General features: G+C 60.6%; 44 protein-coding genes. 29 read left to right on the top strand and 15 right to left on the bottom strand.

The annotated features are described in order from the left end of the window. The 8 genes from D1641_RS08125 to D1641_RS08090 all read right to left on the bottom strand — a co-directional run. Positions 1-410 (bottom strand): hypothetical protein (locus D1641_RS08125; RefSeq protein WP_160664504.1); only part of this gene is annotated, 410 nt, incomplete at its 3' end. A 457-nt stretch (positions 411-867) separates the two neighbouring features. Further along, entirely contained in the window at positions 868-2,205 is a 1,338-nt protein-coding gene (locus D1641_RS08120) for a WYL domain-containing protein (protein ID WP_160664502.1), read from the bottom strand. 72 nt (positions 2,206-2,277) lie between these two features. Further along, complete coding sequence (locus D1641_RS08115; RefSeq protein WP_160664500.1) at positions 2,278-5,913, bottom strand: UvrD-helicase domain-containing protein; 3,636 nt, start codon at positions 5,911-5,913, stop codon at positions 2,278-2,280. Continuing rightward, on the bottom strand, positions 5,910-8,582 hold the full coding sequence (locus D1641_RS08110; protein WP_160664498.1) for a PD-(D/E)XK nuclease family protein: 2,673 nt from the start codon (positions 8,580-8,582) through the stop codon (positions 5,910-5,912). The genes D1641_RS08115 and D1641_RS08110 overlap by 4 nt, the downstream gene beginning before the upstream one ends. 110 nt (positions 8,583-8,692) lie before the next feature. Beyond that, on the bottom strand, positions 8,693-10,483 hold the full coding sequence (locus tag D1641_RS08105; protein ID WP_160664496.1) for an AAA family ATPase: 1,791 nt from the start codon (positions 10,481-10,483) through the stop codon (positions 8,693-8,695). A gap of 311 nt (positions 10,484-10,794) precedes the next feature. Further along, on the bottom strand, positions 10,795-12,264 hold the full coding sequence (locus D1641_RS08100; RefSeq protein ID WP_160664494.1) for a hypothetical protein: 1,470 nt from the start codon (positions 12,262-12,264) through the stop codon (positions 10,795-10,797). After that, positions 12,261-13,886 carry an AAA family ATPase gene (locus D1641_RS08095; RefSeq protein WP_201757301.1) on the bottom strand — a complete coding sequence of 542 codons (1,626 nt, stop codon included), beginning with the start codon at positions 13,884-13,886 and terminating at the stop codon, positions 12,261-12,263. Before D1641_RS08095 ends, D1641_RS08100 begins: the two co-directional genes overlap by 4 nt. Positions 13,887-13,935: 49 nt before the next feature. Further along, complete coding sequence (locus D1641_RS08090; RefSeq protein WP_160664492.1) at positions 13,936-14,337, bottom strand: hypothetical protein; 402 nt, start codon at positions 14,335-14,337, stop codon at positions 13,936-13,938. 361 nt (positions 14,338-14,698) lie between these two features. Between D1641_RS08090 and D1641_RS08085 the strand changes: the two genes are divergently transcribed. The 5 genes from D1641_RS08085 (at position 14,699) to D1641_RS08065 (ending at position 20,122) form a co-directional block, all read left to right on the top strand. Then, positions 14,699-15,241 (top strand): metallophosphoesterase, encoded by a 543-nt coding sequence (locus D1641_RS08085; protein WP_160664490.1) that lies wholly within the window; start codon positions 14,699-14,701, stop codon positions 15,239-15,241. A 526-nt stretch (positions 15,242-15,767) separates the two neighbouring features. Continuing rightward, complete coding sequence (locus D1641_RS08080) at positions 15,768-17,147, top strand: ROK family protein (protein ID WP_160664488.1); 1,380 nt, start codon at positions 15,768-15,770, stop codon at positions 17,145-17,147. A gap of 152 nt (positions 17,148-17,299) precedes the next feature. Continuing rightward, positions 17,300-18,520, top strand: coding sequence for an AGE family epimerase/isomerase (locus D1641_RS08075; protein ID WP_243149324.1), 1,221 nt, complete (start codon positions 17,300-17,302; stop codon positions 18,518-18,520). Between the two features lie 92 nt (positions 18,521-18,612). After that, positions 18,613-19,467, top strand: a complete 855-nt coding sequence (locus tag D1641_RS08070) for a MurR/RpiR family transcriptional regulator (RefSeq protein WP_160664486.1) — start codon at positions 18,613-18,615, stop codon at positions 19,465-19,467. 10 nt (positions 19,468-19,477) lie between these two features. After that, positions 19,478-20,122, top strand: coding sequence for a DUF624 domain-containing protein (locus tag D1641_RS08065; protein WP_160664484.1), 645 nt, complete (start codon positions 19,478-19,480; stop codon positions 20,120-20,122). Between the two features lie 123 nt (positions 20,123-20,245). Here the strand turns inward: D1641_RS08065 and D1641_RS08060 are convergent, their stop codons facing one another. Further along, positions 20,246-20,899, bottom strand: coding sequence for a GDSL-type esterase/lipase family protein (locus D1641_RS08060; protein ID WP_160664482.1), 654 nt, complete (start codon positions 20,897-20,899; stop codon positions 20,246-20,248). Between the two features lie 264 nt (positions 20,900-21,163). Here D1641_RS08060 and D1641_RS08055 point away from each other — a divergent pair, with 264 nt between their 5' ends. From D1641_RS08055 to D1641_RS08040, 4 genes are all read left to right on the top strand, one after another. Beyond that, positions 21,164-22,540, top strand: a complete 1,377-nt coding sequence (locus D1641_RS08055; RefSeq protein WP_160664480.1) for an extracellular solute-binding protein — start codon at positions 21,164-21,166, stop codon at positions 22,538-22,540. A gap of 118 nt (positions 22,541-22,658) precedes the next feature. Further along, positions 22,659-23,552, top strand: coding sequence for a sugar ABC transporter permease (locus D1641_RS08050; protein WP_160664512.1), 894 nt, complete (start codon positions 22,659-22,661; stop codon positions 23,550-23,552). Positions 23,553-23,564: 12 nt separating this feature from the next. Beyond that, positions 23,565-24,494, top strand: a complete 930-nt coding sequence (locus tag D1641_RS08045; RefSeq protein WP_160664478.1) for a carbohydrate ABC transporter permease — start codon at positions 23,565-23,567, stop codon at positions 24,492-24,494. A 21-nt stretch (positions 24,495-24,515) separates the two neighbouring features. Then, positions 24,516-25,424 (top strand): dihydrodipicolinate synthase family protein, encoded by a 909-nt coding sequence (locus D1641_RS08040; protein WP_160664476.1) that lies wholly within the window; start codon positions 24,516-24,518, stop codon positions 25,422-25,424. A gap of 302 nt (positions 25,425-25,726) precedes the next feature. On the opposite strand, the gene D1641_RS08035 is transcribed toward D1641_RS08040, so the two are convergent. The 6 genes from D1641_RS08035 to D1641_RS08010 all read right to left on the bottom strand — a co-directional run bounded on the left by D1641_RS08035 (position 25,727) and on the right by D1641_RS08010 (position 32,240). Then, positions 25,727-26,434 carry a response regulator transcription factor gene (locus D1641_RS08035; RefSeq protein WP_160664474.1) on the bottom strand — a complete coding sequence of 236 codons (708 nt, stop codon included), beginning with the start codon at positions 26,432-26,434 and terminating at the stop codon, positions 25,727-25,729. Further along, positions 26,431-27,591, bottom strand: coding sequence for a DUF4118 domain-containing protein (locus D1641_RS08030; protein WP_160664472.1), 1,161 nt, complete (start codon positions 27,589-27,591; stop codon positions 26,431-26,433). Before D1641_RS08030 ends, D1641_RS08035 begins: the two co-directional genes overlap by 4 nt. A 52-nt stretch (positions 27,592-27,643) precedes the next feature. After that, a complete protein-coding gene (locus tag D1641_RS08025; RefSeq protein WP_160664470.1) occupies positions 27,644-28,738 on the bottom strand; it encodes a chemotaxis response regulator protein-glutamate methylesterase in 1,095 nt (364 codons plus the stop codon). 67 nt (positions 28,739-28,805) lie between these two features. Further along, positions 28,806-29,612: a protein-glutamate O-methyltransferase CheR gene (locus tag D1641_RS08020; protein ID WP_201757300.1), complete on the bottom strand. Its 807-nt coding sequence runs from the start codon at positions 29,610-29,612 to the stop codon at positions 28,806-28,808. Positions 29,613-29,647: 35 nt separating this feature from the next. Continuing rightward, positions 29,648-30,124 carry a chemotaxis protein CheW gene (locus tag D1641_RS08015; protein WP_160664468.1) on the bottom strand — a complete coding sequence of 159 codons (477 nt, stop codon included), beginning with the start codon at positions 30,122-30,124 and terminating at the stop codon, positions 29,648-29,650. Between the two features lie 31 nt (positions 30,125-30,155). Further along, positions 30,156-32,240 (bottom strand): chemotaxis protein CheA, encoded by a 2,085-nt coding sequence (locus tag D1641_RS08010; RefSeq protein ID WP_160664466.1) that lies wholly within the window; start codon positions 32,238-32,240, stop codon positions 30,156-30,158. Between the two features lie 164 nt (positions 32,241-32,404). Here D1641_RS08010 and D1641_RS08005 point away from each other — a divergent pair, with 164 nt between their 5' ends. The 20 genes from D1641_RS08005 to uvrA all read left to right on the top strand — a co-directional run bounded on the left by D1641_RS08005 (position 32,405) and on the right by uvrA (position 56,644). Then, complete coding sequence (locus tag D1641_RS08005; RefSeq protein ID WP_160664464.1) at positions 32,405-33,841, top strand: hypothetical protein; 1,437 nt, start codon at positions 32,405-32,407, stop codon at positions 33,839-33,841. Next, positions 33,828-34,196, top strand: coding sequence for an EscU/YscU/HrcU family type III secretion system export apparatus switch protein (locus tag D1641_RS08000; RefSeq protein WP_160664462.1), 369 nt, complete (start codon positions 33,828-33,830; stop codon positions 34,194-34,196). The genes D1641_RS08005 and D1641_RS08000 overlap by 14 nt, the downstream gene beginning before the upstream one ends. Next, positions 34,197-34,778 (top strand): PilZ domain-containing protein, encoded by a 582-nt coding sequence (locus tag D1641_RS07995; protein WP_160664460.1) that lies wholly within the window; start codon positions 34,197-34,199, stop codon positions 34,776-34,778. A 79-nt stretch (positions 34,779-34,857) separates the two neighbouring features. Next, positions 34,858-40,764 carry an S-layer homology domain-containing protein gene (locus D1641_RS07990; RefSeq protein ID WP_160664458.1) on the top strand — a complete coding sequence of 1,969 codons (5,907 nt, stop codon included), beginning with the start codon at positions 34,858-34,860 and terminating at the stop codon, positions 40,762-40,764. A gap of 72 nt (positions 40,765-40,836) precedes the next feature. After that, positions 40,837-44,439, top strand: a complete 3,603-nt coding sequence (locus tag D1641_RS07985; RefSeq protein WP_160664456.1) for an S-layer homology domain-containing protein — start codon at positions 40,837-40,839, stop codon at positions 44,437-44,439. A gap of 151 nt (positions 44,440-44,590) precedes the next feature. Further along, positions 44,591-45,262, top strand: a complete 672-nt coding sequence (pyrE, locus tag D1641_RS07980; RefSeq protein WP_160664454.1) for an orotate phosphoribosyltransferase — start codon at positions 44,591-44,593, stop codon at positions 45,260-45,262. A 14-nt stretch (positions 45,263-45,276) separates the two neighbouring features. Beyond that, positions 45,277-45,753, top strand: a complete 477-nt coding sequence (locus D1641_RS07975; protein ID WP_160664452.1) for a hypothetical protein — start codon at positions 45,277-45,279, stop codon at positions 45,751-45,753. A gap of 1 nt (position 45,754) precedes the next feature. Continuing rightward, positions 45,755-46,174 (top strand): hypothetical protein, encoded by a 420-nt coding sequence (locus D1641_RS07970; RefSeq protein WP_160664450.1) that lies wholly within the window; start codon positions 45,755-45,757, stop codon positions 46,172-46,174. 15 nt (positions 46,175-46,189) lie between these two features. Further along, complete coding sequence (locus tag D1641_RS07965; RefSeq protein ID WP_201757299.1) at positions 46,190-46,918, top strand: JAB domain-containing protein; 729 nt, start codon at positions 46,190-46,192, stop codon at positions 46,916-46,918. A 204-nt stretch (positions 46,919-47,122) separates the two neighbouring features. After that, a complete protein-coding gene (uvrB, locus tag D1641_RS07960; RefSeq protein ID WP_160664448.1) occupies positions 47,123-49,087 on the top strand; it encodes an excinuclease ABC subunit UvrB in 1,965 nt (654 codons plus the stop codon). Positions 49,088-49,435: 348 nt separating this feature from the next. Then, positions 49,436-49,675 carry a helix-turn-helix transcriptional regulator gene (locus tag D1641_RS07955; protein WP_201757298.1) on the top strand — a complete coding sequence of 80 codons (240 nt, stop codon included), beginning with the start codon at positions 49,436-49,438 and terminating at the stop codon, positions 49,673-49,675. 34 nt (positions 49,676-49,709) lie between these two features. Then, complete coding sequence (locus tag D1641_RS07950) at positions 49,710-49,940, top strand: helix-turn-helix transcriptional regulator (protein ID WP_160664446.1); 231 nt, start codon at positions 49,710-49,712, stop codon at positions 49,938-49,940. A gap of 39 nt (positions 49,941-49,979) precedes the next feature. After that, entirely contained in the window at positions 49,980-50,297 is a 318-nt protein-coding gene (locus tag D1641_RS07945; protein ID WP_160664444.1) for a hypothetical protein, read from the top strand. An 11-nt stretch (positions 50,298-50,308) separates the two neighbouring features. Next, positions 50,309-50,818 (top strand): transposase, encoded by a 510-nt coding sequence (locus tag D1641_RS07940; RefSeq protein WP_160664442.1) that lies wholly within the window; start codon positions 50,309-50,311, stop codon positions 50,816-50,818. A 1-nt stretch (position 50,819) separates the two neighbouring features. Continuing rightward, entirely contained in the window at positions 50,820-51,302 is a 483-nt protein-coding gene (ybaK, locus tag D1641_RS07935; protein WP_160664440.1) for a Cys-tRNA(Pro) deacylase, read from the top strand. A gap of 11 nt (positions 51,303-51,313) precedes the next feature. Next, entirely contained in the window at positions 51,314-52,087 is a 774-nt protein-coding gene (locus D1641_RS07930) for a hypothetical protein (RefSeq protein WP_160664438.1), read from the top strand. Positions 52,088-52,096: 9 nt separating this feature from the next. Further along, positions 52,097-52,879 (top strand): DUF3788 family protein, encoded by a 783-nt coding sequence (locus D1641_RS07925; RefSeq protein WP_160664436.1) that lies wholly within the window; start codon positions 52,097-52,099, stop codon positions 52,877-52,879. Positions 52,880-52,895: 16 nt separating this feature from the next. Next, on the top strand, positions 52,896-53,411 hold the full coding sequence (locus D1641_RS07920; RefSeq protein WP_160664434.1) for a hypothetical protein: 516 nt from the start codon (positions 52,896-52,898) through the stop codon (positions 53,409-53,411). Positions 53,412-53,425: 14 nt separating this feature from the next. After that, positions 53,426-53,788, top strand: a complete 363-nt coding sequence (locus tag D1641_RS07915; RefSeq protein ID WP_160664432.1) for a hypothetical protein — start codon at positions 53,426-53,428, stop codon at positions 53,786-53,788. Positions 53,789-53,821: 33 nt separating this feature from the next. After that, on the top strand, positions 53,822-56,644 hold the full coding sequence (gene uvrA / locus D1641_RS07910) for an excinuclease ABC subunit UvrA (RefSeq protein ID WP_160664430.1): 2,823 nt from the start codon (positions 53,822-53,824) through the stop codon (positions 56,642-56,644). Positions 56,645-56,801 lie beyond the last annotated feature (157 nt).

Here is a 56,801-nt window from a genome sequence, read left to right as displayed (position 1 = left end):
GCGCCAGTGGCTCCGGCAGCTCCGGCGGCTCCAGTGGGACCGTCCGCGCCGGTGGCGCCAGTGGCTCCGGCAGCTCCGGTGGGTCCGGCGGGGCCGTCAGGTCCGGCGGGACCCTGCATGGGAGATGCCTCCAGCGCCCCCTGCATTTTGGCCTTCAGGAAGAGCTGGTTTTGCACAGCGGTTTTCAGCAGGTTCCGGACGCTCTCGTTAGCGGACAGCACGTCTTCCACGGCAGCGGCAGGACCGCTGAGGCCGGGCAGGGTGCCAAGAATATATTGCAGCTTCTCACCCTCGGCGTTGAGAATGTGACTCAGGCCGAGCTCCTCCATGGCGATAGAGGAGAGAATCTGATTGACTGCGTTTTCCCGCTGGATCGGCGGGTCAATGTTGGGAAAGCTGGGCAGAGACATAAAACAATCTCCTTTCTGAATGAGGGCGCGCGCCAGGAATGCGCCGGCACAACAGCAGGAGAGCTTCCTTACCAGTGCGGCCCTCGGAGCAGTTTATGTGCCTGCCAGCTGGCGGGTTCTTTCTGGAACTCCTCTGCTCAATTTGTCATAGACTGGACCCCGGGCTTTTGGAATTTTGATGTATATGCTATTTATCAAAAATATAAGAATCCTACATAAAGAGGCTGGCACAGGTTTGAAGCCAGTCGCTCAAACCACAAAAAATCCTCGTATTCGTTGAGAGTACGAGGATTTTCCCTTATGCGGAGCGATTGCAGGCCGCGTCCAACCCACACGTCCGTCCCCTGCCTGGAGGGCAGTATGGGAACAGCGCGGACCCGCAGCGTTGTGGAAAGCCTATCAGCTGTGCCGGCACAACCGATAGGCTTCTCACATTCTCCCGCAGGCGGTGTAAATTTTAAGAGCGGTATTTTTTTGCCGCCGCCTCCAGAGCCTGGGCGATCTCCTCCCGGAGGGCCTTGGGCTCCAGCACCTCCACGCTCCCGGCGTATTGAAGGGCGAAGAGCTTCACCCCGGCGGGGGCGATGGACATGGTGACCTCGGTTGTCTCGGCCCCGTCAGGGCCGGTTTCCGGCTTTCTGTACTGGGGCAGGTCGCCGAAGAAGTCCAGCAGAGTGTTGAGCAGGCCGGTTCGGCACCGGAGACGGACAAATTTTTCCTCCCCGGGATACATCACCGGACAGCTGTTGCGGTGGTGCACCGGATCGAAGTCCGGAGGGCGGAGAAACCTGTCCTCTAAAAGCTCCACAGCCATAATGCGGTCCGCCCGGAGGTTCATCATGCCCCGGTGCCGGACTACCAGGTAATAGTTCCCGTTGGACCACATCAGAGCGTAGGGCTCCACGTCCAGCTCCCCGTTTTTCTCCCGCCTGCGGAGAACGGGCTGCCAGGTGCCGCCGGAGTATTCCAGCCGGTGCTCACCGTAGAGAATGCGGACCTTCCGCTTTGTTCGGATGGCCTCGTCCAGCTTCGCGATAATCTCCATCTGGAGCCCGCTGCTCCGCTTATAGGCGTAGCGCCTTGGAACGGGGACGGTTCTGGGGTGAAGGCGGTTTAAAACAGCGAGGAAGCGCTGGGTCTGCTTCTCCGAGAGGAAGGGGTAGACCAGAATCAGGTCGGAGAACAGCCGCCACTCCGCGTTGCTGAGAGCGTCCTCCAGGTAGTACCGCCGGGGGACGTTGTTGTTTTTCACGGCCCGGTCATCGGCAAGGCTGTCCTCCCAATCCTCATAGGGGATCGTCCGCTTCCGTCCCCGCTTCCCCGGGACCTGGGCCACACAGCGCAGGCGGAGGGGGAAGGTGTCCAGGTCGAAGGGGATGCCCTGGGAGAGCATTTTGTTCACCGTGGAGTAGGAGGGGGCCTGGAAGGGCTCCCGGGAGGCCTGGACCGTCAGGCCCTCCCGGGCCAGCACCCGGCCGTCCGGGGTCTCCACCGAGATGTGCAGGCCGTCCTCTCCCAGCCAGGACTCAGCCGGGGGCGGTTCCCCCTCCTCCAAAACCCGGGCCAGGAACAGCCGGCCCATCAGGTCCCGTCCCTGGGGGAAGATGCGTTCCAGGGTGTCCAGGGAAGGGCGCATGTCCGGGTCTGACTCAATATCCTTCAGATGGCCGTAGATTTCCCTCACGGTCAGAGGGCTCTCCCGGCTGGCGTACCTGCGCAGGACCTCCCAGATGGCCTGGAGGCTGCGGAAGGAGTTGCTGTATGGCTTTTTGGGCACTGAACCGCGTTTTCCCATAGCGTAAGACCTCCCTGCGTTTTGTAGATGGTGGAGGCGACGGCAAAACGCCCCCGCCGGGCCTCTGGACCGCTACAGACCCTTGGAAACAGGAATCCACTCGCCTCCCAGTGGGATGGCGCACAGCCGGGCGTCCAGGACCGCCTTCCCGGACAGCCTGGAGAGAATCCGGGTGTAGGCGTTCAGCTGGGCCTCGTACTCCCCGGCAAGGCGGCGGCGGTAGGCTGCAGCCTCCTCCCCGGGCCGGAGCCGGTCGGTCTTGTAGTCCACGATGTGCCAGCCCTCCTCCGTGAGGATGGCCAGGTCCAGGATGCCGGAGACGTGGATGCTCCCTGCAAAGTCCTCCCGGCAGTCCAGCCGGTCCCGAAGAAAGCGCCAGCTCTCGTCCTCCCGGGACAGCGTCAGGTGGAAGGGGAGCTCGCAGTAACAGGTCCCCGCCCCGGTCAGGCGGCGGAGGGGGGAATTTTCGTCGAACCAGAAGGAGATAGCCTCTTCCAGCTGCCCGGCGAGGAGCCCGGCGCCTGCCCCGTCGCTTTCGGGCAGCTCGCCGCCGAAGAGCAGCCTTTTCTGTGTCCCAGTCATCCGGGAGAGGGGTGGGAGCGTCTCCCGCAAGGCCTGGGCGATGAGGGGCCGGGCCGCCTCTGCGTCCCACGCCTTTTGGGATACGCACAGCTCCATAGCCCGATGGACGGCGGTGCCCCAGTCCGCCCCGCGGGGGGCGTTTTCCTCCCGCGCCGGCGCCGCAGGCCCCTCCGGCCCCTCCTCCGGGACCGGGGCGGGGGAATCCTCCGGCGGTTCCTCCGGGTCCGGAGAGCGGGGGACCGGGTGGGATTTGTCCAGGGTGCTGGGGCTGGCGTGGAGGGAGGCAGGGATGCTCTGGGCCAGGATTCGGCTCTCCCGGCTGTCCGTCAAATCCTGCGGCACAAGGCCTGCGGCCAAAGCGGACTCCGGCTGGGCTGCGCAATGCAGCGCAGGCCCGGCAGAATTTCCTGCCTCTTCATCACCAAACACTCGAAGAAACCATTGGACAGAAACCACCAGAAGCGCAATAAAACGTCCCCACTGCGGGTTTCGAAGGGAAGCCCGAGGGGCCTTACCCGCCATGGCATCCCAGCAGGATTTCTTCTTCTGCTTCACTTTACCCCCGGCAATCAGCAGCAGCTGCTCCGCCCGGGTGGCGGCCACATAGTTAAGCCGTACCCACTCCGCCGCCAGACAGTCCTTCTCCTCCTTCTCCTTCTCGCGCCACTCCTTGGGGGCGTAGAGCAGGGTACTGTTTCCATAGGCGTAGGTCTGGAAGATGGGATAGATGTCCCCGGCCTTGTGGGGCGGAATGTTTGCCCGGTCATCCGGGGCCAGGATGACGATTTTCCCCTCCAGGCCCTTGGCCTTGTGGAGATTCATCACCCGCACGGCGTCCGGCGACGGGGTAAGGGGCAGCTCCCGCTCCACCGCACCCTGGCACAGGGTCAGAGCAGCCCGGGCCAGGGCGGGGAAATCCCCGTGCTGACGCAGCTGGCTCAAAAGCAGGCGCACGTCGCCGTACTGCCGCTCCCTCTCCTGGGGGTCAGCGGCATCCTCCGTTCGGAACAGCCGCTCCTCCGCCAGCTTCTCCAAAAAGGCCATGGGGGGCAGGGTGCGGCAGTCTGCCCGGACGGCGTCCATCTCCGCCAGGGAGTCAAGAAGGGGCTTCAGCGCGGGATCGGTTACCTCGTCCCGCTTTTCTCTCCAGCCTGCCAGCGCCGTCAGGGGATAGGGCGATGCGGCCTTCAGCCGACGGACGCTCTCAAGGTTCCTCAGGCCAAAGCAGTCCATCAGCACCGCCAGAAGGGCGATTTCATCCCCAGGATCCAGAAGCCATTGCAGCCACGCTGCCAGCCGCTTCATCTGGGGACTCTTCGCCAGAGAACGGCTTCCGCTGAAGGACACGGGGACGCCCAGCTTGGTCAGGGCATTCAGATACGCCCCGGCAGTGCTCTTTCTCCAGGTGAGGATCAGAAAATCTCTATAGCGGACCGGGACGGGGTTTCCATCCCGATCCGGAAGGGTGAAGCCCCTTGCTACGGCCTGCTGAATGAACGTGGCCACATGCCTCTCCCTGCTCATCCAGTGGTAGAAGCTCTCATAGGAGAACACGGCCCCCCGGCCCAGGCGCTTCTGCTGGGCCTCCATGGGGATGTAGGGGGCCTGATAGGCTCCGTCATCCAAAAACTCGGTCACCGTCTTGTTCTTCCGGTTCTCTGCCTGCTGAGCAGGGGTGAGAATATTCCCGGTTTTTTCGTCCTTAGGGGCAAAAACCCGATCCACGAAGGAGCAGATCTCGGGGGCGCTGCGGAAGTTGGCCCGGAGGCATACCACCTCCCCCACGGGAGAAGGAGCGTTGGTAAACAGGTCCCTGATCTGCTTGTATACGCCCAGATCCGCCCCTCGAAAGCGGTAGATGGCCTGCTTGGGGTCCCCTACGAGAAAGAGACTCCCCGGCGTGGGGTGGCAGCGCTTCCAGTCCGTCTCTGTTCCGCCCTGGTCGGTGATGAGGAACAGAAGCTCCGCCTGCACCGGGTCGGTGTCCTGAAACTCGTCCACATAGAACACCTGATACCGCCGGTGGAGCAGCGCCCGGGCGGCGGGGTTGTCCCGCACCAGATCCCGGGTCCGGGTCAGCAGGCCGGAGAAGGTCACAAGGCCCGCCCGGTCCCGCTCCGCAAGATACGCCTCCAGGGCGGGGGCCAGAACGTTCAGCGCCAGGTCATAGCCCAGGAGCCTCTCCGCCTGCAGGAGCGCCTCAGCCGGAGAGGGAGCGGGACTGTCTTTGTCCAGCTCGGCCTGGAAGGCGTCCATGGCGGCGAAGATGGGCGGGACCTTCCCCAGCCGGGTGGGATCCATCCTTTGACTGTGCTGCTTGCTGGCCTCTATGTATTCCTCCAGCCAGGCGCTGACATAGGAATCCTCGGTAAAAAAGAGGGTCCGCAGCCGCTTGGGACGGGAGGTCTGCACCTTCCAGGCTGCCTTCAGGGTCCGCCGCAGGGCGGCGGACAGCTCCGGCGTGAGGGACTGGGCCCCCGCCGCCTGACGCAGCTCCTCCGGCAGGCAGGCAAACAACCCGCTGTGGGGCAGCAGATGCTTTTGCAGCGCCTGGTGGGCCCTGTCCGTCAAGCGGTCCAGCGCTGACTGATGGGCTTTCACATCCGCCGCGGCGGGGCGGGCGGGCACGTGGCCCTCCCCCGCCATTGCGGCGAAGGTGTCCTCCAGCGTCCGGACCGCGCCGCCGAAGGCCTCGAAGACGGACGAAGCTCCGTCCTCGTCCCGGGCGGTCCAGGCCCGGAAGAAGTCCCTCGCCCGGCGGCTGTCGTCCGGGAGGACCTGCAGCTCCCCTCCGGTCTCCAGGGGGAACAGCCTCAGGGCTGTCTGGCAGAAGCTGTGAATGGTGGAGATGTGGACCTTGGCCGTCAGGGCCGCAAGGCCGGTTCCGTGGGTCCTGTCATAGTCCAGAGCCTGCCGGTCCAGCTTCTCCTGGATCTCCAGGGCGGCCTTTTCCGTAAAGGTAATGGCGGCGATGGTCCCGGGGTCCTGGCCGGCCAAAAGCTGGTGGAGAATGCGCTGGCAGATGGTGTGGGACTTTCCGGCCCCCGCCCCGGCCTCCACCAGAAAGCTGCGCTGAAAATCTCGTTCCTCCAGACGTGTTCGGAGGGCTTGTTCGTCTGCGTTCATGGACACACCTCCTGACAGAGCGCCGCGTAGGGGCAGTAGATGGCGCAAGCATTCAAACGTTTCTGCCGGTCCTTGTCACCGGCATAGCATATGGGCACGTCGCCCTGCCAGACGGGCTGGGCGATGTCCGCGGCCCCGCCCCCACGCAGGAGCTTGACCAGGGCCTTCACCCGGTCCAGCCGCTCGGCATCCTCACCGGGGTCGGGACAGGGCACAGGCTGGACGCCGGCAGGGGTCAAAAAGAGGTAGACCGCCTGCCTTACCTGCCCGAGCCCCAGCTGTTCCGCCGCTTTGGCGTACAGATAATACTGCAGCTTGCTGTCGGCCTCCCTGAGAAAGGTGCTGATCCTCCCGGTCTTATAGTCCAGGATCGCCAGCCCCTCGCCGTTGGGAAGCCGGTCCAGCCGGTCGATGGAGCCGGTGAAGGGGAAGGACATCTCCTCGTCCAGCTGGAGCGTAAACTGCTCCGGCAGCGAATAGGGCTGGACCTTGACCGCCTTTCGCCCGAAGGTCAGCTCCGTGGCCAGAGGGGCGTTGCCCGCCTGGCTGTGCTGGAAATGGCGGACGGCGCTGAGGACGCAGTCCTTCGCCCGCCGGGCCTCCCGCTCCCGGAGGGCCGGGTCGGCGCAGGGCCAGATCGGCTCATAGGCCGCCAGATGCGCCGCCCAGACCTCCTCCAGGTCCGGCGGGGCCTTCGTCTCAATCAAGCGGTCGAAATAGTCCTCCAGGGTCTCGTGTACCAGCGAACCGAAGGCGTTGGCGGGCAGCCACTTCCGCTTGGAGAGGTCGGTCTTTTCCACCTGGGGTATCTTGAGGATGTACTGGAAATAGAACCGCCGGGGGCACTGCATTGCCCCCTCCAGGGAGGAGGCGGAAAAGACAAAGTCCTCCGGAAGCCCCGCTGTCTCCGCAACCGGGGCAATCACCGGAGCGGGACTCCCCTCCAGCCAGCGGTCCGCCCCAGTGAGGGACACCGGCCGGTGATAGCCGAAGAACATGGGCTCGGCCGTTCCCCGCAGCGCTTCATAGACGGGCGCGGGATGAGCGGCAAGCAGCTTCTCCGTATCAAAGCAGCTGTAGGATAGGGTGACCTCCCCCCTGGCGGCGGCCAGGACAGCGCCCAGGTGGTATGCCGGCAGCTCCGCCCCGGTATCGGAGCGGGGAAGGCCCAGGGCCAGGCGCTCCTCATTCCGCAGCAGGGGGGACTCCCGGCCCGGGGCGGTGAGGGCGTCCCGGCTCAGACCCAGGATGTAGGTGTGGGGCCGGCCCAGAAAGGCGCCCTTGGACAGGGGCGCGGCGTGGACCGCCCCGTCCCGGGGGGCGGCGGACTGCCAGGGCGTTCGGGCGGCGGCGTCCAGCAGCTGGGGAAGCAGTGCGGAAAAGCTCCCGCCGGGGACGATCCCCACCAGGTTCTCCAAGGCGGAGAGGAGCGCGGCGTACTCCGGCCCCCGAATCTGGGGCAGAGTCTTCACATACCGCTCCAGCAGGAAGGGCCGCAGCAGAGCCAGCCCCTCCTCCACTGTGGCAGTCTCCTCAAAGAGGGTTTTGAGCTCTGCGCAGAACGCAATCCATTCGTTATGCTCGCGCAGAAGGGCCTCCTCCGCGCTGCCGTCGAGCGGTTTTTTGGTCCGCTCCAGGCAGTCCAGATAGCGGGAGAGCTGATGGCCCACATGGTTTTTCCGCAAATACTTCAAAAACCCCGTCCCATGGGGCACAGCCAGCCCGCCCGCCATCAGGCCGGGCAGGCCCTCCACCGGACAGCCGCCGCCGTACCACGACGCCAGCGCCCGGAGCAGCGGCAGCAGCTTCCCCCTCTCCAGGGGGAGGCCGCCGTCCAATGTCAGGGGTACACCCAGGCGGGCGGCCTGCTCCCAGAGCAGGGGCAGGGTCTCCTGTCCGGCGCACAGGATGGCCGCCTGCCCAAAGGGAATTTGGCGCTCCAGCAGGTCATAGAAGGGAAACAGTGTCTCATTCTCCTGCCCGTAGCTCTTGACAAAGCGCAGCCGGGCGGCGGGCGCCTCCTCTGTCTGGGGTAGGAAGAGCGCCGGGACCTGAGGCGTCTGCCAGGCGCAGGGGACGGGCAGCACGAAGGCGTTTAACTCCCTCAGGAAGGTCTGAACGATCCCCTCCCCGGTGACGTTGGCGCAGATCGCCGCGGGAACGGTCAGCGGCCTCTCCTTCCAGCGGCCCGCCGCACGGGCAAAAAGGTCATACCGCCCCCAAAGGCCCCGGCGGTTTTTCTCCGCCTGATAGGCCGCCAGCAGCGCGGACAGCCCTGCCAGGCGGGGGTCCTCCTGTCCTGCCGGAAGGGGGACGCCCTCCCGCTCCAGCAACAGAAGGTCGTCCAACAGCGCCCGGGCGGCGGGCAGGGTTATGCGGTCTGTGTCCAGGGCGGAGAAGAAGGGCCAGGAGGCCCCCTTCTCCCGAAGCAGAGAGAGGAGCAGCAGCGCTCCGGCGTCGCGGGAGAGGACGCCCAAGCAGTCTGTCCCGCACAGTTCCAGAGCCAGGGTGTCCGGCGTGTGGACCCGGACGCCCAGGACCCCGCCGAAGCGTGCGGCGCAGGCCTCCAGGAGCTGGCGGCCCATGGACAGGGTGGGGGCGATCAGCACCGCCTCAAAACCGGGGCGGGCCTGCAAAAACCGGCTCAGGGCCGTGAGGGTCTTTTCCATCGGTATCTTGACTCCTTTCACAGGAAATGCGCTCATTGGTTGTCATTATATACTCGGGAGGGGAAATAAGCAAGAAATTTAGCGGTTCTGCCGGTTTCCGCCGGGCTTCTTCACCGGAACCCGATGGGCCGCCTCTCCGCGCCGCCGGTCCCGGCCAGCAGCCGCTCTGCAGCGGCGTTCAGATCCTCCAGGCGGAGCGTCTCCTCCCCGGTGTCCAGGGCGCGCAGGGCCAGCTCCTCCGCCGCCCCCTGGAACAGCCGGCGGGCCTCCCGACCGTTGCCGAAGCCCTCCGGGTCCCGCCGGCGCAGGGCGGAAAAGAAACCGCGGCACACCTCCCCGGTCCCCTCCGGGAGGGCGCAGCCGTCCTCCCTGGCAAACCCCTGAAGAATTGCCCAGAGCTGGTCGTCGTCATAGGCGGGGAAGTTCAGGATCTGGGCGATGCGGCTTTTCAGCCCCGGGTTGGAGGACAGCAGGCGCTCCATCTCTCCGGGATAGGTGGCAAAAATCACCATGGTCTCGGGCTGAAGCTCCATGTGGCGCACCAGGGCGTTGACCGCCTCAGCGGCGTAGATGTCGTATTCTCCGCCCAGCAGAGCCCCGGCTTCGTCAATGAAGAGCACCCCGCCCCGGGCCTGCTCAAAGAGCTCCGCGATCCTGGGGGAGGTCTCCCCCAGGTAGGTGCCGATAAGCTGTTCCCGTCCCGCCTCCACAAAGCGTCCGGAGCCGCAGCCCTTCTCCCGGAGAATCCGGGCGGCCAGCCGGGCGGTGACGCTCTTCCCCGTCCCCGGCGGTCCGGCAAAGGCCAGGTTGCGGCACATAGGCCGGACAGGCTTCCCGGCCTGACCGCGCCGCTTCTCCCAGACGGCCCGGGCCAGCAGGCGGCGGAGCTTCTCCTTGACCTCCTCCAGGCCGGTCATGCGCTCCAGCTCCTTCCAGCTGTCTCCCTGGATTTGAAAGGGCGGAAAGAGAAGGTCCCGGGTCCGGAGGGGGGGCTGGACCCGGCGCTGGACGGCCCAGGAGATGAGGGACTCCAGGTCCAGCTCGCAGAAACGGTCCCCCCGGAGGCGGCGGGTGTGGGAAATCACCCGGTCCAGGTCCGCCAGCCTGTCAATGGGGCGGCGCTGGTCCTCGCCGCACTGGCGGAGAAAACGGCGGTAATAGGCCTGGTCCGGCCGGCCCACCCGGGCGGCCTGGAAGCCGCAGGTAAAGCGCAGCTCCTCCAGCAGCTCCGAGTCCAGCTGGCTGCTCTTCAAGGCGATGAGGATGTCCAAGGGCATGTCCTCGTTCCGGAGGTCCAGGGATTTCACCTGCTCCAGAACGGCGGGCGTGAGAACCCTTCCGTCACCGGCGGTGATGAGAACGGCGGGGGCGGCCAGGGCGCGCAGACTGAGCACAGGGCGCTCAGCCTCTCCTGGAATGGCCGCCACCGGGCTATGGGACTTATTTTGCCCCAGGGCGGGGTCCAGCGCTTCCGGAGAGACCACCGCCAGAGAGCGGGAGAGGAGGATATCGGGGCTGACCGGCTCCTCCGGCTCGTCCAGATCGCAGAAGTCCACTCCGCCCCAGTCGTCTGACTCCCAGCCGGGCGGCAGCTTCTCCCGACTGTGGGAGAGGGATGCCAGATACACCGCCGCCTGGGCGGTGCAGTAGCTGTCCTCCCCCAAAAGCAGTACCCGCAGACTGCCCCGGGTGTTCTTCAGCAGGGACCGGAGGCGGAGGCTTTGAAACTGGGGGGCGTCCCGCAGCTCGGAGCGCAGCGTCCTTCGGGGGACCTCCCGGAACAGGGGGGTGTACCGCAGCAGATTTCCAGGCACGCCGGGGAGGCTGTGGATATGGATGGGACGGCAGACCTGCGGGGCGGGGACGGGAGCGGATGGGGCGGCGGCTTGTGCAGTTTTCATATCAGATGGCCTCCATTCGTCTTGATCTGGCCCCAGCATAACAGACTCCGAGCCGCAAATTTTCTGAGCGGGAAAATGATCCGCTCGGAAAATCTGCGGCTCGGAGGAGCGCGGCTGCGTTATAACCGCCCGGAAGGCCCTGGCAGCCTGGGGCTTGTTTGAAAAATGTCAATACGCCCAAGCGGTGGTCTTTTTTCCGCCATACTGCCCCAGTTTTTCTTGAAATACATCCAGTATTCCTGCGAAAAATTGTGTTTGTCTGGCGAAAAAATTCCTCACCACTGTGCATATTTCCATTTTTCAAACAGCGCCTAAGCTCCGGTGATTTTCTGTAAATAATCTTTCAGCACCTGCTCCACGGACGACTCCAGAAGCTGGTGCCACTCCTGGAAGCTCGTCTCTGCCTCCGGAGGGACAGGCACCCAAACCGGGGGTACGGGCACCCGTACCATGTCGAACCTGAGACCGGCGTCGCCGGAGATGGGGATGCCGATGTGATACTCTTTGAGATACGGGCCCTCCTCGCCGCCCTCCTCCCGAAAGGGGAAGATAACGCCGGTCCGCGGGGAGCGAAAGACCACCATGTCCCGGAAGCATTTGCTGCTGTCCTCGTCCGTGAAGGAGGAGTCCTCCTCCTGAAAGAAATTGTTCCAGCGGCGCTTGAATTTCGCGTCCAGAATCGCAATGGGGCGGTCACGCCCCTCTCCCGGCCAGAGGACGAAATCGGGCTTGGAGTAGCTGTTGACCGGCTTGTATTCCTGGCCAACCAGCTTGTAGAAGATTGGCTTTCCCCGGTTGTTGACGCCCTGGGTTGTCAGGGACAGGCCGGGAGGCAGAAGCCTTTCGAGGTGGTGCTCCAGGAACCGCTCCCAGAGCCAGGTCACGTTCACACAGAGGGACTCGGTTTCTTCGGAGCCCTCCGCGTCGAAAATCGAAACGCTCTCATCCCGCAGGATTTTGAGACAGGTTTTCCGCAGGGCCTCATACTCCGAAAAGTAGGGGTGGGTGATCGGGCGCAGATTTTCATTCACGATATTGCGCACGCTTGTTCTGGAATAGCCAAGCTCGGTTTGCAGTATGTTCAGCGTGGAGTGGACGCCTTCATTGCCATTGATGTGCGTCTCGCAGAGCTGGGGGTACTTTTCGCCAAGCCGCTTGTAAGCAGCCCAAATTAAGCGGTTGACGGGATTGTTTGCGGTGAGCTCGCGGTAGTGATACGCGACTCTTCCGTTATTCAGCCCCATATTTTCGCGGATATGGCGTGCAATGTCGATGGTTCCGTGGGGGCGGCCGTCGTTGTTTTCAAAGCGCTGATATTTGCGGAAAATCCCCTTTTTCGCCGCCTCGGCCAGCTGATTTTTGAACATAAACAGCAGGAGGATGTCCATCACCTGATGAAACGAGATGGTTACCTCGGGCCTTAGCCAGAAACGATTCAGCTCCTTGTTCGTCAGGCAGAGCAGCATAGCCGCCAGGAAAAACGCCTTTTTGTCCGTATCGAAGCGGCATCTGATTTCGAGCGTTGCATCGTAGGTCTCCTCTCTGAATGTAAGGCTCTTGATGCGGAAAACACCCACGTACTTATTAAAAAGCGCCGTGTTTTTCGGAAAAAGCAGTGGAACCTTGTCATAAGAGCTGCAAAAAGCGTTCAGTATATTAAATTCCAGACATTCATTCTCGCTGCCGGCGAGTGTCAGGGGCGCTTTCTCCGAGCCGTCAAGACTATATTCTGCTTCCTCGAGCCTTGAAAAATCCTTTCCGTAAAATGTGATTTTTTTCATTCCTGCTCACCCTGTTGAGCATCTGCGGCGTCTGCGCCTCCCTGCGGCTCAGCCGGCTGTGAATCAGCTTCAAGTTCTTTTCCCGGGAAAAGGGCCCTCTCACATTGGCTGATAAAAGCTTTTTCGCCCTGTCTGCCCCGCATGTACTCCCTCAGGATGGGCTGGATGTTCCGCTGCCAGATTTCCCTCAGCTTCTCCTCCGTCCCGTTATAGCCCTTGAAGTAGGCGGGACCGATGGCGAAGGCGCTGCTCAAGCCGGACTCGGCGGCAATTTTCTCGTTCATCAGTTTGATTCGCTTCACAAGCTCCGGCGTGATCTCCCCTTCGATTTCCCCCCTGTTTCTCATGCCCTTCAGGGAGGAGCCCATCACAGTGTTCGCGTCGATCTCCACCCAGTCGAAGCGGCGGCGGAGGGCGAAGTCGAAGGTCTCCACGCTGCGGTCGATATCGTTCATGGTGCCGATAATCACAACATTTTCGGGGATGTAAAAGCCGTCCTTGAAGTAATCGTCCTGAATGAGCTCGCCCTTCTTGCTGTATGCGGGAAGGTTTTCGTATTGCGTGGCGATTTTCTCGCCGCGCTTCTCAAAGCAGTACATCAGCTCGCCAAAGACCTGGCCCAGGTCGGCCCGGTTGATCTCGTCAATTACGAAATAATACATTTTTTCGCCGCTTGCTTCTTCTCTGCCCTGCGAAGGAGCTTCCCCGGCGGCTCCACTTTCTGGGCTGCCGCTTTTTCTATTCAGCTCCACGACCCTTCTGCAAAACGCTTTGAAAATGCCGTCCATACGCACGAAATCCATTTTGCCGTTTTCGCCTCGGATCGGGCGAAGTCCCTCCACGAAATCCGTGTAGTCATAGGAGCTGTGGAACTGCACGAAATACTCGCCCCTCTCAAAGCCCTCCATCTTAGCTTGCATGTATCTCTCCACGCAGTAGGTCTTGCCTGTGCCAGGCGCGCCGGTGAAGATGACGCACTTTTTGCCGGATTCGATGGAGGCTTCAATGGCATCGCTGATGATTGTCTGCGCGACATCCTGCTCCTCCGGGGCGGGACTTGCGCCATTGGCCGAAGGCGAAGTTGGAGGTACAATGTTCAATTCATCCTTACAGTAAGCTAAGAAGTTGCTGCGGGGCCCGACATGACAATAATACGAAAAGTTTACAGCCTCTTGAATTAAATCCTTAACACTTGTAATTTCAGTGATTGGGAAATCTATGGTGTGCGGGTAACTGGACTCAGCCCGCCATTTTCCCCAAAAAGCCTTTTTCTCTGAATCCTTGACGTCACTGTCCAGCATCGCCTTGAAACCGTTTCTTCCAAAAGCGTTTATGCCTGAACCGGAATTCGGTTTGAAATGCGCTTTGACATAATCTTTTTTGAATTTTCTGATATATTCGATATAATCAGTCTCAGATGATTTATTGGTATAATCATCTCCATATTTAATGTCGTAAATGATCAGCGTGACGATAGCGTCTAAATGCGAAATATAACCAGAATCTTCAAATTTTACTTGTAGAGCTTGATCGTTTTCTACCTTCTCTATGAGTGCTCCGACTGTAAAGGCTGAATCTGTTACCGCTGTTTTTAAAATGTTATGTGCCTGGTCACATGTCATAATAGTGATTCCTTTCAAAAGTTTTTCATATAGTGCACAGCTTTAGCTTCTATGGGCTGTAGGTTCGATAAGCGTCCTCGATCTGATCGCACACCGCGAGGATGTCGGCGAAATCCTCTTTCGTATGCAGAGATAATTCCCTGCAGAGGTTCAGGAACAGGAGTCCGGGAGAGGGCGCAGTCTGGGAGGTCACAGCCTTTGGTGCGCCGGTCATCATAACCTTTGTGATGTCCCTCTTGAGCTTCTTGGGGTTCCCCTTATACAGGCCCAGCAGCAACAGGTTAAGCGTTCTTTTTTCACCCAGCTGTTCCCTTGCGCGAAGCTCAACCGCAAGCGTCGCCATAAGCTCCTGCGTGTATGGAGTAAAATCGGCGTCCGGATTAGAGCTGATTTCTTCTTTGAATTTTGACAGGATCGCTTCGTATTTTTTCTGAATGAGCGACATAGACATAGATGCTTACCTCCCTTTTGTGCACAAAAAATGACATAGGGCATACGTGAGCTGAGCGGTCAGCTGAGCGTGACAGCTGACTGAGGAGTGACAGCGGTATATTACGAAAAACGAAAGACATCAAAACCCGCTGGAACAGAATGCGGGAATGGTGCTCTTTTGAAAATAATACTGCAAAAACCCGGATTTTTCAACAGCTTTTGCAAATGTTTTTAACGCGGAGACAGGTGCGGCATAAAAGCTGCGCCTCTGTGTCAAAATGCCGCCGCCGCCGGCCGACGGCAAAGCCCCCTCCGCTCGTAAATTTTGCGCCTCAGTCTGTGATATCCTGTTCCTGCCAAAAGAAAGGAGGCATGCAGCGATGATCTACTTTACCGCGGATACGCATTTCGGGCATGAGAACGTGATCCGCTTCTGCGGCCGCCCCTTCTCCTGCGCGGCGGAGATGGATGAGGTGCTGATTAAAAACTGGAATGGCCGGGTCCGGAGCCACGATACCGTCTACATTCTTGGGGACATGTTCCTGCACTCAGTCAACGCGGAACAGATTCTAAAGCGCCTCAAGGGGAGAAAGCGCCTGATTACCGGCAATCACGACGGCTCCTGGATGGCGGCACTGGACACCGCAAAATACTTTGAGAGCGCAGACCTGTTCCTCGAAACGACCGACGGAAAGCGGGCGATCACGCTGTGCCACTATCCGCTGCTGAGCTGGAAGCATTCCGCGCGCAGCTACATGATCCACGGGCATATCCACAACGACAGGCGGGCCGACTTCTGGCCGCTGATCGCCGCCCGGGAGCGGGTGCTGAATGCGGGCGTGGATATCAACGGTTTTATGCCGGTCACATTTGAGGAGCTGGTGGAAAACAACGCAAGGTTCAAGGGGGAAAAAACAGCCTGATTCATATCACGACCAACGAGACTCCCTTTAAGCGGCTGAAAAGGGAGGGAGCCCCCTCTTCCACAAGTACATCATCGACAGGTCCAGCCTGAGGCGGTACAAAAGGACCGCCTCATCTCCTGCGCCGGGAATCCGTACTCCGTTGCAGGGAATTTGGACAAAAAAGATATGACAGAAGTAGCTGAAGCATACTTCTGTCATATTTATTCTTGAAGCACTGGCGCAAATATTATTGGAGAAGCGCCCTTTTGAGCCAGGCTGAGACAGCTTGGCTAATGGTTTGGGCCGGGGAATTTGCGCGGATTGGATGCTGTTCAGTAATCGTCAATCGCTGGCCTTTCATAAAACCGCCTCCCCAAGACTGTATGCCGCTGTTATGCGGGGTATGAAAACAAACACACAAGCGTCAATCATTGTCTTTGGCCTTATCTGGCAGAATGGGATTGCATGTTGCACAAGACTGTGATACAATTTTACAGTGGTAATCTCCCATATCAACACAATCACTCCCAAAGGAGGCAATGCTATGAACAGATTTGGCATCAATGTGGCGCTGAAAAACATCCCGGAGCTGGACCCGGACTTTATTCCCCTGATGCGCTTTAACCGCACTTTTCTGGAGGGCGCGAAGAAGCCTGTGGGCATCGCCGTGGAGCGGGCGGACGGCCAGATGGCCTCTTGCCATACGTTTATCCACGGCACCCCTGAGATGAAGGAGGCCGACTGCTATTACATCGAGCGGCTGGTCAAGACCATTTTGTGGATGAAGGGCGGCTTCAAGGTCTATGTCAGCGGGGACGAGGGAATCTGCGAGTATCTGAGGTCGGTCTACTGCGCCGGAGGACAGCAGGAGTTTGACTGGGATTACATGGCCAGCGTCTTTGAGCACCCCTTTGAGGTGGTGCTGGTGGATGAGATTCCCGCCGCCAAGGACGCCCCCAAGGCCATCGGAGGTCACTTGAAGGGCTGCCGCATCGGCTTCGACGCCGGCGGAAGCGACCGGAAGGTGTCCGCCGTCATCGACGGGGAGACGGTATACTCCGAGGAGGTGGTCTGGTTCCCCAAGACCAACTCCGACCCCGACTACCACTATGACGGCATTGTGGCCGCTTTGAAGTCCGCCGCCGAGCATATGCCCCGGGTGGACGCGGTGGGCGTCTCCTCTGCGGGGGTGTTCATCAACAACCGAACCATGAACGCCTCCCTGTTTTTGAAGGTCCCCAAGGAAATCTACAACGAAAAGGTCAAGGACATCTACATCCGGGCCATCGGTGACACCTTCGGGGATGTGCCCTACTGCGTCATCAACGACGGCGACGTTTCCGCTCTGGCGGGGGCCATGAGTCTGAACGACAACAGTGTGCTGGGCATTGCCATGGGCACCAGTGAGGCGGTGGGCTATGTGGACGAGGAGGGCCGGATTACCGGCTGGCTCAACGAGCTGGCCTTCGTCCCTGTGGACGCCCAGCCCGAGGCCATGCGGGACGAGTGGTCCAACGACATCGGCTGCGGCGTGAAGTACTTCTCACAGGACGGCGTCATCAAGCTGGCCCCCCGGGCGGGGATCGAGCTGGACGAGAGTCTCAGCCCGGCGGAGAAGCTGAAGGTGGTCCAGAAGCTGATGGCGGAGGACGATCCCCGGGCCGCCAAGGTGTATCAGTCCATCGGCGTCTACCTGGGCCACACCCTGGCCTATTACTACGAGCTCTACGGCTGCCGCCACGTCCTCCTGCTGGGCCGGGTGATGAGCGGCAAGGGCGGCGACCTGATTCTGGACACCGCCAAGAAGGTGCTGGCCGAGGAGTACCCCGAGGTGCTGGAGAAAATGGTCCCCGAGCTGCCCGACGAGAAGTTCCGCCGGGTGGGCCAGTCCATGGCCGCCGCCAGCCTGCCGGAGATTGTGTAGGGGCGGGTATTACCCGCCCGCGTGATCGTGCATATGGCAGCCCCGCGGGCTCTGTAGGGCGGGACGACTCGGCCCGCCGTCCACCGGAGAGCGTCGCGCCCTACGCAAAAGGGCCTTGCCCGCTGCGGCGGGGACAGGAGATGGAGATCAAAATGAGAAAAGAGGTCAAAACGATGGACCGTCAAAAATTACAGGACGCCCAATCCTGGGTCAGGAGCGAGCTGGAGTGCTCCGCTCAATTCTGGCTGAACCACGGCTTGGACCGGGTGCATGGCGGGGTATACACCTGCCTGGACCGGAAGGGCGAGATCTACTCCACCGACAAGAGTGTGTGGATGCAGGGCCGGTGCGGCTGGATCTTTGCCTTCCTGTGCCACAACTACGGGGTCAAACAGGAGTGGCTGGAGGCCTCAAAGAGCTGCCTGGACTTTATGGAGGCCCACTGCTTCAATCACGCCTGCGGCGACCGGATGTACTTCACCGTTACGGCGGAGGGCAAGCCCCTGCGCCAGCGGCGGTACTATTTCTCCGAGGCCTTCTGCGCCATCGCCAACGCGGAGTATTATGGGGTTACCGGAGACAAGCAACGGCTGGAGCGGGCCCGGCAGTGCTACGACCTGTACTGGGACCTGAGCCAGGGCAAGCCCGACCCGGTGGGCATGGGCCCCAAGACCATCCCCGAGACCCGGTCCGGCCGGGCCTTCGGTGCCCCCATGATTATCCTCAACGTCACCGGCGTGATGCTGCGCACCGACCCGGAGCGGAAGGCTCTCTATGAGGAGCGGGCTCAGAAATGCGTGGACGACATCTTCAAGTACCACGTCAAGCCCGAGCTGAAGTGCACCCTGGAGAACGTGGACGTGGACGGCACCCCCCGGCTGTACTACACCGAGGGCCGCACCGTCAACCCCGGCCACGATATCGAGGGCGTCTGGTTCCTGCTGGAGCACGCCCGGCGCACCGGAGACAAGGAGCTGGTGGCCAAGGCGGCCCAGATGTTCGACTGGGCCATCGAGGCCGGCTGGGATAAGGAGTACGGCGGGCTGCTGTACTTCACCGACTGCCTGGGCAAGCCCCCCGAGGCCTATGAGCACGATATGAAGCTCTGGTGGCCCCACAACGAGATTCTCATCGCCTCCATGATGCTCTACCGGGACACCGGGGAGGAGAAGTATCTGGACTGGTTCTGCAAAACCATGGACTACTGCAAGGAGCACTTTGCCGACCCCGAGTACGGCGAGTGGTACGGCTACCTCCGCCGGGACGGCCTGCCCACACAGCCCTCCACCAAGGGCAGCACCTTTAAGGGGCCCTTCCATATGCCCCGGAGCATGATCCTGGTGGACAAGATGATTGACGAGCTTTTGGCGTAATATTTTGCAGGGGGCGGCCTCCGCGCCGCCCCGTCCTTTGTTGGGAAATACACAGTGGGGCGGCTGCGGGCTGTCTCTACAGGAGGTGCGATGTGGAGAAAAACATCCTGGCCCTGATGCTGCAAAAGTATGACAGCTTTACCCGGTCGGAGCGGAAGATCGTGGACTATGTGCTGGAGCACCAGAAGGAGACCCAGTATATCAGCATCACCGATCTGAGCGCGGAGTGCGAGGTGGCGGTGTCCACGGTCTCGCTCTTCTGCCGGAAGCTGAAGCTGGCCGGCTTCAACGACTTCAAGCTGGAGCTGGCCCGGGCGGCGCTGCCTGCCGGAAGCGGCGGAAGCCAACTGACGGGGGAGGTCCTTCCGGAGGACTCTCTGGGCACCGTGATGGGCAAGGTGCTCCACGCCCACCAGGATGAGCTGAACAACGCCTACCATATGCTCTCCGAGGCCGCCGTGATTCGGGCGGTGGACCTGATTCGGGGGGCAGGCCAGGTGGTCTGTCTGGGTCAGGGCAACCACTCGGTGGTGGCTCTGGCGGCCTGGGCTCAGTTCTCCACCACCACGCCCAAATTCAAGACGATTCAGGACTCACACATGCAGACCGTGGTGCTGTCCACCCTGACGGAGAAGGACGTGGTCCTCTATTTCTCCCACTCCGGGGCCACCCACGAGGTGCTGGACGCGGCGGAGGTCATCCGGGGCCGGGGGGCGAAGCTGATTCTGGTGACGCGCTACCTCAACTCCCCGGCCAGCGCCTATGCCGACACCGTACTGCTGTGCGGGCCCAATGAGCAGCCCTTCCAGTTCGGCTCCTCCTCCGCCTTTATCGCCCAGATGTATGTGGTGGAGGTGCTGCTCAGCGAGTTTGTCCGCCGGGACCCGGAGAGCGCCGAGCGCAACCGGCAGTCGGTGGGCAAGGCGCTGACGCAGAAATGTGTGTAAGGAGAGGCCTGTGGGAAAGCTTTTCAACCCCGAGAAGGGGATCTGGGGCTGGCTGAGCACCTTGGTGGATGTGGCGGGGCTGTCTCTTCTGTGGATGCTGCTGTGCCTGCCGGTGGTCACCGCCGTCCCGGCCACGGCGGCGCTGTATTACGCCGTGGTCAAGTGCGTCCGCAGACGGGAGAGCGGAGCCTTCAGGGCATATCTGCGGGCCTTCCGGGACAATTTAAAGACCGGGCTGCTGACTGGCCTGATCCTGCTCCCGGCTGCGGCGCTGTTGCTGGCGGTCCACCATATCGCCCGGTGGTACGGGATACGGGCGGGAGGCGTGCTCTACCTGCTGTATGTGGCCCAGTACTTCGCCCTGATGATTCCGGCGGGGGTGCTGTGCTGGCTGTTCCCCCTGCTGGGGCGGTTTGAGTATGGGGTGCGGGACCTGTTCCGCACCGCCTTCCAGCTGACCGTCGCCCACCTGCCCAGCACCGTGGTCCTGGTGCTGCTGACCGCCCAGAGCGCCGTATTCTGCGCCGTGTACTGGTGGCCGGTGCTGTTCCTGCCCGCGGCTGCCATGCTGCTGGCCTCCCTGTTCACCGAGCGGATTTTTGGGAAATATGCCCCGGAGCTGGCTGAGCCGGAGGAAGCCTCCGAAGAGGAATAAAAAAACGCGCCTGGAATATTCCAGGCGCGTTTTTATGTGTGGGTATGGTCCGCACGTTTGTGGTGGGATTACAGGGCGCGACAACCCCGGCGCTCCTTCCCATGCAGAGACGGAGCGGGACGTTCAGGGCATCAGTTCCGGCACCGCCCGGGCCAGCAAGCCGGCCAGCTGGGAGTGGCCCTTCCGGGTCAGGTGCATGCCGTCCACGGGGTTGAACTCGCACTCCGCCGCGTCCAGGTAGTGGGCGCCCACCAGCTGGGCGGTCTTTTGATAGTACTGGGGCAGCTCCCGGGACTTCTCCAGGCAGCCCTTTCCCATAGGCACGCCGCACTCGGCCTGCTCCATCTCCGGGCGGATGGGAGGCGGGCAGACGATGAGGATGTTGGGGGTGTGGGAGCCCCAGCAGTCCACGCTCTGGGCCTTGCGCACCAGCCGCTCCATGCCGATGCCGATGCAGGCGGCGTTGGCCCCCAGGCGCTCCTTGGTGTCGTTGGTGCCCAGCATAATGATCAGCAGGTCGATCACCTCGTGGCTCTTGAGCAGGGAGTAGATCACAGTGAGGGCGTCCATCGTCTCGTGGAGAGGATCGGGGAAAACAGTGGTCCGGCCGGACAGACCCTCCTCCGTCACCAGGAAATCCGGTCCCAGGGCCTTCTGGAGCAGGCAGGTCCACCGCTCGTCCTCGTTGAAGCGGATGCCGCCGTCGGCGCAGTCGGCGGGGTCGGCGCAGTATCCGTGGGTATTGGAATCGCCCAGGCAGAGAATATGTTTTTTCATAGTCTGTTGCGTCCTTTCCATCAATATTGTAATAAGACTAGCATATTTCCCTTGTTTGTCAAGGCAAATTCAAAGTAATTTTTTCGATGACAGGCCGTTGAAATGCACAAAAATCGAAATTATTTTTGTTTAATCCACTAAACTTCCAGAATTTTCAGAAAATCTTTCGATTTTGATTGACAGAGTGCCAGCGCCCTTGTATAATTTACACATTGACCCCAGCCTTGCAATCTCTATTTTTGTGAAATTGAAGGAGGACCTGTAATGAAAATGAAGAAAATTGTTGCGGCCGCTCTGGCCATGGCCATGGCCCTGTCTCTTGTTGCCTGCGGCAACAAGACCAGCGGTGGTCAGAGCAGCGCCCCCACTCCCGGCAGTCAGAGCACTCCCGGCAGCCAGAGCACCCCTGTGGAGCCCTCGAATGATGTGGCCGACGCCATCACCGTCTGGGTTTACCCCGTAGGCGGCTGGGGCGACGAGGCCAAGGTGAAGCCCCTGATCGACAAGTTTACCTCTGATACCGGCATCAAGGTCAACATGGAGTGGCTGGCTTATGCCGACGGCGACGATAAGGTGAACGCCGCCCTCACCGGCGACAACGCTCCCGACGTCATCATGGAGGGCCCCGAGCGTCTGGTGGCCAACTGGGGCGTCAATGGCCACATGGTTGACCTGAGCGACATGATCGACGACACCGACCGTCAGGAGATCCTGCCAGCCGCTCTGGAGGCCGGTACCTCCGCTGACGGCAAGGTCTATCTCTACCCCATGTTCAACGTGGCCCACTGCATGGCCGTGAACTACACCGCCGTGAAGGAAGCTGGCGCTGAGGCCAACATCGACCTGGAGACCCGCCGGTGGACTGTGGAGCAGTTTGACGCCACCGTCAAGGCCCTGCACGACAAGTTCGGCGGCACCGTGGCCGCTGTCTACTGCGCCGGCCAGGGCGGCGACCAGGGCACCCGCGAGCTGATCCGCAACCGCTACGGCACCAAGCTGACCAACGCCGACCACACCGCCTACACCTGGAACACCCCCGAGGTCATCAACGCCCTCACCGACCTGAAGAACCTGCCCGGCATCGAGTTTGACGCCTCCCTGGCCGGCGGCGACGAGATCGCCAAGTTCTACCAGGGCGTGCTGAAGATGGCCTTCTGCTGGAACGCCGCCCAGCAGCTGGATCCCAACTCCGCCGGCACTGGCGAGGGCAAGACCCTGACTGGCGACGAGATCGTGTACATGACCTTCCCCACTCAGCCCGGCAAGGACCCCGAGGAGGGCTCCGGCGTTTGGGGCCTGGGCGCCTTTGATACCGGTGATGAGGCCCGTATCGCCGCCGCCAAGGTCTTCATCAAGTACATGTGCGACTCCGAGAACTGCGCTGAGGCTGGCGACATCTCCAACTTCTTCTCCTGCCGCTCCATGGCGGAGGGCACCGAGATCAAGTCCAGCAACCCCCTGCTGGTGGAGTACTATGGCAAGATGATGCCCTATATGGGTGAGTACTACCAGATCACCAAGGGCTGGGCCGGCGCCCGGACCGAGTGGTGGAACATGCTCCAGCGCGTGGGCGCGGGCGACGACATCGCCGAGACCGTGGCCAAGTACGAGGCCAACGCCAACGCCGCCGCCGCGGGCTGATCCCTCTGCAAGCTTCATTAAGGGTTCGCGCCCCTCTTCCGCGTAGCGCGGAGGAGGGGCGCGTTTTTCTTACATTGTTGTGAAAGGAGTGTTACTCTTGGCAAATTCCCAGCCCAAGATGAGCAGGGCGCTGCAGCGCCGGGAGAATATCACTGGTTACCTGTTCATGCTGCCAAGCCTGATTTTCTTTGTAGGCTTTGTGGTTATCCCCATGCTAATCTGCATCGGCTACAGCTTTACCGATGCGAATATGAACTCCAAAACGGCCGCCACGACCTTTGTAGGGCTGAAGAATTTTATCGACCTGTGGCAGGACGAGAAGTTCCTCGACGCGCTGAAAAACACCTTTGTGATCGTGGTAGTCAGCGTGCCCACGGTTTGCATGTTCTCCCTGTGGGTCAGCTCGGCCATCTACCACCTGAAGGGCCCGGTGCTCTCCGCCTTCCGGTGCATCTTCTATCTGCCCGTAGTTACCGGCTCGGTGGCCGTTACCGTGGTGTGGAAGTGGATGTATGACAACTACACCGGCATTTTGAACTATGTCCTCAAGGGAGCAGGGCTGATCGAGAACAATATCAATTTCCTTGGTAATGAGCGCTTCGCACTGTGGTGCATCATCCTGATCCTGTTCACCACCTCGGTGGGCCAGCCCATCGTGCTCTACGTCTCTGCTCTGGGCAATGTGGATACCACCCTGATCGAGGCCGCCCAGGTGGACGGAGCCACCGATATTCAGGTGTTCTGGAAGGTGAAGTGGGCCCAGATGATGCCCACCACCCTGTACATCCTGGTGATTACCACCATCAATTCCTTCCAGTGCTTCGCGCTGATTCAGCTGCTGACAGAGGGCGGCTCGGGCACCAAGACGGTGATGTTCTACATCTACCGTATGGCCTTCAAGCTCACCGAGCAGCGGGGGCATTTCGGCTACGCCAACGCTATGGGCGTGGTGCTGGCCATCTTCATTGGGATTCTGTCCGCGGTCCAGTTCAAGCTGGCCGAAGAGAAATAAGGAGGTGGGAATATGAAATTAAGCGCCAAACGCACGACCCCTTATCGGGTCGCGTCCATTATCATCCTGGTTATCCTCGCGCTGCTGTTCCTGTTCCCGCTGTACTGGATTGTAACCGGATCCATGAAGCCGATCACCGAGATCCTGGATCCCACCCCCTCCTTCTTCCCCAGGGAGTTTACCGCCAACAATTTCCAGCGTCTGTTCGCCAAGCGCACCGCGCCTTTGTGGGAGCTGGCGGTCCCCTTCAGCAGCTGGTTCTCCGCCGGTCACAAGCCCATCTATTTCTCTGTGGGCCCAACCCTTCCCGCCGCATTCCGCTGGCTGGTCAATACCGTGTTTATGGCGGTGGCGGCAATGATTATCACCTGTATCACCGCCTCCATGGCCGGCTACGCCCTGGCGAAGAAGCGCTTCCGCGGCCGCGCGCTGCTCTTCTCCCTCATCGTGTGCGCTATGGCGCTGCCCAAGCAGGTCATCCTCATCCCCCTGATTAAGGAGATTTCCGCCTTGCATATGTGGGATAACCTCTGGGGGGTGATCGTGCCCACAGTGGGCTGGCCATTCGGCGTGTTCCTGATGAAGCAGTTCTCCGAGAGTATCCCGGGAGAAATCCTGGAGGCCGCCCGCATTGACGGAGCCAGTGAGTGGAATACCTTCTACACTGTGGTTACGCCCATGATTAAGCCGGGCATCGGCGCTCTGGCCATCTTCACCTTTATCAACTCCTGGAACGACTACTTCCTCCAGCTGATTATGCTGGGCAGCGGCAGCAACTACACCATCTCCCTGGGCATCGCCACGCTCCAGTCGGAGACCAGCATCGACCCGGGCATCCTGATGGCCGGCGCGGCCCTGGCCGCGGCCCCCATCATTATCGTGTTCCTGATTTTCCAGAAGTACTTTACCCAGGGCATCACCATGGGTGCGGTGAAGGGTTAAAGAAACGTGAGGTGTGTCATTTTGAAGGATTTTTCCAAATATCAAGGCATTATTCCCGCCTTCTATGCCTGCTATGACAGGGATGGGGCGGTGAGCGGCCCGGCAGTCCGGGCCCTGGCCAAATATCTGCTGGACAAGGGGGTCAAGGGCCTGTATGTGGGCGGCTCCTCCGGCGAGTGCATCTATCAGAGCGTGGCCGAGCGGAAGGCGACCCTGGAGAACGTGATGGCCGAGGTGGGCGGCAGGCTGACCGTCATCGCCCATGTGGCCTGCAACAACACGGCCGACAGCCGGGAGCTGGCTGCCCACGCCGAGAGCCTGGGGGTGGACGCCATCGCCGCCATCCCGCCCATCTATTTCCATCTCCCCCCCAAGGCCATCGCCAAATACTGGAACGACATCTCTGACGCCGCTCCCAACACGGATTTTGTGATTTACAACATTCCCCAGCTGGCCGGGGTGGCCCTCTCGGCGCCTCTGCTTCAGGAGATGCTGAAGAATCCCCGGGTCATCGGCGTGAAGAACTCCTCTATGCCCGTTCAGGACATCCAGATGTGGCGTGACGAGGGCGCCTTCGTCTTCAACGGCCCGGACGAGCAGCTGCTGTCCGGTCTGGCCGCGGGGGCGGGCGGCGGAATCGGTGGAACCTACGCCGCCATGCCCGAGCTGTTTCTGGAAATTCTCCGGTGCTTCCAGGCGGGAGAGCTGGACAAGGGCCGCGAGGTCCAGAACGAGTGCTGCCGCATCATCTACAAGATGTGCTCCGCTCAGGGCAACATGTACGCCGTCATCAAAGAGATCATCCGCCTCCAGAACGGACCCGACGTGGGAGGCGTCCGCGCCCCTCTGCTGGGGCTGGAGGACGCCGACCAGCCTGTCGTTGTCCAGGCCCACGAGATGATCCAGGCCGCGATTGCGAAATACTGCTGACCTGTCTGAAAAACGGGCGTGCCGCTGAAAATTGCGGCACGCCCGTTTTTTGATGCAGCTAATATAATACCGCCCCCCTTTGGCGGAAGGGAGACGGTGTTTTTTGCAGCCGGAGGGAGAGAAGGCCGGTCCAGGAGAGAGGGGAGGGCCGGCCGGGCCGGACTGCGGGGCGCCGGTGATGAGAGAAGAAAGCCAGACGCCCAATGTGCAAATAAGGGGCCTATCTGCAACAATCAGCATATCAAAAAACAGGTTAAATGGGTGTGAATGAAGGGGAACAGACCATAAAAATACTGTTAAATTCAGTCGTCCAGCATCCGGTAGCCGATGCCCAGCTCGGTGTGGATATACTTGGGCTCGGAGGGGTTTTCCTTCAGCTTCCGGCGGATGTTGGCCATGTTGACCCGAAGAATCTGGTTGCTGCCGCTGCCGCCGTAGGGCCCCCAGATGTGCTCCAGAATAAAGTCATAGGTGAGCACTTTGCCGGCGTAGAGGGCCAGCAGCTCCAGAATCTTGAACTCATTCTGGGTGAAGTGGACCTCCTGCCCCGCCAGGGTGACCTGGTGGCGGGAGAGGTCAATGGTCAGATCCTTAATCTGATACACGTCCCGCTGAATGCCCTGACTCAGCTTGAGCCGTTCGGCCCGGCGCAGGGTGGAGCGGATGCGGGCCAGAAGCTCGGACACGCCGAAGGGCTTTACCACATAGTCGTCCGCCCCCATGTCCAGGGCCCGGACCTTCTCCGACTCCCGGTCCCGGGCGGAGATGATGATAACCGGCGCCTCCCTGGGCAGGTCCCGGAGCTGGATGAGAATCTCCAGCCCGTCCATGTCGGGAAGGCCCAGGTCCAGGAGCACCAGGTCGGGGCCGTGGGAAAAGAACAGGGAGAGCCCCTCCTTTCCGGTAAAGGCGGGGATGACCCGATAGTCGTTGGCGGTGAGGGCCCGGCTGATAAAATTGCTGATGGCCCGGTCGTCCTCGATGATGAGGACCGTCTGTTTTTCGCTCATAACTCTCCTCCTGCAGGGAGGGCGAAGGAGAACAGCGCTCCGCCCTCGGGGTGGTTGCTGGCGGTAAACCAGCCGCCATGGGCTTTGATGATGCTCTGGCAGACGGACAGGCCGATGCCCATCCCCCGGGTGGCGTCGCCGGACAGCGGCATAGCCTCACCGGCCTTCACAGCCTGGATTACCTCGGGGGACAGGCCCCGGCCGTGGTCCCGCACCTCGGTCACCGCCCAGTTGTCACGGCGGTACAGGCGCATTTGTATGTGTGATGTGTCGCCCGAGTGGCGGATGGCGTTTTCCAGGAGATTGACCATCACCTGCTTGATTAAAATGGAGTCCATGGGCAGATAGAGGATGTCCTCCGACAGCTCCAAACTGGCGTGACAGTCGGGAAAACGCCGCCGGGTGGTGAGCAGGGCGTCTCCCGCCACCTCCTCCAGCATCTCCTCCCGCTTTTTCAGGGGCAGGGTGCCGTCCTGGATGCGGGTGACGGACAGCAGGTTTTCCACCATGACAATCAGGCTGTCGGCGTCCTGCTTGATGTCCATTAGCATGGACAGATTTTTCTCCGGCACCTCCGGGCTGCTCAGCAGCACCGAGACCGTCCCGGAGATGGAGGTGAGAGGGGTGCGCAGATCATGGGACACCGCCCGCAGAATGCTCTCCCGGATGGAGATGCGGTCGGACTCCAGCTGAATGGCGGCCTTTTCCTCGTTTAGCTTCTCGTTGGTCTCATAGAGTGCCCGGGTCTGCTTTTCCCGCTGGGCGGCCTCCAGGGCCTGCTTCTTCACCCGGGCGGTGAGCGCGCAGATTACGCAGGAGATCACCACCATAGAGACCATGGAAACCGGGTAGCCGGTGCGGCTGAGGGAGAAGGCGTTGTAGGGCTCCATAAAAAAGATGTTGATGCAGAAGGTGCCCACCACAGAGGCGATAATGCCGTAGCGGTAGCCGGAGGTGAGCAGGGAGATCAGCGCCACAGCCAGCACAAAGACCAGGGCGGAGTTGTTCTCTCCGCCGGTGTGGCCGATGAGGATGCTGCTGGCCCAGTAGGCGGCACACAGAAACAGCGCCGTGATCCCCAGATTCCGGGGGAGAGGGGGGACGTGGTGGCCCTGTACGTCCAACCAGTGGTAAAGGTTTTTGAGACACTGGAGCAATCGCGCCGCCTCCTTAAAACGCGGAACGCCGCCGGCGTCCCGCGTTTTTTTGTTACATTTTTTGCAGCTGCCGCAGCAGGATTCCGGCGATATCCTCGCAGGAGCCCTGAATCTGGACGGCTCCGATGTTGTAAGCCACCATGGGCATGCCGTATACCACGCAGGATTCCTTGTCCTGGCCGATGGTGTAGGCCCCGGCCTGCCGCATTTTAAGGAGGCCGTCAGCTCCGTCACGGCCCATGCCGGTCATGATGATGCCGGCCATCCGGCACTTGACCTGCTCCGCCATGGAGAAGAACAGGGCGTCCACTGAGGGCCGGTGTCCGCTCACCTTTTCCCCCGGCTGACAGGAGACGGTGTATCGGGTGCCGGAGCGGACTACGCGCATTTGGTAGTCGGCAGGGGCCAGCAGGGCCAGGCCGCGGTGAATCTCATCGCCGTTTTTGGCTTCCCGTACCTCCATGGAGCACAGGCGATTGAGGCGGTCGGCGTACATCTGCGTAAAGCCCACGGGCATGTGCTGGACAATGAGCATCCCTGGGATATCGGCAGGCAGGCGCTTCATGACCTCCAGAGTGGCCTCGGTGCCGCCGGTGGAGGCGCCCAAGCCGATGATGACACTGTCCAGGGAGGGGCGGTTACCCAGCAGGGGCGGGGCGGGGAGGACGGGCTTGGCGCCGGTGGTGGGCAGGCGCACCGCGTCCTTTCCGGCGGCCGGAACGGGCAGATTGAGGGCGCCGGGGCGGGCCCGCACCTTCGCCCCGGCGGCGGCAATTACCTTTTCGGTGAGGGCAGTGATAAAAACGTCGTTCTTCCCAGGCTCCGGCTTGCGGACAAAGTCCACTGCGCCGGCCTGGAGGGCATCGAACACCCGCAGGTCCAGGGAGGACACCAGAATGACAGGCAGGGGCCGCTGAGGCAGAAGCTTTTTTAAAAACTCGATCCCGTTCATGCCGGGCATTTCCACGTCCAGGGTCATCACGTCGGGCTTGAGCTGGGCCACCTTGGTCATGGCGTCCTGAGCGTTGAAGGCGGTGCCCACAATTTCGATCCGGTTGTTCTTGGACAGGCCCTGGGTAATCATGGTGCGGGCCAGGATAGAGTCGTCCACGACCATGACGCGGATGGTTTTGTTAGTTGACCACATGGGAGATCACTCCTTTTTTCCTGGAGTCATATAGCATCCCGACCCGGAGGCCGGGCCGGGATAGAAATTATTTCTTCTGGAAGGTGGACGGAGCTACGGTTACATAGGGGGCGTCCTTGCTCAGGTTTTCAGAGTGACTGATCATCAGGTAGCCGCCGGGGACAGTGGCATCGTAGAACCGGCGCACCAGGGCGTCCTTTGTAGGCTGATCGAAATAGATCATCACGTTGCGGCAGAAGATCACGTCGAATTTTGTCCGAAACTTGATGGGGTCCATCAGGTTAAAGGTCTGGAAGATCACGTTGTTGCGGACCTCCGGCGTGACAGCGTACCGGCTGCCGTCCACTTTGGTGAAGTACTTCTGGCGCCAGGTGGGGGGCAGGGTGTCGGGCAGCTCATAGATCCCCTGCTTGGCCTTGGCCATAGCCTTTTGAGAGATGTCGGTGGCCAAAATCCGGGTGTCCCAAAATCTGGCCTGGGGACCCAAAAAGTCCTTGATGTACATGGTGAGATTGTAGGGCTCCTCACCGCTGGAGCAGCCGGCGCTCCAGATGGCCATAGACTTTTTGTTCTGATGCTTGCGCACCAGATCGGGCAGAATTACCTTGGTAAAAAAGTCGAAATGCTCCGTCTCCCGCATGAAGAAGGTATAGTTGGTGGTCAGGCGGTTGAGCACCTGCTCGATTTTCTGGGGGTTCTGTTCCTTCAGCAGGTTGGTGACAAAATCCGAAAAGTTGGTATATCCCTGCTCGGTGAGCATGGAGGACAGACGGCTGGTGACCAGCTGGCGCTTTTCGGCCAGGGTAATGCCGTATTTCGATTTAATAAAGCTGACCAGACGCTGAAAATCGTTGTCAGAGATAGACTGTATCATAGCAAAAAACACGCCCCTCGGAAATGGAGATTTTTTTACTCATGGAGCAGCAGCTCGCAGTCCAACTCCAGCATGGTGCTGCCGTCTGCCAGGGTGCACATGCCGCAGACCATGGCCTGTCCCTTGTTGGTGGGGACGGGCAGGATGGCATCCAGCGGGACGTCCACCATCTGCTCTACCATATCCACCAGAATGCCTACCATGTTGCCCTCAACCTCCACCACAATGCCGCAGAAGTTCTCCTTCTCCGGCTTGCCCAGGCGCAGGCGGATGTCGATGATGGGGACGATCTGGCCGCGCAGGTTGATGACGCCCTTGACATACGCGGGCACCTGGGGCAGATAGGTGATGGCATAGTCCGTAATGATATCCTTCACCAGATCGGCCTTGATGCCGTACATCAGACCGTCGGAGGAGAAAATCAGGTATTTGTCGGTTTGAATTTCAGGGGGCTGCTCGTTGTAGCTGTCCTCCTGCTCCCGCGCGAACAATACTTCCTCAGTTTGGGCCATAGTTAGTTCTCCCTTCTTTACATAGTCCAGGTCAAAAGGCGCTGTGGGCCGCAGTATATACGTTGACAACATCCAGAATGATGCTGATGCTGCCGTCGCCCAGGATGGAGCAGCCGGTGATGCCGAAGTTCTTCACGCCGAAGCTGTTCACATAGTTGGGCATAGGCTTGACAACAATCTGGTGTTCACCGATGAGCTCATCCACGAACAGGCAGTAGGAGTGCTCGCCGGCCTCCACCCACATAAGGATGCCGTCCTCAATATTTTCCCGGCCCTTGTCCATGCAGAACAGGTCCTTGGCCCGGACGATGGGATAGAAGTTGTCACGAATCTTGACCATCTCACCCTGATGGGGATCATGGATCACGTCCTGACTGCCCACCTTGAGGGAGGACTGGATGGAGTTGATGGGAATGGTAAACATAGAGTCGCCCACCGTGACCTCCATGCCGTCCATAATCGCCATGGTCAGGGGGATTTTCAGGGTGGTGGTCATGCCCTTGCCCCACTCGCTGGAGATGGACACGGTGCCGCCCACGTCGGCCACGTTCTTCTTCACGACGTCCATGCCCACCCCTCTGCCGGAGTACTCGGTGACCTCGGTGTTGGTGGAGAAGCCGGGCATCATCAGGAAATTGAGAATTTCCTTCTGGCTGTAATCGTGGTCGGGGGTGGCCAGGCCCTGGCGGATGGCCTTGTTGAGAACGGCCTGAGTATCGACTCCCTGGCCGTCGTCCTTGATTTCGATGATGACCTCGCTGCCGGTGTGCCGGGCGGAGAGGATCACCTCGCCCACCGGATCCTTGCCGGCGGAGAGCCGGTCAGCCTCGGTCTCCTCCAGGCCGTGGTCCATGGAGTTGCGGACGATGTGCATGATGGGGTCGCTGATGGCGTCCACGATGGTCTTATCCACCTCGGTGTCCTCGCCGATGAGGGTGAGCTTGGCCTTTTTGCCCAGCTTCTTGCTCATGTCCCGGACGATGCGGTTCATCTTCTGGAAGGTGCCGGACACGGGCACCATGCGCAGGGACATGGACACGTCCTGAAGATCGTCAGTGAGCTTGCGCAGGTCCCGGGCGGACTTGGTGAAGTTGTCCAGCCGCAGCCCCTTCAGATCGGGGGAGGAGGTGACCATGGATTCGGTGATGACAATTTCGCTGACCACCGCCATCAGCTGGTCCAGCTTGGCCAGGTTGACGCTGATGAGGCTCTCCTTGGCGTGCTGCTGCTGGCCGGCGGCAGGCTTGGCCGCGGGGGCGTCCGCCTTGGCGGGAGCGTCGGCCTTGGGGGCTGCAGGAGCGGGCTCGGCCTTGGGGGCCTCGGCGGCGGGCTCCTCCTTTGCGGGCTTGGCCGCGTCCACAGGCTGATACTCCCGGACGGAGCCGGCGTTCTTCACGCCGGGAATGGCGGCGTTCCGGTCCTCGGCGGTGCGGAACCAGACAAAGAAGCCCTGGTCGGCGATAATGTCGGCGGTGGAGGGGTCGGTCTCCACGTTGTCGGGGCTGCATACGAAGTCGCTGCAGTAGTCCTTCACGTTGGTGATCAGCATGAAGGCCCGCAGGTTCTCCATGCCGCTGCCCTCGTCGAAGAAGGCGTGGATGCCGTAGAGGTAGTCCTCGTTGACGGCGGCCGGCGCTGCTGCGGGCGCCTCGGAGGCGGACTCGGCGGGGGCCTGCTCCGCCGGAGCGGGGGCCTCCTCAGAGGGGCCGGGATTGCCCTGAATTTTATCAATCAGGCTATTAATTTTGTTTACGATGTGGTCGATAGACTGAGAGAGGGGTTCCTCGTTTTCCACTTTTTCAATTTCACCGCGGAAAAAGTCCACAGCCTGAAAGAGCATATCGAACAAATCAGGCCGGGTCTGCTCCGGAACAATGTCCATTCCCTTCTCCCGGACGAGGAAGAACAAATCCTCAATCCGGTGGGCCACCGTCATCAGGGAGCTGAACTCCATCATGGCGGAGGAGCCCTTGATGGTGTGCATGATCCGGAAAATCTCGTTGACACTGTCCTCTGAGAATGTATCCGCCTCCTCTGCGGCCAGAAGGATACCATCCAACTGCTCCAGCAGGGTGTTGGTCTCATACAGGTACATATCCAGGATGCTGTCGCCCATAAAAACGCCACCTTTTCTCATTTGGTCGGCGGTGGGCCCCAGCTTCATAAAGGCATGGCACACCCGCCTATATCTAATCATACTCGTTATATCGGCTGTGTCAATTAGAAAATTAAGTTTCCCCGAAAAAAAAACGAAGAATTTACGGAAATGGAGTGTCTGCGATGCCAGACCTGCTTGGTGTAACCAACCCGGTACCGGGTCATAATGACAGCAATGTAAACCGAAATATCCCCGTTTCGCCCGGAGATACCCGGATTCAGAACGCTCCTGACCCCTCCAGGGTCAGCCGGCCGGACAACCGGACGGAGCGGCAGGACACCGGCGACTCCGGCGGGAGTCAGGCCCTGCGCTACGACTCCAACTTCGCCGCCTTCCTCCAGCGCATGGCCAACACCCCGGAGCTGCGGGAGAGCCTGAGCATTATCTTCGCCATGTTCGAGGGGAAGGTGGTCTCCTCCGGCATTGAGGAGGGGCTGGCCGGCGAGATGGGCGCCCTGCTCAACATGCTGAAGATGGACGAGGGCCAGCTGGGGAAGTTTCTTAACTCCCAGATGGCCAACGGCAACCGCTTCGGCGGCGCGCTGTTCGACATTCTGCGGGAGGCCTTCTCCAGCGGGAACTCCGAGGCGGTGCGCGGCGGCATCCTCCAGTTTTTGAAGAAATACAGCGATTATTCCTCCACCGGACACATTCAGAACAATCTGCTCCGGGGCCTGACCCGGCTGACCCGGGCCATCCCGGCCAGCTACGGCAGCCAGCTGCTGCCCATGGTGTCTCAGCTGGAGGAGAGGCTGAACGCCGGGGACCGGGCGGGGGCGCTGAAGCTGCTCCAGGGCAGCATCCTCCCCTTCCTGTCGGCCTACACCAGCAAGACCAACGACATGGGCCTGTCCCGAACGCTGATCTCCATGCTGGCCCTGGACATTGCCCGCTATGAGAACGGCAGTGAGGACAGCCTGCTTCAGGCCTTCCACCAGCTCAACGGAAGTCCGGGCCTGCGGGAGAAGCTGGGGGGGCTGAGCGACGAGGGGCTGCTGCGGCTGCTGGACAGCACCAGCTTCGCCAAGGCCGCCGAGGGGGACAACTTTGCCGCCCAGCTCACCAGGGCCGCCCAGAAGGCCCTCCAGGGAGGGGCAAGCAGCGAGGTCCAGGAGGCCTTCCGCAACATTGTCTCCGCCTTCCTGGTCAACGAGAGCGTGCACATGCCGCTGAACCACATCCTGCTCCCCCTGGAGTGGGACGGGAAGATGGTCTTCTCCGAGATGTGGGTGGACCCGGACGCGGAGGAGAACCTGAAGCGGAGCCGGCGGGACCGGCCCAACACCCTGCGGTTCCTGTTCAAGATCGACATCCAGAATCTGGGCTTCTTCGACATGGTGCTCACCAGCCAGGGGGATAAGGTGGACGTCCAGGTCTTCTGCCCGGAGAAGGTGGCCCCCTTCTCCCAGCTGGTGCAGGGGGAGCTGTCCCGCATCCTGACGGACAACGGCCTGTCCGCCGGCGCGGTCCAGGTGCAGCAGATGACCAGGCCGCTGACCATATCCGGGGTATTCCCCCGGATCTTTGAGGGGGAGAACAGTATCAATGTCAAGATTTGATAATCGGGCCACCAACCGGGCGGTGGCCCTGAAATACGAGGGGGAGGGCGCCCCGGTGGTGGTGGCCTCCGGCATGGGCTACCTGGCCGAGCGCATGGTGGAGGTGGCATCCGAGAGCGGCGTACCCATCTATGAGGACAACTCTCTGGCCACCATGCTGTCCCAGCTGGCTCTGGGTCAGGAGATTCCCGACGCGCTGTATCAGGCCATTGTGGAGATCTACGTCTACTTTTTGAACTTTGACCCGGAGGACCCGGACAAGGCCCGGCGGGAACGGGCCGCCCTGGCCGCTCAGGCGGAGCAGGCGGCTCAGCGGTCCGCGGAGGAGTCCGCGGACGAGAAAGGAGGAGCTTAAATGGAAGAAAGGCTCTATTTAATTCTGGACAGCCAGGGCACTCCCCTGGCCAACGCGGTGCTGGAGTCGCCCCTGAACGCTGAGGTTTTGCAGATACGAATCCTCAACAACAAGGAGGAGGCGGTTGCGGCCCACCGGGAGATTCAGCTCATCGGACTGGACGACAGCTCTCCCAACCGGGTGGGCCTGATCGTCCGGCAGCGGGGGGATCAGATGGTCATCCAGCCCACCGCCGCCCTGGGGCCCGCCGCCCGTGAGAACCTGCGCATCACCACCGACTTTGAGAGCGTCATGTATCCCGTGTCGGGGCGCTGGAAAGGGCAGCTCGCCTTTAAGTCGAAGGACCTGAGCTGCGGCGGCATCGCCTTCTACTCCCCGATCTTCCTGGAGGACCGGGAGATTGTGGAGATGGTCCTGCCTGTCACCGACTCCCCGCTGATTGTCAGGACCCAGGTCATCCGGGCCCTGCCGGAGGAGGGCGCCGAGCAGCCCCTGTATGCCTCCAAGTTCGTGGACCTGATTCAGGACGAGGAGGCGCTGATCCGCAAGGCGGTATTCAGCATCCAGATCGACGCGTCCTGACAGAAAAACTGTTTTACCCGCGTTCCGGGGCCTTCCGGCCCCAAGCTTGGCCTTTGGAGAAAAGAAAGGAGAACCGCTTATGCCTCGTAGAACTGGAACAACCCGCTGGGGATGGAGGGACCGTGCCGTCAGCATGCTGCTGGCCGCCGTCCTGATGCTGGGAATGGTGCCCGGACTGACTCTGCCCGCCTCGGCGGAGCACTGGGCCGATGGATATCTGGATCAGCTGGTGGAGTGGGGGGTCATGCGGGCCGACCAGACCAGCGACCCGGATGCCCCTCTGACCCGCGCTGAGTTTATGGCAGTCATAAACCGGGCCTATGGCTATAACAAAACAGGCCCCATTCCCTTTGAGGATGTGAACCGGGGTGACTGGTTCTATGATGATGTGTCCATCGCCTACACGGCGGGCTATACCCTGGGCACCTCCGCCACCACCTTCCATCCCAACGCCACCCTGAACCGGGAGCAGGCGGTGTGCATTCTGGCCCGGAACATGATGATGAAGGAGACCCCGGGAGAGAATCTGGCCTTTTCTGATGCCCGGAACATCAGCGACTGGGCCCGGGGCCTGGTCAAGACCGCGGTGGACCACTATATTGTCAACGGCTATCCCGACGGCAGCTTCGGCCCCCAGGACGTTATATCCAAGGGACAGATGGCCAGCATGCTGGTGGGCTGCCTCGGCACCCCCCTGAATCAGGCGGGTGAGTATGCCCTGGGCGATGTGTACGGCAATGTCACCATCACCGCCTCGGGCGTCACCCTGCGGAACACCACCGTCAGCGGCGATCTGTACGTCTCCGCCGGCGTGGGCCTGGGCAATGTGAGGCTGGAGAACGTCAACGTGCTGGGCCGCATCATTGTCAGCGGCACCGGCGAGAGCCAGGGGGGCGACGCCAGCGTTGTGCTGCGCAACGTCACCGCCAACGAGATGCTGGTGGACAACATGAAGGATCAGCTGGTCACCCTCCGGGCAGACGGTCTGACCAGCATCGGCGTAACCACCGTCAAAACCCCCGCCTATCTGGAGGACAACACCCCCGACGGCCTGGGCCTGCGGCAAATCATTATGGAGAACGCGGGCGGCAGGCTGACCCTGGCCGGCCGGGTCAAGGAAGTGATAAACAAGGCCCCCGGAAGCACGATCCAGCTGTCCAAGGGCACTGTGGGCAAGCTGACGGTGGATGAGGCCGCCGTGGGCTCCACCGTCCAGCTGGACCGGAACACCGAGGCCAAGGAGATCAACCTGGACACCGGCGCCAGCGTCAACGGCCAGGGCGACGTGGACAAGATGAACGTCAACGCCTCCGACGTGACCAGCACCATGCTGCCCAACGACATCTACATCCGGCCCGGCCTGGAGTCCAACATCGCCGGCGAGATCATGGACAGCGCCGCCGCCGAGGAGTCCTCTCTGGACCCCCAGATTCTGTCCGGCTATCCCCAGGCCAACGATATCGCCCCCACCTCTCTGCGGGCGGACTTCGCCGGCAATAAGCGGGGCACCGTCTACTGGGCCGTCAGCAATATCACCGACGGCTCCATCACCGCCGACGACCTGATTTCCCCGCCCTCCTACGGCTCCCTGGCCATGAAGAGCGGCTCCGTCGCCCTGCCCTCCGCCGAGACCGTGGTTCCGGTAAGCATCACCGGGCTGACCTCGGGCGGGTCCTACTACCTGTCCGCCGTCCTGGTGGACGCCAGAGAGCAGCGCAGTCCGGTCAAGGTCATCTCCTTTACCACGCCGGACAACACCAAGCCCGCCTTCGCTCAGGGCTATCCCTATATCTCCCTGGTGACCGACACCCTGGCCCAGGCCACCGTGATGGCAACCAAGAGCTGTAAGCTGTACTACGCGGTTCTGCCTCAGAACGCCTCCGCTCCCACCATCAACGACCTGAAGTCCGCTGCCGTCACCGGCAACCTGGGCTACGGCGTGATGGACGTGGTGAAGAACACCGAGCACACCTTCACCATCAGCCGCCAGCTGGAGGAGCTGAAGGACTACACCGCCTACTTCTGGCTCACCGACGCCAACGGCGCCAACAGCTCCAGCATCGTGGCCGTGCGGTTCACCACCAAGGACATGACCCCGCCGGAGTTCAACCCCGACCCCGACCCCAATACCGCCACCGAGGGGGCGACCTCCGTTACCCTGACCGCCGGCCTGAACGAGAAGGGCACCATCTTCTGGGCCGTCGTTCCCAGAGGCAAGGCATACCCCAATCCCAACCCCGGCAACAGTGAAGACAACGAGAATGGCGCCGCCAAGCTGGACACCCTGTGGGCCAAGATCCAGGTGGAGTACGGCCGGGGCGCGACAAAGCGCGGCCAGGTGAAGGTCAACGACCCCAACACCGAGGTGACCCTCAACATTACCGGACTGGCCAAGGAGACCGTGTACGACCTGTACTACGTGGCTAAGGACGACGCGGGCAACTACTCCAAGTGGGTCAAGAAGATCACCATCAAGACCGAGGACAGCACCGGCCCCGTGGTCTACCAGTATTTCTCGGACTTCCAGGGCAACGACCCCACTGAGAAGCCCACGGTGAGCAGCGACGTGATCCTGGACTTCAGCGAGAGCATCGCGATTGGCGACAGCGGCGATTTGCTGGATCTATACAAGAGCGACCCCGAGCACACGAAAGCGACCGATTTTTTGCGGGAGAACTTCATCCTGAGGCGGTATGAGAACATGGATTGGCCTGTGGTGGATGAGAAGACAAAAGAGGCGGACAAGGAAAAGACCCGCAACTGGGTGGACTACAGCAAGGTGATTGTCCGCGCGTCGGAAACAAGAGAGGGCCATGTGGAGGTAGTTTTCTCCCCCGACCAGGGCGCCCTGAAGATGACCAGCGGCACCCAGTTCCAGTTTGAGCTGAGGAATGTCAAGGACCTGTCGGGCAACCCGCCCAAGGGCCCCATCCCCATCCTGACCCCCAAGAACTGCGAAAAGACGGAGCACACCCTGAAAATCTTCGACACTGTCTTTGCCTGGGTGGAGCTGGGCCCGGGCACTGACCGGCCCTCCGGAAAAGGCGAGGCCCCCGATTGGATTGAAAACCCGAAGGCGCAGCCGCACAACAATGGCGGCAAGCAGGAAGACGGCAGCGCCCGGGTGGACGGCTACTTCATCATGCGGCCCAAGTCCACCGCCAACGCTGCCGCCGACCTGCGGTACGACATCATCATTATGGGTACCGGGGATTACATCAGCTATGACCTGTACTACCGCATCAAGACCCCCAGCGGAGTAGTGAACACCGAGGCTTCTATTGCTGAAGGTTATGGCCTGTCCGCAGCACATGTTGAGACCGAAGTTGACGATGGTGGCTGGGTTTATCTGGGCAACAAGGAGAGCAATATGACCAGGGACAAGGTTTGGGATTCCATGTCCCTGGGCCGGGAGTTCAACAAGCAGGGTGAGCAGCCCTTCTTCCTTCCTCTAACGTCGCTGAGAGAGGGCTACATGTATGAGTTTGCCATCTCCGTCACCAAAAAGGCCGAAAATACTGACCCCGGCCAGTGGCGCGGCAGTGTTGGTTTCCGCGCCTATGTGGTGGCTGGCTACAGTACTGCCCTGGCCCCCCTCGCCCAGGGCGGCGCATCCGGAAAACTGCAGCCTAAGGATATCGACGACTTCAATAAGGGTATTGGCTCGGAGACCGGCCGGTCCATCGGCACCTACCAGACCCAGGATTATGTGGATTTCCTGGCCGACCTGGGCGGCAGACAGCTGCCCGGCTTCAAAATTGGCCCTAATATTGAGCTTTCGGACGAGAATCCGGATAAAAGCGTAGAGATCAACTTTGCCTTGGAGAATCCGGCCACCGTTTACTACGTTGTCGCCAACCGGGATGACAGAACCAATGACGGCTGGGGAGGGCGGCTGGATACAGAGCTGACCCTGAACACAAAGACAACGGGTACACCGCCTACGACTGAGCTGGATGTGACGAAAAGCGAGCAGGAGCGGCTGAAAGAAATAGTGGATGAACTGGGAATGGAAGAGGAAGATTTGCTCGGGACAATCACAAGCACAATCTCGGGTCAAGAGAAGCTTCTCTGGGAAGTCATTACCCTGCAGACCAACAGGACCAGTATGATCCCGGGCAAGCTGTTCTATACTGTGGGGGAGACACCGGCAGCCTCGAATATCGTGAATGGTAAGGGACTCGAAGGAAAGTATCGCTATGGAACTATGGTATACGAAGGCGGCAACACTACTCCCACTTTCACGATTGGCAATACGAGTGGCGAGGGTCCGGACACATATCTTACCCCGGATACGGAGTACTATATCTACATGGTAATCACCGACGCCGCAGGCAACCGCTCCCCGGTGTATATCTACAACTTTGCTACGGAGCCGACCAAGCCGCCCAAGATCGTGCTTACCCACAATGCTAAAAACGAGGGCATCGCTGATATTACGACAAAGGAAACCGACAGCGATCTGATTTATACGATGATCACTATCAGTACTGCGAACGAGAGGTGGAAGGGTGTATTAAACCAGAAGATGCACGAGGTTTCCGATGGAAAGGTGCTCCCTGAGCCTTATGGTAAGTGGACAGAGGTGACAGAGAAAGACGAGAACAATCAAGATGTTACAGTTTACAAGATGACTGACTCTATTACAGTATGGGAAGCTTTGAAGACGCGCTTCAGCTATAAGTCAGCCTACAACCCGGCAAATATTACGGGGGATAAACTGGAAGCCATAAGAGAGGGCGCTTATTTCCCGCCGGACGGAGCGAGGTCCGACGACTACTCTGTCTTTGATATTTATGCGGGTGATGACGTCCGGCGGCAGGTCTATGACATGATTCACGATGCAGGCTCCCCTTACGAGACGTCTAGCAAGAAAGATATCAAGCAGGAGCTGAACAAAGATAATCCGGCAGAGAAGGACCCCCATGTAATCTTTGTCATGGGCCGCAGTACCAGCACCGATGACCAGGTTGACAACTACTCCTTTGCGGCGATTAACCTTGATATCTACGGGGAACCGCCTGCGCTGATAGAAGAAGGAACCAGCTGTACAATTAATACGGATGACAATGGCGCAACCTTCTCTGGAACCTTTTCGCTCCATTTTGATGGGGATCTGTATTACGTAGAGAGAGCCTTGGAGGAAGGTGAGTATGCGTCGGAGCTCCATCAGAATTGTGGTGGGAATTGTGGTAAGAACTGCAAGGATGTTATAGATCTGTACAGTCCCCAAAATTCTGGTATCGTTTTAACGAGTACTGGTGTTCATACGAGCTTGACAGACATGCTTGAGTTCCGTTATAGCAACCTGCGACCTGGCGATCAGATTACGATCACCTCTCCTGGCAACTTCTCAAACAGATACGGCAGAACATCTCAATCGAAGGTCTATATCAAGGTCGAGCAGGAGGGTGAGGACTATTACATAAGAGTCCTGTGGGGCAGTAAGGTAATAGCGGAGCAAAAGTGTCGCATTTCCAAGCCTGTCAATCCGGCGCCAAAGCCGACGAGAATTGTGCCTGGTACGTTTGCTCAAAATACGCCTGGCAGTGACGAATATAACGGCACCTTTACAATTCGCTTTGATAAGCCGCTGTATTGGGCGGACGTTTATACTAGTAATAATGTGTTGCCTGTCTATAATAATAAAACTGCTGCCGCTGGTGGAATTAGTATTACAGATTATGTTGGTAAGAACGGTGGCACTGTGGAGGCTACGGGTACAGGCAGTAGCCCGGCAACTAGTTTTAGTCTGTCAGTTAAGGATGTAAAAGCTGGAACTGTGTTTAGCTGGTTTAGCCAAGGTTTCATCAGCAGCGAGGATGCGGAGAAGACATTGGAAAAGATGACGGTTACGGTAAGAGTGGAAGACGAAGTGACAAACGCACTAACTTGGAAACATGTATATCTTGATCTTGCGTTGGGGGATAACGTAGTTGACACCCAAGAAGTGATGAAATATTCAGTTTCTACACGTAAACCCTAATTCCTAATCGGGAGCGGGCCCCGTGCCCGCTCCCGTCCCCCGTTAACCAACCTCACGAAAAAGGAGTGTTTTATGGTGAAGACAACACTGGGACGGCGCTGGCTGTCTCTGTTCCTGACTCTTGTCCTGAGCCTGACCCTGGCGCCGGCGGCGCTGGCGGACGACCCGGAGACTGACGACCCGCCGGCGGTGACCGGCATCACCGCCAAGCTGAACAAGAAGGAACTGGTTCTGACTGAGAAGGGGCCCAGCGAGAAGCTGGAGCTCACGGTGACGGACAGCAACGGGAACAAGGTCACCGACAACTATACTGTGGAATGGGACTGCGGAGACGCGGCCACGATTGACGAGCCTGGCAATGAGAGTGGCAAGGTAAAACCTCTCAAGGCGGGTAAGACTGTCGTTACCGCTACTGTGACGTACAGCCCCCCAGGCGGTGAGACATTTACCGCCAAGGCCGAGTGCGAGGTTGAGGTTTTGGTGCGGGTAACGCTGGAGCTCCAGCCCAGCGGCCCCCTCATCCTGGAGACGGAGGGCAGGCTGAGGCAGGAGACCATCAGGGCCACGACGACCCCTGACGACGCCAAGGTCACCTGGAGCTCCTCCGACAGCGCTGTGGCCCAGGTGGGCTCCACCGACGCCAACGGCCACACGGCCACCCTCACCGGCCGCACCCCCGGCAAGGCCACCATCACGGCCACCGCCACCCAGGGGAAGAGTGAAGCTGAGGCCACCATCGACGTGGAGGTCAGCGGCATCGTACTCAGTAAGACTGACCTGAGCGTCCGGGAGGGGAATGAGGTGGATATTCCCACCATTTCCCGCTTCGGCGCGGCCAGAAACGGCACCCTGAGCTTCCAGTCCGCCGACAACAGCGTGGCGGCCGTGGTAGGCACAACGGTAGAGGGCCGGGGTCCGGGCACCACCACCATCACCGTCTACGCCGGGGTGGATTATCAGGAGATTTTCACCGTCACGGTGTCCTCCAACCACGAGGTGACCATTGAGGTCCCCCGCTTCCTGACCACCGACACCCTGAGCTTCGCCGACTACCTGGACAATTTCAACGACCAGGCCGGCGGGAGGCTGTCCCACCTGACCGGGCTCTATGTGGACCCCGCCCAGGGCATTTTGTACTATCGGTACAACGCCGACAACGGCCCCGAGGGCGTGGCCCAGAGCCAGGACTACTACTACAACGCCACCGGCAGGCAGAAGAGCCTGGGTGAGATCACCTTCGTGCCCAACCCCGGCTATACCGGCAGCCAGGTCACCATCAACTACACGGTTGTCTCCACCCTCCATCAGAACAGCAACGGCCGCATCATTCTGAACATGGTGAAGGGTCAGGCCAGCGAAATCCAGCTGACCGGCACCCACAGCTACCCCGCCCGGTTCAGCAGCGAGGACTTCAACCGGATCTGTGTGCAGAACTACGGCGCCGCCCTGAACTATGTCACCTTCTCCCTGCCCCCCTCCAGCCAGGGGGTGCTGTACACCGACTATGTCAGCGACGATGACTTCGGAACCAAAATCACCGCCGGCACCCAGTACCGCCGCCGGGATCTGGACAGTGTGTCCTTTGTCCCTGCCGCCAGCTTCTCCGGCACCGCCACCATCTACTACACGGGCCGGGCGGCAGGGAGCCCCGGGGCCTCCTACACCGGCCAGGTGACCGTCACCGTGACCAGAGACAGCCCCTCCAAGGGGGAGAATCTGATCTACAGCTGCTACTCCGGCGGCACGGTCACTCTGGATGACGAGCGGTTCGACGACTACTGGCAGAACGACCTGAACGGCAGGGGCAGCCTGAACTTCATCCGCTTTGACTCCCTGCCCGCCGCCAGCCAGGGCACGCTGTACTGCCGCTACCGCTCCGCCAGCAACCCCGGCACCCCGGCCCAGACCGGCACCAACTACTACTGCGGCACCTATACCCCCCGGCTGGATCAGATCACCTTCGTGCCCGACCAGTACTTCTCCGGCACCGTGTACATCCCCTTTACCGGCTGGAGCAACAACGGAGACCGCTTCTCCGGCACCATTGAGATCGACGTGACCGGCTCGGGCGGCGCGGGCAGCATCTGGTACGACTGCAAGCCCGGCCGGACCGTGAAGTTTGACGCCGGCGACTTCAACCAGCTGAGCCGGGACCTGACCGGCCGGGCGGTGGACTACATCCAGTTCCAGAATCTGCCCAACAGCTCCTCCCAGGGCTGGCTTCTGCACAGCGGCAGCCGGATTACCAGCTCCGCCCTCTCCCGGCAGTACAGCAACGGCTCGGGGAGCTACCGCATCCAGTATCTGTCCTTCCAGGCGGCCGGCGGCTTCAGCGGAACGGTGGACATCCCCTTTACCGGCATGTCTGCCAACGGGGTCAGCTTTACCGGCACCCTCACCATCGCATCCGACGGCTCGGGGGGCCGGGACATGACGATCTATTACACCGCCGACTACGGCGACGCCGCGGTCTTCGACCGGGACGATTTTGACAACCTGTCCTGGGATGAGACGGGCGAAGATGTGAGCAGCGTCCAGTTTGAGATCCCCAGCACCAGCCGGGGCAGCCTCTACCAGGGCTACCGCTCCAGCACCAGCCGGGGCAGCCGCATCACCTCCGACAGCACCCGCATCAGCGCCAGTGACCTGGACCGGGTGGCATTTCTCCCGGCCAGCGGCTTTACAGGTACGGTGAATATTGACTTCACTGCCACCGCCCGGAACGGCGGGGGCACCTTCACCGGCACGGTGCAGGTGGACGTGGGCCAGGCGGGCACGTCGGCCACCGCCCGCTACTCCACCTGGACGGCCCCGGTGTCCTTCCGCAGCGTTGACCTGCGCGGCGGCGGCACTCTGGACTATATCCGCCTCACCTCCCTGCCCTCCGCCAATGAGGGCAAGCTGTACAGCATATACGAGAGCAGCACCAAGGGCGGCCGGGCCGGCATGGGGGTCTCCTACTATGCCAGCCAGAGCAGGGGTGAGCCCATCGACTGGCTGACCTTCGTCCCCCGGGCGGGCTTCACCGGGACGGTCCGTCTCCCCTACACCGGCACAAACACCAACGGCTCCTCCTTCCAGGGGGAGGTGGTCATCGACGTCTCGCCCGTTTACGGCTCCAACCACTTCAGCGACATGGGGATGTACGGCGCGGAGGCCCAGGCGGCGGTGGCCTACCTCTACGACAGCGGCGTGGTCCACGGCATTTCCGCCACCCAGTTCGCGCCCCAGGGGAATATCACCCGGGGAGATTTCGCGGTGATGCTCTACAACGCCTTCAACGTTGACTCCACCTCCAGCGGCGGCAGTCAGGCGTTTACCGACGTTCCCGCCGGCACCTACTACACCGAGGCGGTGAACACCCTGCACCGTATGGGCATCGTCAACGGCGTGGGCGGCGGGAAATATGCCCCCACCGGCAATGTCTCCCGGCAGGACGCCATCTGCATGGTCCACCGGGCCATGCGGTCCATGGGCTGGAGCACCGGCAGCGGCGGCGGGTCCCTGCTGAGCAGCTACAGCGACGGCGGCTCTGTCGCGGACTACGCCAGAAACGACATGGCCAACGCCGTTTTGAAGGGCTACCTGCCCATCACAAACGGCCGTCTGGACAGCAACGCCCTCCTGACCCGAGTAGATATGGCCCTGATTCTCCACCGGGTGCTGACCTATTAAGATAACAAAGCGGAAACAGCGCCGGCTCAGTCCGGCGCTGTTTTTATGCCTGTCTCCGGGACAAGGTCTTGTACAGCCCTCCAATGCGTGGTATAATAAACCGTTACGGCTCTGGAAGGGCCGCAGATTAAGAAAAAGGGGTTATACCGCCATGACCTACAAAGAGGAATTTATCATCTTTATGGTGCGCTCCGGCGTACTCACCTTCGGGGACTTCACCACCAAGTCGGGGCGAAAGACCCCCTACTTCGTCAACACCGGCAACTACAAAACAGGGGCCCAGGCCGCCAGGCTGGGGGACTACTACGCCGCCTGTGTTCAGGAGAACCTGCCCGAGGGGATCGACTGCCTCTTCGGCCCGGCCTATAAGGGCATCCCCCTGGCCGTGTCCGCCGCAGCGTCCCTCTATCGGAGCTATGGCCGGGACCTGCCTTACTGCTTCAACCGCAAGGAGGCCAAGGACCACGGCGAGGGCGGGGCCATGGTGGGGTACAAGCCCCAGGACGGGGACCGGGTGGCTGTCATTGAGGATGTGGTCACCGCCGGCACCGCCGTCCGGGAGTCCATTGAGCTGTTCAAGCACGTGGCCAAGGTGGACATGAAGGCCCTTTTTGTCTCGGTGGACCGGATGGAGCGGGGCACCCGGGACTGCTCCACCCTGGACGAGCTGCGCCAGGACTACGGCATCCAGGTGTACCCCATCGTCACCGTCCGGGAGGTGATCTCCTTCCTGCACAACAACCCGGTGGACGGGAAGGTCTATATTGACGACGCCATGAAGGAGAAGATGGAGGCCTACCTGGCCGAATACGGGGCCAAATAAGGAGGAATGCCGGTATGTGCTTTGACAAGGCGGACTATTACTACAAAAAGGCCATGGAGGCCTACTGCCAGGCATATCGAAAGAAAGCGGACGCTCTCACCGACGATGACCATGACGAGATCGTCCGGTGGGCAGGCAATCACATTGGATTTTTCCTCACCTGGATAATCCGGAAGGGGTTTGAGGGGGAACTCCACAAGGAGCTCCCCCAGGCCCTGGAGGAGGTCAAGACCGGCAAGCTGCCGGGGGTGGACTTCTTCCTGCGGTACTGCGACGGAAAATTCTGGGATGAGGACCTGTGCCCGGAGATTCTGCCCTTTGTGGTGCGGTACTATGATGGCGGCCAGTATTGGAAGGACTACGTGGAGTGGGTAATCACTGTCCTGTGCGACCTGCCTCTGGAGTTTGTGGGCAGCTGGGAGGACTACCTCCGGTTCGAGCCTGTGCTGGATCAAGCCTATCAGGATTACCAGGACGATATGGAGGGCTGAGATGAACTTCATCGACCGGGCTCTGGCCCAGGGGGAAGGCTTAACCCCGGACGATTTCCTCCAGGCTATGGCGGATATCTACAAGGAGCCCCAGGTCTGGCGAGAGCTGGACCGATATCCCCAATACATCCAGGATGTCATTTATATCATCGACTACGACACCGAGGTGCAGATGGAGGGGCTGGACGGCTGCGCGGCCAGCCCCCGTGTGGAACAGTATATTCAGGCCCTGCTGAATTGCGGGGCGGCCGCCGAGGCGGAGATTTTAAAGCGGGCGGGTGAGCTGAGCGGCCCGGATTATGAGGACGAGGCGGTTGACGCGGAGATGGATATTCTCTGTCAGCAGATTGCCCTCAATCAAGATTATGACGCCTTTTGGGACTTGGTACGAGGATATATTGAGCGGTCACGAGGGGATTAAAGGAGTTGTGAGGCCATGCCGGAGAAAAAGATATCCATCCACACCGGCCACCGGAAGCGGTTGAAGGAAGAATTTCGCACCCGGGGGATCGAGGGCTGGACCGACCACAAGGTGTTGGAGCTGATTTTGGGCTTCGGCATTCCCCAGGGGGATGTGAACCCCCTGGCCCACGAGCTCATCGACCGCTTCGGCTCCCTGTCCGGCGCGCTGGACGCCCTGCCCGAGGAGCTGATGAAGGTGAAGGGGATGGGGGAGCACTCGGCTACCATGCTCAAGCTGTTCCCTGCGGTGCTGGGGCGCTATTTGGAAGGCCGCACCGGCCCGGGGCAGATCGTCCACACGGTTCAGGAGGCAGGGCATGTTCTGGCGCCTTACCTCTACGGCGCCCGGAACGAGATGGCCTATATTTTGTGTCTGGACGCCAAGGCGAAGGTGCTGGGAGTCCGAAGAATTTCAGAGGGCAACAACAGCAACTCTTCTGTTGCCATCCGCCGGGTGGCGGAGGAGTGTCTGGCCCTGCGGGCCTCCCTCTGCTACCTGGCCCACAACCATGTCAGCGGCGTTGCCCTGCCCTCCCCGGAGGACATGAACACCACTGCTGTCATCCGCTCTGCTCTGGACCCCCTGGGCGTGCGGCTGGTGGACCACCTGGTTTTTGTGGATGGCGACCTGGTGTCTACCCGGGAGACCGCCGCCAGCGGAAAAAAGGGCGGCTACCGCATGGTTTATCCCGGCCAGCAGTGAAAAATTTGTTCGATTTCCTCTTGATGTGGAACGTTAGTTCTGCTATAATATAAGCCTCCCTTGAAGAAGGGAGGGGGACCGCCGGGGGAAGCCCGGTGGTGGAGGGGTCCCTCGAAGAAACCCCCAGTCATTTGCTTCGCAAATGCCAGCCCCCTTTATGAAAGGGGGCCTTTCGGCGTAAATTGGATCGGTGAGGTGAAACCCATGCCCAAATTTGAAGTAGTCTCCGAATACACCCCCAGCGGCGACCAGCCGGAGGCCATTGAGGCCCTGTCCAGCGGCATCGAGATGGGGCTGGATGAGCAGACCCTCCTGGGGGTCACCGGATCGGGCAAGACCTTCACCATGGCGAAGATCATCGAGAAGGTCCAGCGGCCCACCCTGGTGCTGGCCCACAACAAGACCCTGGCCGCCCAGCTGTGCGCCGAATTTAAGGAGTTTTTCCCCAACAACGCGGTGGAGTACTTCGTGTCCTACTACGACTACTACCAGCCCGAGGCCTATATCCCCCATACCGACACCTTTATTGAGAAGGACTCCTCCATCAACGAGGAGATCGACCGGCTGCGCCTGTCCGCCACCGTCTCTCTGCTGGAGCGGCGGGACGTGATTGTGGTGTCCTCGGTGTCCTGCATCTACGGCCTGGGCGAGCCGGAGGATTTTGGGCAGCTGATGGTCTCACTCCGGGTGGGGGCGGCGCTGGAGCGGGATGAGCTGCTGAAAAAGCTGGTTGCCATCCGCTACGAGCGCAACGACATCGCCTTTGACCGAAACATGTTCCGGGTCCGGGGAGACACGGTGGAGGTCTGGCCCGCCTACTGGAAGGACACCGCCATCCGGGTGGAGTTCTTTGGGGACGAGATCGACCGCATCAGCGAGATCAACGTGGTCACCGGCTCGCCCATCCGCCGGCTTCAAAACATTCCCATCTGGCCCGCCACCCACTATGTCACCCCCAAGGAGAAGATGGACGCCGCCATCCAGGAGATCTATCAGGAGATGGAGGAGCGGGTGGCCTTCTTTGAGTCGGAAAACAAGCTCATCGAGGCCCAGCGCATCAAGCAGCGCACCATGTATGACGTGGAGATGATGCAGGAGCTGGGCTACTGCTCGGGCATTGAGAACTACTCCCGGGTCATTGAGGGCCGTCCGGTGGGCTCACCGCCCAACACCCTTCTGGACTATTTCCCCAAGGACTTTGTCCTGTTCATCGACGAGAGCCATGTCACGCTGCCCCAGGTCCGGGCCATGTACAACGGCGACCGGGCCCGAAAGACCACCCTGGTGGACTATGGCTTCCGCCTGCCCTGCGCCTACGACAACCGGCCCCTGAGATTTGAGGAGTTCGAGAAGCGGGTGAACCAGATTGTCTACGTCTCCGCCACCCCGGGGGAGTATGAGCGCACCCGGTCGGGGCAGATTGTGGAGCAGGTCATCCGGCCCACCGGCCTGCTGGACCCGGTGATTGAGGTCCGGCCGGTGGAGGGGCAGATCGACGACCTCATCGGCGAGATCAACACCCGCACCGCCCGGGACGAGCGGGTGCTGGTGACCACCCTCACCAAGCGGATGGCCGAGGACCTGACCACCTACCTCCAGGGGGCGGGGATCAAGGTGCGGTACATGCATCACGACATCGACGCCATGGAGCGCATGGAGATCATCCGGGACCTGCGGCTGGGCACCTTCCACGTGCTGGTGGGCATCAACCTCCTGCGGGAGGGCCTGGACCTGCCCGAGGTGTCTCTGGTAGCCATCCTGGACGCCGACAAGGAGGGATTCCTCCGCAGCGAGACCTCCCTCATCCAGACCATCGGCCGGGCCGCCCGAAACGCCCAGGGCATGGTGGTTATGTACGCCGACACCGTGACTCCCTCTATGGCCCGGGCCATCGACGAGACCCAGCGCCGCCGGGAGAAGCAGGACGCCTTCAACAAAGCCCACGGCATCGTTCCCAAGACCATTATCAAGTCGGTGCGGGACCTGATGAGCATCTCCGCCGGCGAGGACACCGCCGAAAAGCGGGGCGAGGTCCAGGGCCTCACCAAGCAGCAGAAGGCCGAGCGGATTGCCCGGCTGGAAAAAGAGATGCGCGAGGCGGCGAAAATGCTGGAGTTCGAGCTGGCCGCCGCCCTGCGGGACCAGATCATAGAACTGCGGGGGAAGTAGGGCCGTTGGGCGGAAGTTCCAAAGCGAGGAAGAAACCTGCCTGGAGGCCATACATGAATGCCTGTGCGCCCCAGTCCCTTTTCATGCTGTTTAACAGGTCCAGGGATAACAGACGCTCATGGTTGGACAGCGTCTGAGCATAAGCCAGCCACTCCCGTTTTTGACATTGGTATGATTCAGACATAGCTTCATCTTCGAACATGGGCGCGGCATAGTTGTCATAGAGCCATTGACAAAAATAGTCATAGAAGTATCCTCCTCAACAAAAGATAGAAAATATCGCGTCGAAAACCATCGTTATTTGATTATTGTAGCAGATGTTTTTTGACGTGTCAAGGGGTTTTATTTATGAAGGATAAATTAAAATTAGAAGTGTTTGCTGTGCGCCTTCGGGAGCTGCGACAAGAAAAGCATATGACACAGAGACAGATGGGAGACCTGATGGGGATCACAGAGCGAAATTATCAGCGCTGGGAGAAGGGAGAGGTCAATGCGTCGGGCACCGCCTTGATTTTTCTGGGCGACTTTTTTGGCGTCTCCGCTGATTACCTCCTGGGCCGGACAGAGAACCGGGAAATCAACCGATGATATTGTTTTCAGGTGATGTGTCAAGGGGTATAAAATGGAATTGTTAAAAATTATGGGAAATAGGTTGAAAGCTCTCCGGGAGGGGAGCCATTTGAAGCAAAAGGATATGGCGGAGTTGCTGGATTGCACACCGAGCCATTATCAAAAGATCGAATATGGAAAGGTAAATGTTTCCGTGTCAATGCTTGATTTTCTGGCGGAGCATTTTGGCGTCTCCACTGATTACCTCCTGGGCCGGACAGAGAACCGGGAGATTAACCGCTGACGCGGTATGGCGGCGTAATAATCAAGAGGGGGAGATTCTATGGGCGGATTGATTATTGTAGTCATGTGGCCCATGATCCTGCCAATCGCAATTTTGTATTTTTTGGATATCGCCCTGAACCTGTTCGCCCCCATCCTGCTGGGGCTGAACATCGCCGGCCTGGCGGGGCTGCTTCTGGTCCGCTGGCTGTGGAAGCGGAGCGGCACCATGGACCGGGCCTATCTTGACGGCCTGACCGGCTGGAGAGGGACCCTCCTGCGCGGCCTGCGGTGGGTGCTGTGGATCTGCATCATCTGGGAGGTCCTGCTGGCGGCCTTTTTCGCGGCCTATCTGGCCTGGGAGCATGGACTGCTGTGAGGGGCCGGCTTTTGGACCCGCCGCAACGAAAACAAAACCGCCTGCTGGGTTACAATTACAACCGGCCGGGGTATTATTTCATTACGGTTTGTATTAAAAAACATGTAGAAATGTTGGGCAGGGTTGTGCGAGAATGTAGGGGCGCACATTGTGCGCCCGCAAACGTGCAACTTTCTGACATTGGTCATGTTGTGGAGAACGCCATTTTACAGATACCCAAACACCATGGAGATGTTCGTGTAGACAAATACGTTATTATGCCCAATCATATTCATTTAATTTTGGTGTTGGGATGGGAGAACGGGCGCACAATGTGCGCCCCTACACGCCGGTCCTCCATTCCTGGGATCCTGCACGGGATGAAAGAAGCTGTCACAAAAACGATTGGTTTTCCCATATGGCAAAAGAGTTACCACGACCACATCATCCGCGGCGAGGCGGATTACCGGCGGATATGGGAATACATCGAGACCAATCCCGCGAAATGGCGGGAAGACTGTTATTATGAGGAAGGTAAATAAGATGGCAAAGCAGAAAGATGAGAAAACCAACGTCATGCGGGTTTTGGAGCAGAAGAGCGTCCCGTACACCGCCCACACCTACGACCCGGACGCCGGGCTGGACGGGGTGAGCGTAGCCAGGCAGCTGGGCCGGGACCCGGAGACGGTGTTCAAGACCCTGGTGGCTCGGGGGGCCTCCGGGGGGCTGTATGTATTCGACATCCCGGTGGAGGCCAGTCTGGACCTGAAAAAGGCGGCGAAGGCGGTGGGGGAGAAGTCCATCGCCATGATCCACCAGAAGGAGCTGCTTCCCCTGACGGGCTACGTCCACGGGGGCTGTTCCCCGGTGGGGATGAAAAAGCAGTACCCCACCGTATTTGACGAGACGGCGGAGCTGATTGACACCATCGTGGTGTCCGCCGGGAAGATCGGCTTTCAGGTGGAGCTGGAGCCCGCCGCGCTGATGGCGCTGGTAGGGGCGTCCACTGCGGACCTGAGCGTTTGAAAGGAGAGCGTATGCTGGGTGCTTGGAGAGAGATGTCCTGGTATCGCCGCATTTTGCTGATTGTTCTGGCTGTGATGATTGCAGGCTTTGGGATTGCCACCCTTGCCGCGGGCGGCCGTGAGGGGATGGAATACCGGGACACCCTGCTCCGTTTCACGCAGGAGGGGGAGGTGCGCCGCTACACCGGCAGAGTCGATGGAAAGCGGGCGGAGTTCACCGTCCGACCCGGCGGGAGGGTGGAGTACCGCTGGGGGGAGGAGGTCTACGGCCCCTACCAGGTGGCGGAGGACCCCTCCGCCGCCCCTGAGCGATACATGACCGGTCTGGAGATTCGCCAGGGGGATCAGATACTCTTTCGGGGCGGGCTCTCCAGCGGGATGTGGCCGATCCTGTACGGCGAAGACGGAGAGCCCACCGAAATACTGAACATCACCTACAGCACATCAGGGGGGAAGGTCTATGATTCCAACGGACGGGAGCTGACCCTCCGGGACCTCCACGAGCCTGGCCTGACCACCGTGGCGAAGCTGGTCCTCCAGATGCCCGAGCTGACCCATCGGGGCAGCTTTGCCCTGTACCTGCTGGTGACCCTGCTGGCAGCTTTCAACATCTTCCAGATTTGCTGTCCCGGCCTCATGTTCCGCTGGAGCATCATGTGGCACGTCCGGGACCCGGCGGCGGCGGAGCCCTCAGAGTGGTACATCTTTATGGAACGGGCCGAGTGGGTAATTTTGACCGGCGTAGCCGCCGTGCTCTACTGGCTGGCCCTGACGACGATCAATTAGGAGGAAATTATGGCGAGCAACCCTGATTTTGTCAACTATATCTGCGAGCAGCTGGAGGGGCTGGGGGCCGTCCGGTCCCGGAAGATGTTCGGGGAGTATATGGTCTACCTCAACGACAAGCCGGTAGTGATTATCTGCGGCGACCGGCCCATGGTGAAGATGCTGCCCTGTCTGGAGGAGCTCCTCCGGGGCCGCCCCACTGAGCCGCCCTACGAGGGGGCCAAGAACCACTACCTTCTGGACCCGGACGACCGGGACACCCTGCGCCAGGCGGTCCGCCTGGCCGAGGAGGTCACCCCCCTGCCCAGGAAGAAGGCCCCCAAAAAGAAGGACCCGGCCCAAGCGGAGGGCCCGGTGCCCTGGGACGTGGCCTGGCCCCAGCATACGAAGCCCGCCCTGTCCGACATTGGGGCCTGGGTGAACAACCCCCTTCTGGAGGAGCTGGCGGACTGGATGAAGGAGACTTATCAGCTGGAGCCCTCCATCGAGTTCAGCCGGTGCTCCATGGACCGGGGATGGAACGTGAAATATAAAAAGGGGAGCAGGGCCTTGTGCGCCCTCTATGTCCGCTCTGGCTGGTTCACCGCCATGGTGACCCTGAGGGCCAAGGAGGTGGCCGGGCTGGAGACCCTTCTGCCCACCTTCTCCGCCCCGTTCCGCAAGCTGTATGAAGAAACCCCGCCCTTCAACGGCGGCAAGTGGCTGGTGATGGATGTAAAAAAGCCGGAGCAGCTGGAAGAAGTTCAGCGGCTGATTCTGATGAAGGCAAAGCCCCCGCGCAATGCCACGTAAAGGGAGGTGCCGGGAGATGAAAATACGTTTTTCTGCTATACTGCTCAGCGCAATCCTGCTTCTGTCCGCCTGCGGACCCGTGCCGAAGGAGGGGGCGGTCTCATCGGGGACCTCGGCCTCCGTCTCAGAGCCGGAGGCTATCGTGCCCGCCTACTTCGGGGATTGGGCGGTGACCGCCTGTCTGGGGACTGCCCCAACCTGCGCCATGAGCCAGGAGGAGCTGAACGCCTGCGAGGGGCTGGCCGTCTCCTATAAGGAGGACAGCTTCACGGCTGAGGGGATCACCTGTGAATTTCTGCCCGGCACAGCCTACGCCGAGGATATCGTCACGGCGGAGGGCTTCGAGACTGCCTGCGGGCTGGCCCCCTCCGAGCTGGGGGCGTCGGCCTCCATGCTGCTCCACGTCACGGTGAATATTGAGGGGAATATCGGCCAAAACCGGCTTCTGGGCCGGGACTTCTTTGTCCTGGGCAGCGACAGTCTGCTTATCTACTGCGACGGTGCCTTCTTCCAGGCGGAGCGGGCGGAGTAAGGGGGGCGGGCACGATGGCCTTTATGGCGCTGTTCGGATGGATATTTCTGCTAATGATTCCGGCCTTTTATATCGGTATGGCTTTGGAGGCGGTTCTGACTTGGGCTGCGGCCCATGTCCTTTTGCTCAATGTGATTCTGGTCCTTCTGCTGGTGCCGAATCTGCTGATTCTTTGGATCCTGTTGAAAATCCGGGCGAAATGGAAGCGGGAAGGGAAGCTGAAGGCGTCCTATGCCAGACGAGACCCGACTTTAAAAGGTTTCTTGGGCCGTTTCACTCTGTTTTGCGGGCTGGCCTGGGAGTTTTTTGTCGTCATTGCCTTCCTGGCACTTTTGATTTTTCAGCCTATTCCCCGTTTGGCGGGTATACTTCTGTAAACTCGATATTTGCGTACAAGGAGAACAACTGTTATGCACACACACATTTCCGTCAAGGGCGCACGGGTGAACAACCTGAAAAACATCGACGTGAAGATTCCACGAGACAAGCTGGTGGTCCTCACCGGGCTGTCGGGCTCAGGCAAATCCTCCCTGGCCTTCGACACCATCTACGCCGAGGGCCAGCGGCGGTATGTGGAGTCGCTGTCCTCCTACGCCCGGATGTTCCTGGGCCAGATGGAGAAGCCCGATGTGGACTACATCGACGGCCTGTCCCCGGCCATCTCCATCGACCAAAAGACCACCAGCAAGAACCCCCGGTCCACCGTGGGCACGGTGACGGAGATCTACGACTATCTGCGCCTGCTCTGGGCCCGGGTGGGCACCCCCCACTGCCCCATCTGCGGCAAGGAGATCAAGCAGCAGACCATCGACCAGATCATCGACCAGGTCCTTGCCCTCCCCGAGGCCACCCGCATCCAGGTGATGGCCCCGGTAATCCGGGGGAAGAAGGGGGAGCACGCCAAAATTTTTGAGGACGCCCGGAAGTCGGGCTACGTCCGTGTCCGGGCGGACGGCTCCCTCTACGACCTCAGCGAGGAGATCAAGCTGGACAAGAACAAAAAGCACCACATTGAGATTGTGGTGGACAGGCTGGTCATCCGGGAGGACATCGCCCGCCGACTCACCGACAGCGTGGAGGTGGCCTCCAACCTGGCGGGAGGGCTGGTGGTGGTGAACATCGTGGGGGAGGACCGGGACATCATGTTCTCCCAGAACTACGCCTGTGAGGACTGCGGCGTGTCCATTGAGGAGCTGTCCCCCCGGATGTTCTCCTTCAACAATCCCTTCGGGGCCTGTCCCACCTGCACTGGCCTGGGCTCTCAGATGAAGATCGACCCGGAGCTGATTATCCCCAACGGGGACCTGTCCATTGTGGAGGGGGGGATTACCGCCTCCGGGTGGAACAACATCAAGTCCGACGGCATCTCCCGGATGTACTTCGACGCCCTGTCCAAAAAATACAAGTTCAAGCTGAACACCCCGATCAGGGATTTGCCCAAGGAGGTCATGGACGTGATCCTCTACGGCACCAACGGGGAGAAGCTTACCCTCTACTACGACCAGCCCCGGGGGAAGGGCACCCTGTACCAGCCCTTCGAGGGCATCATCAACAACCTGGAGCGCCGCTACCGGGAGACCCAGTCGGACGCCATGAAGCGGGAGCTGGAGGAGTGCATGTCCCAGTGCCCCTGCCCCGCCTGTCAGGGCCGGCGGCTGAAAAAGGAGTCCCTGGCCGTCACGGTGGGGGGGCTGGATATCGACAGCTTCTGCCGCAAGAGCGTCACCGAGGCCCTGGACTTCATGGAGGGGCTGGTCCTCAACGAGACCCAGACCATGATCGCCTCTCAGATTTTGAAGGAGATCCGCAGCCGCCTGGGCTTCCTCCAGTCGGTGGGCCTGCAATATCTGACCCTCTCCCGGGAGGCGGGCACCCTCTCCGGCGGCGAGAGCCAGCGCATCCGCCTGGCCACCCAGATCGGCTCCTCCCTGATGGGGGTGCTCTATATCCTGGACGAGCCCTCCATCGGCCTGCACCAGCGGGACAACGACAAGCTCCTCCAGACCCTGAAGGAGCTGCGGGACCTGGGCAACACCCTCTTAGTGGTGGAGCACGACGAGGACACCATGCGGGAGGCCGACTATATCATCGACGTGGGCCCCGGTGCGGGGGTGAACGGGGGCACCATCGTGGCCGCCGGCACCCCGGAGGAGGTCATGAGCAATCCCGCCTCCATCACCGGGGACTACCTCACCGGGCGGAAAAAAATCCCCGTTCCGTCGGAGCGGCGGAAGGGGAGCGGGCACTATTTAAAGGTGTTCGGCGCGGCGGAGCACAACCTGCGTCAGGTGGACGTGGATTTCCCTCTGGGGACCTTCACCTGCGTCACCGGGGTGTCGGGGTCAGGAAAATCCTCTCTGGTGAACGAAATTCTCTTCAAGAAGCTGGGGGCCGACCTGAACCGCACCAAGACCCGGGCGGGAAAGCACCAGCGCATCGAGGGGGAGGAGTTCCTGGACAAGGTCATCAATATCGACCAGTCCCCGATTGGCCGCACCCCCCGGTCCAACCCGGCCACCTATACCAACCTGTTCAGCGATATCCGGGACCTGTTCGCTTCCACCCCCGACGCCAAGAGCCGGGGCTACGGCCCGGGCCGGTTCTCCTTCAACACCCGGGGGGGCCGGTGCGAGGCCTGCACCGGCGACGGACTGCTCAAGATTGAGATGCACTTCCTCCCGGACATCTACGTCCCCTGCGAGGTGTGCAAGGGCAGGCGGTACAACCGGGAGACCCTGGAGGTGCGGTACAAGGGGAAGAACATCTACGAGGTCCTGGAGATGACGGTGGACGAGGCCCTGCCCTTCTTCGAGAACATCCCCAAGATTTACAACCGCCTCAAGACCCTGGAGGAGGTGGGCCTGGGCTATGTGAAGCTGGGCCAGCCCTCCACCGAGCTGTCCGGCGGCGAGGCCCAGCGGGTGAAGCTGGCCACCGAGCTGTCCAAGCGCTCCACAGGGAAAACCATCTATATTTTGGACGAGCCCACCACCGGCCTGCACTCCGCCGACGTCCACAAGCTCATCGAGGTGCTCCAGCGGCTGGTGGAGGGGGGCAACACGGTGGTGGTCATCGAGCACAACCTGGATGTGATCAAAACCGCCGACCATATCATCGACCTGGGCCCCGAGGGGGGCGACGGCGGCGGACAGATCGTCTGCACTGGCACCCCCGAGGAGGTAGCCGCCTGTCCCGGCTCCTATACGGGGCAGTACCTGAAGAAGCTGCTCTAAAAAAGCCTCCCCCCTTGTGGGGGAGGTGTCGGCGGCGAAGCCGCTGACGGAGGGGGGCGGCAGTTCTGCCCCCGTCCCCCGCAGGAAAAAGCCTCCCTTCGAGAAGGGAGGTGGCATTTGCGAAGCAAATGACGGAGGGTTTTCCCAATCGAAACGT

Origin of the sequence: Colidextribacter sp. OB.20 (assembly GCF_009911595.1) — a bacterium.
Lineage (GTDB): Bacteria > Bacillota > Clostridia > Oscillospirales > Oscillospiraceae > Lawsonibacter.
The sequence above is the reverse complement of the archived record's forward strand: the minus strand, read 5'-3'. Positions and strand labels throughout refer to the sequence as shown.

Bases quoted from the DNA above. Each gene is read 5' to 3' on its own strand.
- D1641_RS08015 (WP_160664468.1), bottom strand. From the start codon at position 30,124: ATGGCCCAAACTGAGGAAGTATTGTTCGCGCGGGAGCAGGAGGACAGC.
- D1641_RS08005 (WP_160664464.1), top strand. From the start codon at position 32,405: ATGCCAGACCTGCTTGGTGTAACCAACCCGGTACCGGGTCATAATGAC.
- D1641_RS07990 (WP_160664458.1), top strand. From the start codon at position 34,858: ATGCCTCGTAGAACTGGAACAACCCGCTGGGGATGGAGGGACCGTGCC.
- D1641_RS08105 (WP_160664496.1), bottom strand. From the start codon at position 10,483: ATGAAAACTGCACAAGCCGCCGCCCCATCCGCTCCCGTCCCCGCCCCG.
- D1641_RS08035 (WP_160664474.1), bottom strand. From the start codon at position 26,434: ATGAGCGAAAAACAGACGGTCCTCATCATCGAGGACGACCGGGCCATC.
- D1641_RS08080 (WP_160664488.1), top strand. From the start codon at position 15,768: ATGAACAGATTTGGCATCAATGTGGCGCTGAAAAACATCCCGGAGCTG.
- D1641_RS07915 (WP_160664432.1), top strand. From the start codon at position 53,426: ATGGCCTTTATGGCGCTGTTCGGATGGATATTTCTGCTAATGATTCCG.
- D1641_RS07975 (WP_160664452.1), top strand. From the start codon at position 45,277: ATGTGCTTTGACAAGGCGGACTATTACTACAAAAAGGCCATGGAGGCC.
- D1641_RS08095 (WP_201757301.1), bottom strand. From the start codon at position 13,886: ATGACATGTGACCAGGCACATAACATTTTAAAAACAGCGGTAACAGAT.
- D1641_RS08115 (WP_160664500.1), bottom strand. From the start codon at position 5,913: ATGAACGCAGACGAACAAGCCCTCCGAACACGTCTGGAGGAACGAGAT.
- D1641_RS08090 (WP_160664492.1), bottom strand. From the start codon at position 14,337: ATGTCTATGTCGCTCATTCAGAAAAAATACGAAGCGATCCTGTCAAAA.
- D1641_RS07965 (WP_201757299.1), top strand. From the start codon at position 46,190: ATGCCGGAGAAAAAGATATCCATCCACACCGGCCACCGGAAGCGGTTG.
- D1641_RS08075 (WP_243149324.1), top strand. From the start codon at position 17,300: ATGAGAAAAGAGGTCAAAACGATGGACCGTCAAAAATTACAGGACGCC.
- D1641_RS07930 (WP_160664438.1), top strand. From the start codon at position 51,314: ATGCTGGGTGCTTGGAGAGAGATGTCCTGGTATCGCCGCATTTTGCTG.
- D1641_RS08060 (WP_160664482.1), bottom strand. From the start codon at position 20,899: ATGAAAAAACATATTCTCTGCCTGGGCGATTCCAATACCCACGGATAC.
- D1641_RS07925 (WP_160664436.1), top strand. From the start codon at position 52,097: ATGGCGAGCAACCCTGATTTTGTCAACTATATCTGCGAGCAGCTGGAG.
- D1641_RS07985 (WP_160664456.1), top strand. From the start codon at position 40,837: ATGGTGAAGACAACACTGGGACGGCGCTGGCTGTCTCTGTTCCTGACT.
- D1641_RS07945 (WP_160664444.1), top strand. From the start codon at position 49,980: ATGGGCGGATTGATTATTGTAGTCATGTGGCCCATGATCCTGCCAATC.
- D1641_RS08110 (WP_160664498.1), bottom strand. From the start codon at position 8,582: ATGGAAAAGACCCTCACGGCCCTGAGCCGGTTTTTGCAGGCCCGCCCC.
- D1641_RS07970 (WP_160664450.1), top strand. From the start codon at position 45,755: ATGAACTTCATCGACCGGGCTCTGGCCCAGGGGGAAGGCTTAACCCCG.
- D1641_RS07995 (WP_160664460.1), top strand. From the start codon at position 34,197: ATGGAAGAAAGGCTCTATTTAATTCTGGACAGCCAGGGCACTCCCCTG.
- D1641_RS08020 (WP_201757300.1), bottom strand. From the start codon at position 29,612: ATGATACAGTCTATCTCTGACAACGATTTTCAGCGTCTGGTCAGCTTT.
- D1641_RS08010 (WP_160664466.1), bottom strand. From the start codon at position 32,240: ATGGGCGACAGCATCCTGGATATGTACCTGTATGAGACCAACACCCTG.
- D1641_RS08100 (WP_160664494.1), bottom strand. From the start codon at position 12,264: ATGAAAAAAATCACATTTTACGGAAAGGATTTTTCAAGGCTCGAGGAA.
- uvrA (WP_160664430.1), top strand. From the start codon at position 53,822: ATGCACACACACATTTCCGTCAAGGGCGCACGGGTGAACAACCTGAAA.
- D1641_RS08025 (WP_160664470.1), bottom strand. From the start codon at position 28,738: ATGTGGTCAACTAACAAAACCATCCGCGTCATGGTCGTGGACGACTCT.
- pyrE (WP_160664454.1), top strand. From the start codon at position 44,591: ATGACCTACAAAGAGGAATTTATCATCTTTATGGTGCGCTCCGGCGTA.
- D1641_RS08045 (WP_160664478.1), top strand. From the start codon at position 23,565: ATGAAATTAAGCGCCAAACGCACGACCCCTTATCGGGTCGCGTCCATT.
- uvrB (WP_160664448.1), top strand. From the start codon at position 47,123: ATGCCCAAATTTGAAGTAGTCTCCGAATACACCCCCAGCGGCGACCAG.
- ybaK (WP_160664440.1), top strand. From the start codon at position 50,820: ATGGCAAAGCAGAAAGATGAGAAAACCAACGTCATGCGGGTTTTGGAG.
- D1641_RS08085 (WP_160664490.1), top strand. From the start codon at position 14,699: ATGATCTACTTTACCGCGGATACGCATTTCGGGCATGAGAACGTGATC.
- D1641_RS08050 (WP_160664512.1), top strand. From the start codon at position 22,659: ATGAGCAGGGCGCTGCAGCGCCGGGAGAATATCACTGGTTACCTGTTC.
- D1641_RS07955 (WP_201757298.1), top strand. From the start codon at position 49,436: ATGAAGGATAAATTAAAATTAGAAGTGTTTGCTGTGCGCCTTCGGGAG.
- D1641_RS08120 (WP_160664502.1), bottom strand. From the start codon at position 2,205: ATGGGAAAACGCGGTTCAGTGCCCAAAAAGCCATACAGCAACTCCTTC.
- D1641_RS08000 (WP_160664462.1), top strand. From the start codon at position 33,828: ATGTCAAGATTTGATAATCGGGCCACCAACCGGGCGGTGGCCCTGAAA.
- D1641_RS08055 (WP_160664480.1), top strand. From the start codon at position 21,164: ATGAAAATGAAGAAAATTGTTGCGGCCGCTCTGGCCATGGCCATGGCC.
- D1641_RS07920 (WP_160664434.1), top strand. From the start codon at position 52,896: ATGAAAATACGTTTTTCTGCTATACTGCTCAGCGCAATCCTGCTTCTG.
- D1641_RS07950 (WP_160664446.1), top strand. From the start codon at position 49,710: ATGGAATTGTTAAAAATTATGGGAAATAGGTTGAAAGCTCTCCGGGAG.